Source organism: Aquimixticola soesokkakensis, assembly GCF_900172375.1.
GTDB lineage: Bacteria > Pseudomonadota > Alphaproteobacteria > Rhodobacterales > Rhodobacteraceae > Aquimixticola > Aquimixticola soesokkakensis.
The window spans coordinates 114,919-172,383 of sequence record NZ_FWFS01000009.1 but is presented as its reverse complement, the minus strand read 5'-3'; the positions used below and the strand labels follow the sequence as shown (position 1 = coordinate 172,383).

The following is a 57,465-nucleotide window of genomic DNA, read 5'->3' as shown; positions in this document are numbered from 1 at the left end:
TGGCGGTCACCTCGGGGGGAGGTCGCCCTGCCCCTGCCTTGCGCCGCATGGCTGTGATTGCTGCCTCATCACTCATGTGCCGACCGACTACTCATGGTTTGATCCTGACCAAAGGGCCCGGATCGTTGCGAAAATCCCCGCAATTGCGCCCGCAAAGGAGTGACTGGCGTCGCTCGGGCGGGGCCGTACGGTGTCCGTGGATACGGTGAGGCGCACCCACGCCTCCTTGCTTTGAAGGTATTTAGCCGCAATTTCGTTAACACAGTCTTTCGACCGTTAAACTTTTAGCGAAAGAGCACGCGGGGGGGATGTCACCGCCGCCCCCTGTCGTGACGCAGGCGCGGCAGCGCGACGCGAAAGGCAGCGCCGCCCTGTCCGGGCACATAGCTGATCGTGCCGCCGAGGTTGGACATGATTTCGCGACAGATCGCCAACCCAAGCCCTGCGCCCCCTGCGCGCACCGTTTCGCCCGCGCGCGAAAATTTTTCGAAAATCACCGCCTGATCGGCTCCGGCGATTCCCTGACCGTTGTCGATAAAATCCACCTCGATCCAATCGACACCCGCCGCATCGACATGTTTGCGCGTTGCGATCCGCAGCGTGGCGGCGGGGGCATTGCAATATTTCGCCGCGTTGCTCACCAGGTTGATAAACACCTGCGCCAGACGGTCGGCATCGGTTTCCAGCGCCACATGTTCGCTCATCGCCGCGCGCTGCACCGTCACCCCCGTGGCGCGCTCTCCCCCCAAAGCCGCCTGCACCGCCCGCTCGATCACATCGTGCAGATTGCACCGCCCCCAATTCAGCCGCACCGTGCCGCTTTCGAGAACGGACAGGTCGAGCAGATCGTCAAGCAGGCGCGTGAGACGCTGGGCTTCGGTGTGGATGATGCCCGCGTAACGCGCGCGTGCCGCAGCCTCGATGTCGCCCTCGCGCAAGATCTCGGAAAAGGCGCGGATCGAGGTCATCGGCGTGCGCAATTCATGGCTGATCTGGCTGAGAAACCCATCCTTCTGGATCGACAAAAGCGTGAGCTTTTCGTTCGCCTGACGCAGAGCGCGCGCGGTGCGGGCCAATTCGGCCGATTTCGCCTCAAGCTGGGCGGAATATTCCATGATTTGCGCTGTTTCGCCCGCCACTGCCATCAGGTCCTCGACCGAGACCACCGTGCCACCAGTGATCTGTGCCAGCATCGCATGGGCCGTGGCCGCGCCCACAGATCCGGCCAGTTCGCGCTCAAGTTCGGCCAGAAAGTCGCGCGTCGGGTCGGGCAGATATCCCGCGTTTCCTTGGGCGGCGGCGGCGCGCTGGAACAGGTCCTGGGCGCTGACGGGCCCCAGAATCCGCTGGCTCAGCACCAAAAGGTCTTCGGCGGCGATCCCGTCGGCCACATCGCTGCGCGCGGCGGTGGAATGGTCAAAGACATTGACGAATTGCGCGCCCTGCATCCGCTCGATCGGGTCGGGGAAACTGACGAGCGAGACGGCAACGAACAGGCCCGTATTGACCAGCATCGACCAGATGACCGCATGCACCACCGGATCGATCCCGGCAAGGCCGAACAGGGCCTGGGGGCGCAAGGCGGTGATGCCGAACGGCCCCTGGGCAAGCATCTGCGCGCCCATCACCGCGCCCTCGCCAAAGGAGGGCAGGAACAGCGTGTAGGCCCAGATCGCAAACCCCGCCACCAGCCCTGCAAGCGCCCCCGTGCGCGTCGCTCCACGCCAGAAAATCCCGCCCAGCATCGCCGGAAGCACCTGCGCCACGCCCGAAAACGACACAAGCCCAATGGCCGCAAGCGCGCCCGAACCGCCCGACAGCTGGAAGTAGAGATACCCCAGCGCCAGCACCCCCAAAATCGACAGGCGCCGCGCCATCAGGACCAGCGCGCGCAAATCGCCCGGCTCGCGCAGGCGATCCCCTTCGTCGCGGGTCAGCGACAGCCAGACCGGCAACACGATGTGGTTGGACACCATCGTCGACAGCGCAATCGCCGCCACGATCACCATCGAGGTTGCCGAGGAAAACCCGCCCAAAAACGACAGCATCGCCAGAGCGTTGCGGTCAAAGTCCAGCGGCAGGGTCAGGACGAACATGTCAGGGTTCGCGCCGGCGCCAAAATGCTGCAGGCCGACAACGGCGATCGGCAGCACGAAAAGCGACATCAGCATCACATAGAGCGGAAAGGCCCAGGCAGCGGTGTAAAGGTGACGCTCGTCGGCATTTTCCACCACCAGAACCTGAAACATCCGTGGCAGGGTCAAAAAGGCCGCCGCCGCCAGAAAGGTCAGCCCGATCATGCGCGAGGGCATCAGATCGAGCGTCGCAAAGCCCGAGGCCTCGATGCGCCCCATCACATCGCCAAAGCCCCCCGCCACGCCCCAGACGGTGAAAATCCCCACCCCCAGCAGCGCGACCAGTTTGACCACCGCCTCCAGAGCAATGGCAATGACAACGCCGTGGTGGCGTTCGTTGGCATCAAGGTTGCGGGTGCCGAACAGGATGGTGAACAGCGCCAATCCGCCCGCGACATACAGCCCCGTGGCCTCGGAATCCACGCGCCCGAACCCTTCGGGCGCGGCAGAGGCAAAGACGCCAAAGGCCTGCGTCACCGACTGTAGTTGCAGCGCGATATAGGGCGTGGTGCCGATCACCGCAAAGAGGGTGACGATCACCCCCAGAGCCGTCGATTTGCCGTAGCGCGAGGAAATGAGATCGGCCACGGAGGTGATTTTATGCGTGCGGCCGATGCGCACCAGCTTGCGCAAAATCCACCACCAGCCCACCATGACCAGCGTGGGCCCGATGTAGATCGTGGCAAATTCCAGCCCCGAGCGCGCCGCATAGCCCACCGCGCCGTAAAAGGTCCAGGCGGTGCAATATACCGACAGCGACAATGTGTAGACCAAGGGGCTGCGCAACCATCCCAATCGCCCCCGTTCGGCCCGCTTTTCCGCCCAAAAGGCAACCGCAAACAAGAAGCAGGCGTAGAGAAAACAAACGGAAACAAGTGTGTTAAAGGCCACTCTTTATGTGCCTTCCGAAGAGAAGGTATCGCGCGCGCTACCGGTGCGCGACTGGCGCTCGGGGCCGGAATAGGAGCCGGTTTGATCGCGCGCATCCGCCGATCCGGCTTGGGGGTCCGAGCGGCGCAAGGCGCGCGACAACAGCCCCGCCGCAAGGATCACCGCCCCCCAGACCACGAAGACATGCACATAGGCCCAGGCGGTTGTGACACCTCCCGTTGCGCCGCCGCCCGTGCCTGAGACCTTTTCTGCGACCTCTCCTGCGCGCTCTCCTGCGCCCTGCCAGATCAGCGGCACAAAGAACAGCCCCCCCGCAACCACCGGCAGCAGGCGTGCCGCATCAATCAAGCGGCGGCGGCGATAGCTGCGGCGCGCCAAAAAGACAGGCGCGGGTGCCGGGGCGTTTTGCGCAACATTCGATGGCACGGTCCCGCTCTCGGTCACAGGCGCCCCGTCACGGGCTAACTCGGGGCGCATCCGAGGGGCGCAATGCGCGCAATGCGGCCACGATGTCGGCGTTGGAAAAGGGCTTGGTCATAAAGGCGGTCGCGCCTGCGGCCTGCGCCAGATCGCGGTCGCGTTGCTGCCCGCGCGCCGTCAACATTAAAACCGGCACCGATGAGCCCTGCGCGCGCAGATCGCGCAAAATCTCGAACCCCGAGCGATTGGGCAGCATGACATCCAGCACGATCACCTGGGGTGCTTTATCCGCGATGGCGCGCAAGGCCGTTGCGCCATCGGCATGCGTGTCCACCAGCCAGCCGTCGCGCGACAAGACAAACCGCAGCGCCTCGGTGATATTCGGCTCGTCCTCGATCAGTAAAACCCGCATCCCGCTCTCCCTGCGCGTCCACGCCTCCCCGCGCGTCCCGCCCTTTATCACCCCTCGTTCCGGTCCTGTCAAAGATGTCGCAGCGCGCGTCACAGCGGCCCCGAAATCACCGATGGCTCGCGGCGCGCGGCGCAGTCTGCTTTGGGACACAGCCGGCAGGTCGTTCCCACCTCGAGCACCTCGTCGCGACGGGGCTGCGCAGGGTCAGCGGGCAACAGATCCTCGGGCACCAAAAGCATGACGGCCTCCCAGACGGTGGCACGGTTGAACCCCTGCACCCCCTGCGGCGCGCAGATGGCAAAGGCGACAAACCGCCGCTCGCCCTGCCCGGCCAAGGCCACCCGCTGGCGCAGCGGCTGCATGGGGCGCTGCAACGCCCCGTAGAGCGGCCAGAGCGGACAGGTGGGACCAAAGCGCGGCGGCGCGAACCCCTCGATCCCCTTGCGCCGCAAAACGGTCCCCGAACCGTCGCAACTGACAAAGCCCAACGGCTGCGCAAGCGGACCTTGATCCGTTGCAGGCACAGCCGCCAACCGGCGCAGCCCCTGCGCAAGGGAGGTGCCAAAGGCCGCGCAGATCTGTGCCGGATCAAGCCCGTCTCGCGGCAGATGCGCGGCAATCTGCGCGCTGAGCGGCGCAAGGGGCATGGCTTGGGCGTCAGACAGATATTGCGCCGCAACCGCGCGCAGCAGGCTTTGCGCCGCGCCACCGAGCGCCCGCACATCCTCACGCGCCATCACCGTTTCCAGCGGCGCGCCCGCCGGATCGGCCCCCTCCAGTTCGGCCAGATGATAGTCGCGCGCAGCCAGCCAGCCTTCCAGCTCGTCCAGCGGTGTCGAGAGGGCCACCGCCTCTTTGCCCTCGCTATCAAGATAGGACACCAGCGCCTGCGCCCCCTGCGCAAGCCTTTGACTATCCTCGTAAATATTGCGGTGAAAGCGCAGCTGCCAGTCACGCTCGATCTCGCCGCCATTGGCCAGAATTCCGGCGGTGGCGCGCACCGCCGTGACCATCGACAGCACCTCGTGCAGCGCCTGCGACAGATAGGGATCATGGGCCAGACGATCCGTCAGCGCCGCCACATTGCGTTCAAGCGCCGTGATGCGCAGGCGCTGCGCGGCGATCAGATCCGCCCAACCGGGAAAGCGCCCTGCGAAATCTTCAAGCCGGTCCAGTTCCGGCGCGCTGCCCGCAATATCGCGCGCCTGCGCGCCTCCGGCCTCGCGCAGCGCATCAATGACCGCTGTCTGCGCGCCTTCGGTCAGGGTGGCGACATCGACATGCAATCCGCGCGCCAGCGCGACCAACAGCTTGCCGCCAATCTTGCGCCGGTTGTGTTCGATCAGGTTGAGATAGGCAGGTGAAATGCCGACCTGCTGGGCCAGAGCCGCCTGCTTGATCCCCGCCAGCAACCGCCGTTCGCGGATTCGGGTGCCTGTCAGGGCTGAACGCGCCATCAATGCCTCCTTTGTGGCTGCCTTTACACCTTATCCGGAGTTATTCAGCCGAAATTTACACAAAAACGCAAGCATTCAGGGAATTTGCCCGATAATTTTCAACGCGCCCGAGGGGCCGACACCTGTCACCACGCGCCGCAGGACTGGGACCGCGTTAACCATGTTTTCAGCTCTTTGGCGCTAGAATACCCCATGGACATCGACCGCGACCCCGAAGATTCCGAGTGGCAGCAATTTTGTGATCACAATCTTGCCGCCCTGCCCCAGCGCAGCCTCTACGCCCAGGCCTGTGCGGCCGTGGGCCGTCCGATGACGCGCCTTGCCCTGCGGGAAGCCGGTGACATCGTTGCCGGTGCGCAGTTTTTAACCCGCACCCTATTGGGGGTGCCTGTCTGGCTTACCTCGCGCGGCCCGCTCTCGGGCAACGCCCCCCTGTCCCAGACCTGCGCGGCCCTGTCGTGCGCGACGCCGCGCCTGACCCTCATGACCCCACAAGACGCAGGGGGCGCGCCCCGCCGCCGCCTCTCCCTTGCGGGACCGCAGGTCGCGACGCTGGACCTGCGCGGCGGGCCCGAAGCGATCCGCGCAAGGATGCATCAAAAGTGGCGCAATCGCCTGGTAAAATCCGAAACCGCGCGCGTGACGCCCGCCCGCCTCAACGCAACCCCCGAAAGCCTCGCCCCGCTGCTGCGCGCCGAAAAGGCCCAGCAAAAGGCGCGCAACTACCGCGCCCTTCCGGCCGAATTCACCCTCGCGCTGCATCACGCCGATGCCCGCGCCCTCTGGCTTTACGAGGCGGCGGGAGGGCAAATGTTGTTTTTGAAACATGGAAACACGGCGACCTACTGGATCGGTCATGCGCCCGACGCCGCGCGCCGCGCCAATGCCCATAACGCCATTCTGTGGCGCGCGGCTTGTGATCTGGCGGCGGCGGGTGTTGTCCAGATCGACCTTGGCCGCGTGGACCCGCGCGCGGCGGGGCTTTTGCGCTTCAAACGCGAAAGCGGCGCGCGCCTGCAGAGCCTCGGGCGCAGCCGCCTGTTGTAAAAAAGCGCGCCCCGAGGAGCGCGCTTTCAGCCTCAAATCATCCAGCCTTTATTGCAGGGCCGCGTCGGTGATTTCCAACGTATAAGCCCCTTCGGGTTCCATTGTGATCACAGGGTCCGAACCGCCGCCCATCAAGGTCGCAACCGTGCGTTCGTAATCCGCAACGTCCAGCGCGCCGTTCGAGCCTGCGGTCAGTTTCGCCACTTCGCCCATCATGCGTTTTTGATGCTCTTCGGTCTGTGCGCCGGTTTCGTCGTAGTCGAGCACGATCATCGCGGCCTCGTCAGGGTTTTCCTCGGCCCATTTCCAACCCGCCATGGAGGCTTTCACAAAGCGCACCATCTTATCTTTGAATTCAGGATCTTCCAGGTTCTCTTCCAGAACGTAAAGACCGTCCTCCAGCGTTGCGACGCCTTCGTCCTCATATTTGAAGGTCACCAGATCGTCCTCGGAAATGCCCGCGTCGATCACCTGCCAATATTCGTTGTAGGTCATGGTCGAAATGCACGCGGCCTGCTTTTGCAGCAGCGGATCGACGTTGAAGCCCTGCTTGAGCACGGTCACACCGCCCTCGGACCCATCGGTGGCGATGCCAAGTTTGCTCATCCATGACAGGAAGGGGTATTCATTGCCAAAGAACCACACACCCAGCGTGTGATCGGGGAAATCCTCGGGGCTTTCCACACCGCTTTCTTTCAGACAGGTCAGCATCATGCCCGACGCCTTATAGGGCTGGGCAATATTGACCACCGGTGCCCCCTGTTCGCGCGCGGCCAGCGCCGAGGGCATCCAGTCAACCATCACATCCGCGCCGCCGCCCAAAAGCACCTGTACCGGCGCCACATCGGGACCACCGGGCAGGATGGTGACGTCAAGATCCTCGGCCTCGTACAGGCCCTTTTCCAGCGCGACATAATAGCCTGCAAATTGCGCCTGCGTGACCCATTTGAGCTGAAGATTGACCTCATCGGCGGCAAATGCGCCCCCTGCCATCATCGCGAGACCCGCGACCGAACCCAATACCGTTTTCATATCCAAACAACCTCCAAGTTGTGCAAAATAAACGGGTTTTCCCGTCTTTTATGGTCGCTTCGCGCTTATCCGCGTTGCGAAGGGTGCCAAAAGGTCACCCCTTTCTCGATCAGCGACACCGCCCCGTAAAAAACCGAGCCGGCGATAGCCGCCACCGTGATCTCCGCCCAGACCATATCAAGTCCAAGCCGCCCCACCTCCGTCGAGATGCGAAATCCCATCCCGCGGGTGGGAGAGCCGAAAAATTCCGCAACAATCGCCCCGATAAGCGCCAGCGTTGTCGCAATTTTCAGCCCGTTGAAAACAAAGGGCATCGCCGCCGGCAGGCGCAGTTTGACCAGCCCCTGCCAATAGCTTGCCGCATAGGTGTGCATCAGGTCGCGCTGCATGGCGGTTGTCGCTTGCAAGCCTGCAACCGTGTTCACCAGCACCGGAAAGAACACCATCACCACCACGACCGCCGCCTTGGAATGCCAATCGAACCCGAACCACATCACAAGGATCGGCGCGATGCCGACAATCGGCAGGGCCGCAACGAAATTGCCCACCGGCAACAGCCCCGCCTGCAAAAATGGCGAGCGGTCGATCAACACCGCCGTCACGAACGCCGCCCCGCAGCCCAGAACATAGCCCGACAGCGCGCCCTTGAGCATGGTTTGCACAAAGTCGATCCAAAGCGTCGGGGTCTCGGCGGCAAAGCGCTGCGCGATGGCCGAGGGCGCGGGCAGGATCACCGAGGACACGCCGAACAGACGCACCACCATTTCCCACAGCAACACCAGCGTCAGACCAAAGATTACCGGCACGGCAAGGCGAATGGCACGGATGTGGTGCCCGCGCGCCGCAAGCCGTGCGTTCAGTGCCCAAAGCCCGCCCCAAACCGCCAGCACGACCAGAAGTTTCAACAGGCTCATTGCGCCATCCCCATCCGTTTCAACACGCCCCGCTCGATCAGACCAACGATGACGACAAGCGCCGCCGCCAGCGCCGCCGCCGCAAAGAGTGCCGACCAGATCTGCACCGTCTGCCCGTAGTAGGAGCCGCTCAACAGGCGCGCGCCAAGACCGCGCGTGGCCCCTGCGGGCAATTCGGCCACAATCGTGCCGACCAAAGCGGCGGCAATCGCCACTTTCAGGGAGGCAAACAGATAGGGCATCGAACTGGGCAGGCGCAGCCGCCAGAAGGTCTGGCTGTTGGTGGCCGACCAGGTGCGCATCTGGTCAAGCTGCATCGCATCGGGCGCGCGCAGGCCTTTGACCATCCCCACCACCACCGGAAAGAACGACAGATAGGCGGAAATGATGGCTTTGGGCAGCAGACCGGAAATGCCGATGGAATTGAGCACCACGATGATCATCGGCGCGATGGCGAGGATCGGGATGGTCTGGCTTGCAATCGCCCAGGGCATCACCGACATATCCATGGCGCGGCTGTGCACGATCCCCACCGCCAGGGCGATCCCCGCCAAGGTCCCGATCCCGAAACCCGCCAAAGTGGCCGACAGCGTGATCCAGCCGTGATAGACAAGGCTGCGTTTCGAGGTCGGCTTGATCGCAAGAACACTGTCATAGAGCCCCTGCGCCACTTGATGGGGCGCGGGCAGAACGGGGCGATCCTGCGACCAGGTATCGACCACCAGTTCGCCAAACCCAAGCGTGGTCTCGGCGCGCGCCGCCTGATCGCGGGCCCATTGCGCATTCATACCCACGGCGGCGGCGTACCAGATCAGCACCAGCGCCACAATCACGGTCAAAACCGGCACAACTTTCGTCATGCGTCATGCCCTTCACGCAGGCCCTCGCGCACGCGGTGCGCCAGCGCGATAAATTCGGGACTTTCGCGAATATCAAGCGGGCGTTCGCGCGGCAGCGTGCTTTCGATCACCTCGGCAATGCGACCCGGGCGCGGGCTCATCACCACGATTTTCGTCGACAGATAGACCGCCTCGGGAATGGAATGGGTGACAAAGCCGATGGTCTTTTGGGTGCGCGCCCAAAGCGCCAGAAGCTGCTCGTTCAAATGGTCGCGCACGATCTCGTCAAGCGCCCCGAAGGGCTCGTCCATCAGCAAGATATCGGCATCAAAGGCCAGCGCGCGCGCAATCGAGGCGCGCTGCTGCATCCCCCCCGACAGCTGCCAGGGAAATTTCTTGCCAAAGCTGTCAAGCTCCACCAGCCCCAGCACCTTTTCCACCCGCTTTTCCTGATCGGCCTTGGAATAGCCCATGATTTCCAGCGGCAACTTGATGTTGCCCGCAATCGTGCGCCACGGATAAAGCCCGGCGGCCTGAAAGACATAGCCATAGCTGCGCGCCTTGCGGGCCTCGTCGGGCGTCAGGCCATTGACTGTCAGCGTCCCGCCCGTGGGCACTTCCAATCCCGCGATGCAGCGCAAAAACGTCGTCTTGCCGCACCCCGAAGGGCCGATAAAGCTGACGAATTCCCCCCGCTCGATGCCCAGATCGACATCCTTGAGCGCCTGTACCGGCCCGTCGTTGGTTTCAAAGGTCAGGCAAACGCCTTTGGCATTGATGACAGGAGTCTTCACCTCAAACCCCGCTTGCGGGAATGCCGCTGCGCACAACGGGACGCGGCGCGGTAAGGTCTTTCCATTTCGACAGGGCCGTGTTGACGGTGCCGTTCGGGTCGCGCGCCACAAATTGCCCATGCCCTTCTTGGGCCTGAAGCCTGCCCTGATCGACGGCCACAAAACCGCGCGTCAACACGTATTTGGGAAGCCCCTTAACCTCGATTCCCTCGAAGACGTTGTAATCAATGGCAGAAACCTGCGTATCTGCGGCGATGGTTTTCGTGGCCTCGGGGTCCCAAACCACCAAATCCGCATCCGCGCCAACCAGAACCGCCCCCTTTTGCGGATAGCAGTTCAACACTTTGGCAATATTGGTCGAGGTCACGGCGACAAATTCGTTCATCGTGATGCGGCCGGTGTTCACCCCCTTGCTCCAGAGCACCGGCAACCGGTCCTCAAGCCCGCCGGTGCCATTGGGGATCTTGGTAAAATCGCCAATCCCGTAGCGCTTTTGCTCGGTGGTAAAGGCACAGTGATCGGTCGCCACACAGGACAGCGTCCCGCTGGCAAGCCCCGCCCAGAGGCTGTCTTGGTGCTTTTTGTCGCGAAACGGCGGGCTCATCACACGCCGCGCGGCATGGTCCCAATCGGGATGGGCATATTCGCTTTCATCCAGAACGAGGTGCTGGATCAGCGGCTCGCCCCACACCCGCTTGCCGTTCATTTTTGCGCGCCGGATCGCCTCATGGCTTTCCTCGCAGGAGGTATGCACCACGTAAAGCGGCGCACCGGCCATATCGGCAATCATGATGGCGCGGTTGGTCGCCTCACCCTCCACCTGCGCGGGCCGCGAATAGGCATGGGCCTCGGGACCGGTATTGCCCTCGGCCAGCAATTTGGCCGACATTTCCGCCACAAGATCGCCGTTCTCGGCATGCACAAGCGGCGTCGCCCCCAGCTCCGCGCAGCGCTTGAACGAGGAAAACATCTCGTCGTCATTGACCATCAAAGAGCCCTTGTAGGCCATGAAGTGCTTGAACGTGTTGATCCCGCGCTCGGTCACGGCTTTCATCTCGTCGAACACCTGCTCGTCCCACCATGTGATCGCCATGTGGAACGAATAGTCACAGGCGGCCTGCGCGGATTTATTGTCCCAAACCTTCAGCGCATCGAGCAGGCTCTGGCCCGGATTGGGCAGCGCGAAATCCACCACCATCGTGGTGCCCCCCGCCAGCGCCGCCTTGGTGCCAGAGGCAAAATCATCGCTGGAATAGGTGCCCATAAACGGCATCTCGAGATGGGTGTGCGGATCAATCCCGCCGGGCATGATGTAGCACCCTGCCGCATCAATCACCTCGTCGCCCGAAAGATCCGGCCCGATCGCGCAAATCTTGCCCTCCTCGATCAGCACATCGGCCTTATAGGTCAGATCGGCCGTGACAATCGTGCCGTTTTTGATGACTTTTCTCATATTCCGTCTCCCGTGTTGGTTGCGGCCACATCTGCGGTGGCCTGCATCTTCTTTCGGATAAAAATACCCAAATTCCGCAATCAGCCGACCACTTGCGCCGTTTCCAGCACCGCGTGCAGCAACACATCCGTCCCCGCCGCAGCCCAGTCAGGGCTGATCTCTTCGGCCTCATTGTGGCTCAGACCGTCCACGCAGGGGCACATGATCATCGCCGTCGGCGCGACGCGGTTGATCCAGCAGGCATCGTGGCCCGCGCCCGAAATGATATCCATATGGCTGTAGCCCAAGGTCTCGGCGGCGCTGCGCACCGCGCTGACACAGGTGTCGTCAAAAGTGACCGGATCGAAATGCCCCGAGGGTTCAATGCTCAACCCCAAACCCAGATCTTGTGCAATTTCAGCCGCCTGCTCTTCAAAGGCCACACGCATGGCGGTCAGTTTTTCCAGATCGGGCGAGCGGAAATCAACGGTGAACACGACCTTGCCGGGGATCACGTTGCGCGAATTGGGATAGACATCGCAATGCCCCACTGCCCCCACCGCATCGGGTTGCTGGGCCATGGCGATCCGGTGCACGGCTTCGGTCATCCGCGCCATGCCAAGCCCTGCATTCACCCGCATATCCATCGGGGTCGAACCGGTATGGGCGTCCTTGCCGGTCACCGTAACTTCCAGCCACCACAGGCCCTGCCCGTGGGTGACCACGCCGATATCGCGCCCTTCGGCTTCCAGAATCGGCCCCTGTTCGATGTGCAGCTCGAACATCGCGTGCATCTTGCGCGCGCCCACTTGTTCATCTCCGACCCAGCCGATCCGCTGCAATTCGTCGCCAAAGCTTTTGCCCTCGGCGTCCAGGCGGCTATAGGCCCAGTCCTGCGTGTGTAGTCCGGCGAACACGCCCGAGGACAGCATGGCCGGCGCAAACCGTGTGCCCTCCTCATTGGTCCAATTCGTCAAAACAATCGGATGTTTTGTTTTGACATCAAGGTCTTGCAAGGTGCGCATCACCTCAAGCCCGCCCAAAACGCCAAGCACACCGTCGTATTTTCCACCCGTGGGCTGCGTGTCGAGATGGCTGCCCATATATACCGGCAAGGCGTCGGGATCGGTGCCCGCGCGGGTGGCAAACATATTGCCCATCGTATCCACACCCATGGTGCAGCCCGCCGCTTCGCACCATGTCTGAAACAGCGCGCGCCCCTCGGCGTCCGCATCGGTCAGGGTCTGACGGTTGTTGCCCCCCGCCACACCGGGGCCGACTTTGGCCATCTCCATCAGCGCATCCCACAGCCGGTCCTTGTTGATCTTGAGGTTCTCGCCAGCAGCCGCCATAGCCTGTCCTTTTTGTATCGCGGCATCCCCTGCCGTCTTGCGCATCGCCCCCAAGCGCTCCGCGCAAAGCGGCGCTCAGGTTTGACCAATTGGTCAGGAACACGCTAACAAGCAATCATCTCAGGTCAACAAGGGGGAACTGCCTCAATTCTTGGCAAAGCCGGTTTTTCAGCATTTTTTGACGCTTCCCCTGTTGATGCGACGCATTTTTAGGCAATCATAGGGGAAAACGCCCAATCCTTAAGGACGACACAGACAAATGCCCCTGCCCACTCCCCGCACGCGGATTCAGAAAAAGAATATCCAGACCATCATGGATGCTGCCTTGGGTGTCTTTTCACAAAACGGGTTTCGCGGGGCGACATTGGACCAGATCGCCAGCGAGGCAGGCCTCTCCAAGCCGAATCTGTTGTATTATTTCCCCTCCAAAGTCGCCATTCACCGCGCGCTGATTGCCGAGCTGATGACAACCTGGCTCGATCCGCTGCGCGAGATGGATGCCCAAGGCGACCCCATCGAGGAAATTCTGGCCTATGTGCTGCGCAAACTGGAAATGGCGCGCGAATTTCCCCGCGAAAGCCGCCTGTTTGCCAATGAAATCGTGCAGGGCGCGCCCAATATCATGGACCAGATCGAAGGCGAGCTGAAAACCCTTGTCGATGAAAAGGCAAAAGTCATTACCGCTTGGATTTCACAAGGAAAATTGGCCCCCGTTGACCCCTATCATCTGATCTTTTCCATCTGGGCCACCACCCAGCATTACGCCGATTTCGACGCCCAGATCCAAGGAATTCTGCCCGACAAAGGCACCGCGCGTTTTGAAGAGGCCGCAACATTCCTCAACCATATGTATCGCGCCATGCTGCGCCCGCAGATCGCCTCCGCCGCGCATTAACCACGCTTTCGATTGCCCCTCTCTCTTAAGACAGTCTTTACCCTATACTCGTTAGGATGAACGTGGGGGCTCCTTTGGGGAAAGGAGCAAGGCGATGTTGGACGTACTCAGTCAGTCTGCACTTGGTCAAACAACGAATAGCTTCCGCCAGCCTGTAGAGGCGGCCAAACTTGCCATCGCAGCCGTCAGCGGCGCACAGGGCAGCGGCGGTGCCGGCACCTCCGCGCGCCACGGGGAAAGCGGCGGTCAACACAACGGCAGTGATCTGACCGGCCAGCGCGTCGCGGCCAAACACACGCTGCGCGCAGGCAGCGCGACGACAAATAGCACCGCGCTCACGCCGCTTGGCCAGACGCCGCTTGGCCAGACGCCGCGCGCCCTGACGCCGCGCGGTGGCACTGTCGGCCTTGACGGTGAAACGGCCACGCTGTCCACCATGGCCAAGGCCATCGCGCCCCCAGAACGCTTCGATCCCGACATGTTAACAGGCCCGACACCGGCCTTTCAGGCCTCGATCCTCGAGGTGGAAAGCGACCTGCGCAACGTTCTGGCGCGCATCGAATCCGAACGTGCAATCCAGGCCGACAGCGCCGCCATTGCCACCAAGGACGCGGCCAAAGCCACAGCCGAGGCGCAGGCTCTGGACAGGGAAGCCAGCAGGCTGCAGGCCAGCGCGACCGCCGCCCAGTCGGCAACCACGACAGGGCTCACGACGCCAACTGCGTCGGGGACCACACAGCCCCCCCGCGCACAAGGCGAGACGGCACCCGTGGACGCCCCTGCCCCTACCAGCACCGCCCCCGCTATGCCCGCGCAAGTGCCGCAGGCCTCGCAGCAACAGGCCGCACCGCAGGACGGCTAAAACAATATTTCACATCCAATCACATCGGCGACAGAATCCGCCGCTCCCTGCCCGTTCACGCCAGTTCCAAGGTCACTTGGCGGGTTTTCATGGCCTCAAGCCTGCCCTATAAGCAGGTCAGCCAGAAAAAATAGCCCGCATAGACGGGCGGCAGGAACGGTCGAGGACCCTTATGTCAAAACAGAACAACGAATCCGACGTCGCCTTCATTCAGGCGCTTGCAGAATTGCTTAAAGCCAACGATCTGACCGAACTCGAGGTCATGCGCGAATACGGCGAAGACGACAGCCTCAACGTGCGCGTCAGCCGCTTGCAGCCGCAAGCCGCCGCCCCCGTTCACTACGCCGCAGCCCCCGCGCCGGCACAGGCGGCCCCTGCAGCCGCCCCTGCTGCTCCGCTCGCAGCCGCCGCGCCCGCAGATCCCGCCGAAGACCCCAATGCGGTGACCTCGCCCATGGTTGGCACGGCCTATCTTGCGGCAGAACCCGGCGCAGCCGCCTTCATCAAAATCGGCGATACGGTGACCAAGGGCCAGACCCTGCTGATCATCGAGGCGATGAAAACGATGAACCAGATTCCCTCCCCCACCTCCGGCACGGTCAAGCGCATCCTCGTGGATGATGGCACCCCTGTGGAATTCGGCGCTCCGCTCGTCGTGATCGAGTGAGGCCCGCAATGTTCGACAAGATCCTGATCGCCAACCGTGGCGAAATCGCGTTGCGCGTCATCCGCGCCTGTCGCGAAATGGGCATCCAGTCGGTTGCGGTCCATTCCACCGCCGATGCCGATGCGATGCATGTGCGCATGGCCGATGAAGCTGTGTGCATCGGGCCTGCGTCCTCGGCGCAGTCCTATCTGTCCTTTCCCGCGATCATCGCGGCCTGTGAAATCACCGGCGCGCAGGCGATCCATCCGGGCTACGGGTTCCTCTCGGAAAACGCGGCCTTCGTGCAGATCATCGAAGACCACGGGCTGACCTTTATCGGCCCCTCCGCCGAGCACATCCGCCAGATGGGCGATAAAATCACCGCCAAACTGACCGCCGAAGCGCTGGGAATCCCTTGTGTGCCCGGATCGGCTGGCGGCGTGCCCGATTTCGAATCCGCCCAGAAAGCGGCCGAAGAAATGGGCTATCCGGTCATCATCAAAGCCACCGCCGGTGGTGGCGGGCGCGGCATGAAAGTCGCCCAGAATGCCAAAGAGCTGGAAACGGCTTTTCGCACCGCGCGCTCGGAAGCCAAATCCGCTTTCGGCAACGACGAGGTCTATATGGAGAAATATCTCCAGCGGCCCCGCCACATAGAAGTGCAGGTCTTTGGCGATGGCAAAGGCGGCGGCGTCCATCTGGGCGAACGCGACTGTTCGCTGCAGCGGCGTCACCAGAAGGTCTTCGAAGAGGCCCCCGGCCCCGCGATTAGCCCGCAGGAACGCAAGCGTATCGGCGACATTTGCGCCAATGCCATTGCCAAAATGGGCTATTCCGGCGCGGGCACGATCGAATTCCTCTATGAGGACGGCGAGTTCTATTTCATCGAAATGAACACCCGCCTGCAGGTCGAACACCCCGTGACGGAAGCCATTTTCGGCCAGGACCTTGTGCGCGAACAGATCCGTGTGGCGGCTGGCCTTGGCCTGTCCTTCACCCAAGAGGATCTGGTGATCAACGGTCACGCCATCGAGGTGCGGATCAACGCGGAAAAACTGCCCAATTTCTCGCCCTGCCCGGGTAAGATCACGCAGTATCACGCGCCCGGCGGTCTCGGCGTGCGGATGGATAGCGCGCTTTATGCCGGCTATTCGATCCCGCCCTATTACGACAGCCTGATCGGCAAGCTGATCGTGCACGGGCGCGACCGCGACGAGGCGCTCGCACGGCTCAACCGTGCGCTTGGCGAGTTGATCATCGACGGGATCGACACGACAATCCCGCTGCATCACGCGCTGCTGGGCGAAAAAGACATCCAGAGCGGGGATTACAACATCCACTGGCTGGAAAAATGGCTTGAACGCACTTTCGCCTGACGCAAGCCCCTATCACGACCGACAAGACCGCTGCCCTCTTGCAGCGGTCTTTTTCTTTGCGTACCCCTGAAGCTATGGACCCGATCACACCTGCGCTTTTGCCCGCCATTACCCCCGAGCTGCTGCTGAATGCCTATGCCAGCGGCGTGTTTCCCATGGCCGAAAGCGAAGAGGAATCCGAAATCTTCTGGGTTGATCCCCGCCAGCGCGGGGTGTTCGATCTCGACAGGTTCCATATCTCGCGCAGCCTTGCCAAGACCTTGAAATCACAGCGCTTTGACATCCGGATCAACCATGACTTTGCAGCAACCCTGCGCGGCTGCGCGGATCGTGCGCAAACCTGGATCAATGCGGAAATCTTTGAGCTCTACAGCGCGCTGCACGAGATGGGCTATGCGCATTCCATCGAAGTCTGGCGTGAAAACCGTTTGGTGGGCGGGACTTACGGCGTCGCCCTGCAAGGCGCCTGGTTTGGCGAAAGCATGTTCTCGCGCGAAACCGATGCCTCGAAAGTCGCGCTCGCCTATACGGTCGCCCATCTGCGCGCGGGGGGATTTACGCTGTTTGACACGCAGTTCCTGACACCCCATCTTGCGTCGCTCGGCGCCATCGAAATAAGCCGGGCCACCTATCGCAAACAGCTTGGCGTAGCACTTGGCGTTACAGCGGATTTCGCGCCAAGGCCCCCGTCACTTTACGAGGTTTTGCAGCTCAGAACCCAGACGTCGTACCGCGGGTGATCCATCGCGTTCAGCGCGGGCGCCGAGGCGATCATCCAGCCGTCAAAAGCCGCTGTCTCCATGCCCTGTGCTTCGATGTGCAGATAGGCGTAGGCGTTGCCCGCGGGGTTGCCTTCGGGATAGCGGCACTGATCGAGCGTGACGGCGAGCCGCCCGAAATCCACGGTACCCCCCGCGCTGACATCGAGGTCGCTGACCCGTCCGGTCAGCTTGTCGAGCGCCCGAAGACGCGCCCCAGCGGCCCGGGCAACTTTGTCTTGGGTCTCGGTCGTGATGCCTTCAAGGTCGCTCATCGCGCCCCCCTGGGGCAGACGCTGTAATTCCTCAAGCGTCAGCGCGCCTTCGGTATCTTCCAGACTGCCGACCGACGTGTCAAAGCCGCCGGGGTTGCCGTTGAACGGCGCGAGGGTGCCCGTGTCCTGCGCCTGCGCGGCGGTGCTCAGCACACAGGCAAGCCCGAGGGCGCAAAGGGGGTTCACAAATCTCATTGGCCCGTTCCCGTGACATATTTGAGCAGCAGATTCATCAAGCTGACAGCCCCTTGGGTATCAACGATTTCAGCGCCCGCTTCGAGGTCGAAGACCCCGCCGCCTGGCAGCAATTCGACAAAATTTCCACCCAACAGCCCTTCGGAGGCAATAATCGCCGCCGTATCATCCGCAAGGACAACCGCGCGGTCCAGCGTCAGCGTCGTTTGCGCGCGAAACGTGGCAGGATCAAGCGTGAGATCGCTGACGGTGCCTACCCGCACTCCGGCGATGCGCACATCCGAGCCGACAGACACGCCATCCGCAGAGCGAAACGAGGCGGTGATGGTGTAGCTGTCACCGCCCGGACCCCGCCATCCACCGATCTGCCCCGCATAGGCCAAAAACCCGGCCGCCAGCAGCAAAACACCCGTGCCGACAATGACTTCAGTGGTATTTTCGGACATGGAACACCCCTTTTGCCGGGCCAGTGTCCCCTGACTGCGGCCTCTACGCTTGCGGTGTTTACTCGGGCTGCCAGGCTTCGTAATCGGCGCGCGGCGCGGGTTGATCGCGCCGGATCGACCCCGCGGGCGCATAGGCAAGCGGCGTGCCGGTCAGGTTCTCGTGGTGGGGCTTTTCCCATGTTTTATGCACAAGTGGCGTCGTGGCGGGCGCGTCATCAAAGGTGTGATGCAGCCAGCCGTGCCAATCGGGCGAGACGCGGGTTGCTTCGCTTTCGCCGTTGTAAATCACCCAGCGCTTCTTGCCATCCTTGGAGGTGTAGAACACGTTGCCCTCTACATCTTCACCGACTTTGACGCCGTTGCGTGCGGTGAATAGCTGGGTGCCGATGCTTTGACCGTTGTACCAGGTCAAGGCGCGCAAAACCGTGTTGAGAATGCTCATCGAGTGCCTCCGAATGTCGTCGTTTCCCGTATGACCCAAAGCCGCGCCAAGGTCCAGAGGGATGCGTGAACAAGGCGCGTGACGAGCGGGTTTTCGACCTTGCCACCGCGCCGACCTGTGAGCGGCCTGATCGGGTATTTGGGTCCGAAAGAAGCCAGAGCGCAGGCGCTTTGCCCCTTTTGAAAGAAAAGATGCGCCCCGCGGGGCGCATCTTTATCACTGTGTTCAGCCTGCTGTCGCTTCTTCCTTGTCGTCAGCGTAGATCATCAGCGGCTTGGCCGCGGCGGTCACCGCCTCGTCGTTCACAACGACTTCGACAACCGTGTCCTGACCGGGCAATTCGAACATCGTGTCGAGCAGGATATCCTCAAGGATCGAGCGCAGGCCGCGCGCACCAGTTTTACGTTCGATTGCACGTTTGGCAATCGAGGTCAGCGCATCCTCGGTGAAGGTCAACTGGGTTTGTTCAAGCTCGAACAGGCGTTGGTATTGTTTGACCAGCGCGTTTTTGGGCTGGGTCAGGATGGTGACAAGCGCGTCCTCATCGAGGTCTTCCAGCGTTGCGAGCACCGGCAAACGCCCGACAAATTCGGGGATAAGGCCGAATTTCAGCAGATCTTCGGGTTCGAGCTGTTGGAACAATTCGCCCACGCCCTGCTGTTCGTTGTCTTTCACATCCGCGCCAAAGCCCATGGCCGAGCCTTTGTTGCGCTGTGCGATAATCCGGTCGAGGCCCGCAAAGGCACCGCCGCAGATGAACAGGATGTTGGTGGTGTCGACTTGCAGGAATTCCTGTTGGGGATGCTTGCGCCCGCCCTGGGGCGGCACGGAGGCCACGGTGCCCTCCATGATTTTGAGCAGGGCTTGCTGGACACCTTCCCCCGACACGTCGCGGGTGATCGAAGGGTTGTCGGATTTGCGGGTAATCTTGTCGACTTCGTCGATATAGACGATGCCGCGCTGCGCACGTTCCACGTTATATTCCGAGGCTTGCAGCAGTTTGAGGATGATGTTTTCGACATCCTCCCCCACATAGCCCGCTTCAGTGAGTGTGGTCGCGTCCGCCATGGTGAAGGGCACGTCAAGAATGCGCGCAAGGGTCTGCGCGAGCAGGGTCTTGCCGCAACCGGTCGGGCCGATCAGCAGAATGTTGGATTTCGCCAGTTCGATATCACCGCCCGATTTCTGGGCGTGATTGAGCCGTTTGTAGTGGTTGTGAACCGCAACCGAGAGCACGCGTTTGGCTTTCGCCTGACCGATCACATAGTCGTCGAGGACCTTGCAGATATCGAGCGGGGTCGGCACACCTTCGGCGGCCTTGAGACCGTTTGTCTTGGTCTCCTCGCGGATGATATCCATGCAGAGTTCGACGCATTCATCACAGATGAATACGGTCGGCCCGGCGATCAGCTTGCGGACCTCATGCTGACTTTTACCGCAGAAAGAGCAGTAAAGCGTGTTTTTGCTATCGCCACTTGATGAGTTCGCCATCGTCTTCCCCTGGAGCGTTGCTCCGCATATTGCGCGCGGCGGTCCTGCCGCGCTTCGTCACCTAAGGGCCGCAAAAGCGGCATCCTCCCCGCATTGCCTTCCCTGCACGACCGCCCCCGGATCGGAGCAATCAGCAGGCCGGCACGCTGCAAGGCACCAGCGCCCTAACTGGCCATGCGCCAAACTGTAGGACAGCCCCCCAGCAGGTACAACGCCAAAATTGCCACCGCCCGCTTGCGTCGGGGCGGGCGGTGGCGGGTTGTTTTTCCCCTGCCTTAACCGGCGTCGGGGACGGCGCGCTGTTCGACGATTTCGTCGATCAGACCGAAGTCTTTTGCATCCTGGGGCGACATGAAGTTGTCACGTTCCAAGGCGTTCACGATTTCCTCAAGCGGGCGGCCGGTGTGTTTTTCGTAGATCTGGTTCAAGCGGTCCTTGAGCTTTTGGGTCTCTTGCGCGTGGATCATGATGTCGGTTGCCTGCCCCTGATAGCCGCCGGAGGGCTGGTGGACCATGACGCGCGAGTTGGGCAGCGAGAAGCGCATGCCTTTTTCACCTGCGGTCAGCAGCAAGGAGCCCATCGAGGCCGCCTGCCCCATCACCAGCGTCGACACTTTAGGACGGATGTATTGCATCGTGTCGTAGATCGACAGGCCACTGGTCACGACACCGCCGGGCGAGTTGATGTACATGGAAATTTCCTTGGAGGGGTTTTCCGCCTCAAGGAACAAAAGCTGCGCGCAGATCAGCGAGGACATGCCATCGTGCACGGGGCCGTTCAGGAAAATGATCCGCTCTTTGAGGAGCCGCGAGAAAATGTCGAACGCCCGCTCGCCACGGCTGGTCTGTTCGACCACCATCGGCACAAGGGTGTTCATATAGGTGTCCATCGGGTCTTTCATATCGTGTGCCGCCTCAAGCTGTACGTTTCAAAGGTTTGCGCCAAGTTTGCCCCTGTCCCGCCTTGGGGGCGAGGGCGCGCGTTTGGGCCTTCCATGAGTCTTAGTAAGCGGCGTGACTCCCTGCAAGACGTGGGCATGTATTTTCAATTTTATCTATCTCTGGTTAAGGCCGTCTAAACAGCAGTCAAAATGACACAAACGGCACCAAAATCGGCAAAATCCGCGCCCCTAAGCCCCCAAACACCCTCAAAACCGGTGATTTCGCGACCATCTGCGTGTCAGGCTAACGGCAAAACCTATGCGAAAGATTAAAAAACGGCGGCGGAAGATTTTTTCTTCCCCCACCGCCAAGCGCCGTCCGGTGCGCATTTCCCCCGGTTGAAACGGGGGGCTTTGGCCGGTGCCGCCTCAATCGAAGGCATCGTCCTCGCGATCGGGAATCCCTGCGTGGGTGCGCAGTCGCGTGACCGCGGCGACCTCGATACGGTCCCCGCGCCAATGCACGAGATCAAGATCGCGCAGCCGTGCCAGGGTCTTGTTGGTGTGCACTAGCGACAGCCCCAAAGCATCCGCCAGATCACGTTGGCGGTAGGGAAAGGGGAAACTGACGCCCCCCTCGCCAAAGGGATGCGTCATCGAGATCGCATCAAGGCGACGATAAAAGCGGTACACGGCCCAGCAGATCGACTCTGCCGCCCCGCGCTGGCCCAGGGTGACCATTTGATCCGTCGCGCGGCGCTCGGACAGCGAAAGCAGGCGGACGAGCGTCGTGGCGCGTTTGGGATTTTCGCACAAATGCGTCAGGAATCCACGCTTGTCGTAGACGCTCAGGCGCAGCTCTGTGGTGGCTTCGGCGGTGCGCGACACCGTATCGAGGAACCCGTCCTCAATCCCGATCACATCGTCAGGCACCAACATGCAGGTCACCTGTCGGCGCCCGTCCGGCAGGTTGACCGATTGCAGCCCCATGCCCGACTGCAGGCGAAACAGACCGCCCTGCCCCACGCCTTCATGCATGAAGGGACGCCCCGGGCGGATGGTCATTTCACCGGTTTTAAAGCGGTCGAGATCGGCAACTTCCGTGTGTCGCATGCGGCACCCTTCTTCGTGTCTTCACGGATGCGCGGGGAAGAGTCCCCGACCAAAAAGCGGCCTTGTTCACTCACGAACCTTTGGCCTCTCCTGCATCCTTTCACAAAGAAAACTGCGTCAAACGACATTTTGTTCCGCACCGATTAGCGCAATGACACCCCTGTGAAGATAGCCTTTCGCCACGCTGAAGGGCGCAAGACCGCGCGCGCGTGGACAGGTCCGGCGCGCGCCTTTTCACGCGGGCCGGATGTGTCGCTTCGGGCGGGGCGAAAGGCCCTTAAGGGCGCGAGACCGCCTTGATTTCGCAAAAATCCTCGATGCCATACACGCCGCCTTCACGGCCCACACCGGAGCGTTTGTAGCCCCCGAACGGCGAGCCGTAGGAAATGTCCGAGCCGTTGATATGCACCATCCCCGCCTTGAGTTGGCGCGCCACCTTCAGGGCATGATCCGCCTCGCCCTGCACATAGGCCGCAAGCCCGTAGGGCGTGTCATTTGCAATCGCGATGGCTTCGGCCTCGTCCTCATAGGCGATCAGGGTCAGCACGGGACCGAAAATTTCCTCGCGCGCGATGGTGGCCTGATTGTCGACATCCGCAAAGACCGTCGGGCGCACGAAATACCCCCGGTTCACGCCCTCGGGCAGGCCAGCGCCCCCCGCCAGAACGCTGGCGCCTTCGGCAATGCCGGTTTCGATCAGCGCCTGGATGCGCCCGTATTGCACATCCGAGACCACGGGTCCGATGTGCTGGCCCGGGGTTTGCGGATTGCCCACTTGCGTGGCGGCGGCGACCCGTCCGGCGATCTCTTTGGCGGCGGCGTAATTCTTGCGGCTCACCAGCATCCGCGTCGGGGCGTTGCAGCTTTGGCCGGTGTTGTTCATCACATGGCGGGTGCCGCACGTCACGGCCTCCTCCAGATCGGCATCATCGAGAATGATGTTGGGGGATTTGCCGCCCAGTTCCAGCGTCACGCGTTTGACCGTATCGGCGGCGTCTTTGGAAACCTGCGTGCCCGCGCGCGTCGAGCCGGTAAAGCTCATCATCGCCACATCTTCATGTCTGGACAGGGCACTCCCCACGGTAGGACCGTCGCCGTTCACAAGGTTGAACACCCCCGCAGGCACCCCCGCCGCATGCAGGATTTCGCCGTACAGCAGCGCGTTGAGCGGGGTCACTTCGGAGGGTTTGAGCACCACGGTGCAACCGGCGGCGATGGCGGGCAGCACCTTGAGCGCAATCTGGTTGATCGGCCAGTTCCACGGCGTGATCAACCCGCAGACCCCGATCGCCTCGTGCAGGATCAGATCGCCCTCGGCGTTGAGCGCCTCGAAGTCCATCCGCTCCAGCGCGCGCACCACGCCGTCAAGATGGCCGATGCCCACTTTGGCCTGCGCATTGCGGCTCAGATCCACGGGCGCGCCGAGTTCGGCGGTGATTGCGGCGACCATATCGTCATACCGCGCCTCATAGGCGCTGCGGATGGCGGCCAGAAGATCGAGGCGCTCGGATTTGGTGGAAAATTGCCAGGTCTGGAACGCGGCGCTGGCGGCGGTGACGGCCGCATCGACATCCGCCGCCGTGCCCATGGCGAGGGTGGCGATTTCTTCTTCGGTCGCGGGATTGATCACGCCGATGGTCTGGCTGCCCTGCGGGGCAACCCAGGCACCGTTGATGTAGAATTTCTGTGTGTTCAGCGGCGGCAGGGAAAGGGGTGCGGACAGGGTGGCGGACATGGGGGGGCTTCTCCAATCAGATTTGCTCCACCTGACCCGAGCGCGCTTGCAAGCGCAAGAGCCATTCCCCTTTGCTCACGCGCTTGTTCGTGCCGCTAGACCAGCCCGAGTTCCCCCATATCCACAATCGCCAGATCCAGGGTTGCCGCCACGGTGCAGGCGTGCAGATCATCCGCATCACGGCCCTCGAAATCCAGCATCGAACAGATCATCGCCACCGGCATCACACCGGCCCGGCGCAACAGGTCCAGCGCACCTTCGGCCTGACCGCCCGTGCCAATTTCACTGACCTGCGGGAAAATATGGCCCGGTGTCACGACCGCTTCGGGACGCGCGGGGGTGACGGCGGCGGCGGCAACCGTTGTCGCGCGCTCGCCCGCAGATATCCCCGTGGTGCAGCCGACGGCTGCCTCGATCGACAGGGTGTAGAGCGGCACCGGACGGCCCACGTTGCGGCGCGGTTGCAAGCTGAGGCCAAGTGCACTGGCGCGGCGCGGCGTGATCGCCATGCCCAGCAAGCCGCGCGCCTCGCGGGCCATGAAATTCACCCAAGTGTCATCCACCGCGCCCGCCGCCTGCACCATCACCGGCCCGCCATCGCGCGCGCCGGTCAAAATCACGGGACGCCCTGCGGCCAAGTCGTTCAAAGCGCGCGTGAGCGCGTCAGACATGATTTTTGCATCCATCATTACCATCGCTCAAATCCTTGTTCTGGCTGGGAATCAGTTCTTCAATTCGTGGAATTTGCGGCCCCAGTAGGCGCTTGCACTGGCCTGATCGTTTTCAACGACCCCCACCACCTCGGCAAAGATCACCTCATGGGTGCCCACAACGGTGCGCTGGCTGACGGTGCAGTCAAAGGACACCACCGCGCCGTCAAGCACCGGCGCGCCGGTCTTGCCTGCGGCCCAGTCGGCCTGCTCGAACCGGCTGGCCATCGGGGTTTTGCCGCCAAACAGCATCGCCAGATCCTGATGGTCCGGCCCCACCGTGTTCACACACAACACATCGTTTTCCAGAAACGCAGGGGCCGCCGAAGACGCGCGGTTGATGCAAACCAGCAGCGTGGGCGGGCTGTCGGTGACCGAACACACCGCAGAGGCGGTAAAGCCTGCGCGCCCCGAAGCGCCGTCGGTGGTCACGATGTTCACCGCCCCTGCAAGACGGGCCATGCCGCCGCGAAACGCCTCTTTGGACACATGCGCCAACAGCTGCGCGGGGGTTTCTTCGATCATCGTTTCACTTTGAGCGCTCATCGCAGTTCCTTTGGTAAAATAGGGCTATCGCCCGTTAACATCAGCTTAGGCAGGCAGGCCGCCGCCTGCGAAGTGAGAAGGCGGCAGCGCGGGCGTGAGGAAAACTCAGCTACCTGCCTCTCTCCCCCTCTGCGCCCCTCAGGTCAGATCATCGCCGGTCTGCTCAAAGAGCGGCGCCGCGAGCCCCGCCACCTTGATGGCTTTGCGATCCCCGTAGCGCCGCGCCACAAAGGAAATCCCCAGCGGCATCCCGTGCGGCCCCGTCAGGCCGGGCGCGGACACCACAGGCACCTGCAACAGCGTCCACATCGAATTGAGCGACGCATCCCCCGTGCTTTCCAGCCCTTCGGGCGCTTCGCCACAAGAGGACGGCGTCATCATCACGTCAAAACCGCCCATAATTTCATCAAAACTGGCGCGACACCGGTCGGCCAGCGCATAGGCCGCGCGCGCGCTTTCGGGGGTGATGCCGCGCGCATTGGACACAAGGTCACGGTATTGCACGCCGATATCGGGCGTATTGCGAACCTCGTTGAGGAAAGCAGAGCGGCCTTCGCGCGCCAGAATCACCCCATGCGCCTCGGCAATGCCGTTGAAAATATCGGGCAATTCGACCTCGATCACCTGCGCGCCTGCGCTCTTGAGCGCCAGCGCTGCCGCATCCATCGCCGCGCGCATCGGCGCTTCGGCCTTCTCCCACATCGGGGTGCGGCAAAAGCCGACCCGCAGCCCCTCAAGGCTTTGGGGCACGTCGCAAGGATCAAGGTCGAACACATCGGCCAGCATGTCGAAATCATTGATATCGCGCGCATAAAGCCCCAGCGTGTCGCAGGTCAGGGAATAGACTTTCAGCCCTTCGCGCGAAATCACGTTCCATGTCGGCTTCCAGCCGAAAATCCCGTTGAACGACGCGGGCCGGATGGTCGACCCGCCGGTCTGCGTGCCCAATCCCACCGCCGCCATGCCACAGGCCACCGCCGCGGCAGAGCCCGAAGACGACCCCCCCGGCGTGCGGGTGAGGTCATGGGGATTGCGGGTCTTGCCGCCGCGCGCGGTCGAGGCGAATTCCGTGGTGACCGCCTTGCCCAGAACGATGGCCCCGGCGGCGCGCAGCGTGTCCACGCAGGCCGCATCCACGCCGGTTTGCACGCCCTTGTAGCGCGCGGTGTTATGGCCTGTGGGCATGTCTTTGGTGGCAATCACGTCCTTGACGGCCAATGTCACCCCCGCCAGCGGACCTTTGACAGCGACACGATCCACGCCCTGCGCCTGGGCCACGACCAGGGCGGGGTCGAGAAATTCGAAGGCCTGCACTTTGGGTTCCCATTCGGCCACCACTTCAAGGCTTTGACGGGCAACTTCGGCGGCGCTGCGCGCCCCCGAGGTCACATCGCGCACGATGGCAGTGGCGGTCAGCGGATCACCCGAAACGGTTGTCTCGACATCAGGGGAATGGGTCATGGCAGGTGTCCTTCTGCGATAGGGTCTGGAATGCGATAGGCTCTGGAGGCGCTGCAAAACCGCGCCGCTCAATCGGTGTCCGGCCAGTCAAGCACAGAGCGCGCCGCAGCGCAGCGCAGCTTTCCTCACCGCTGGCGTCAAATTTTCTCATTTGCGGCTTTGCGCCCGACACGCTCACAGTCAAAGGGCAAACGACGGGGACAACCCCGCAGCTCTCGCCGCACTGCTGATCACCCAACCGCCTGCTCTCCTCATGTCGTTCACGGCATCCCCTGCAATCGCACCCTCAGCATGCGCGCGCCCATCACACCCACAGGAAGGGACATTATGACCGACGCCACGACCACCCCGAGCTACAAATACAAATCGGCCTCTGCCAAAACCGGCCTGTCGCGCCGTGCGCTGTTGAAAACCGGCGCAGCAGCAGCGGCCGCATCGGCCCTGCCCGCGCCGATGCTTTGGGCACAAAACATCAAGGACATCACCATCACCCACATCGGGCAGTCCTATTCGACCATTCCCCAGATCGCCGAAAAAGCGAATGAGGATCTGGACTTCGAAGTGGTGATGCAGACCGCCCCCGACACAACGACCCACGTGAACCGCCTGCTCACCCAGCCCGACACGGTCGATGTCACCGACATGCCCAACACCAACATGAAATATTTTCTGGGCCGCGGCGTTTTGATGCCGGTTCCGGTCTCGGCCTATAAATACTGGGATCAAACCCTGTCGCTGTTCGTGGATGGCACCTACCCCGATGGCACCGCCGCCAGCCTTGAGGGCTATGCGCCGATCAAGTCGCAATATTGGAAAGACGAAAGCGCGCAGGAATTCTCGCTTACGCCCACCGATTACCTTGTCGGCGTGCCCATGTATTACAACGCCGACACGCTGGGCATCCGCCCCGACCTGATCGGCCGCCCCATCGACAGCTGGGGCGAGCTGTTGAACCCCGAATTTGCGGGCAAGGTCGCCCTGCAAGACGGTGTCTCGACGGGCATCGCCGATGCGGCCATGGCGCTCGAAGCCCTGGGCGAAGTCACCTATGTCGACAAGGGCAACATGACCAAGGCGGAAATCGACGCCACCATCGAAAAGCTGATCGAATACAAAAAAGCCGGACAATTCCGCAGCTTCTGGTCCAACTTTGACCAATCGGTGCAATTGATGGCAAGCGGCGAGGTCGAATTGCAATCCATGTGGTCGCCTGCGGTGACCGAAGTGCGCACCCGTGGCATCGAATGCACCTATCAGGGCATGAAAGAGGGCTATCGCGGCTGGTACATCATGATGTCGGCGATGAACCACCTTGAGGGGCTCAAGCGCGACTGCGCGATCGAATACATGAACTGGGTGAATGCCGGTTGGGCCGGTGCGTTTATTTCGCGCCAGGGCTTCTACAACTCGGTGCCCGACAACGCCAAGGAATTCATGACGGCCGATGAATACGGCTACTGGTACGAAGGCAAAGCCGCTCAGGGCGACATCCTCAACCCCTTTGGCAAGGTCATGGAAAAAGCCGGTGCCACGCGCGATGGCGGTGCCCTTTGGGACCGCATGGGCAACATCGGCATCTGGAACACCCTGATGGACGAAGACCGCTACCTCGTGCGCCAGTGGCAGGATTTCCTGTCCGCCTAAGGGCTTACACATCGGCGCGTGGCAGGATGACCCTGGCGCGCGCCTCTCCCCACGGCCCACACGATACGACAGGAGCACGCCCATGCCCGCCGCCCAATCCGCCGCCCCTCCCCACCAGCGCCAAGTCCTCTCGCCCAAAGTGGCCTCATGGCTTCAAGTCGCGCCGATGGCGGTGATTTTCACCCTGATGGTGCTGATCCCGCTGGCAATCATCTTTGTCGTGAGCTTTCTCGACTATGATTTCGCGCAGGTGTTCCCCGAACTCTACCTTGGATCCTGGGTCGATCTGTTCACCTCGCAGCTGACGCTGAACCTCTACGCGCTGACATTCAAATTCGTCGCCATCGTCTGGGTCGTCACCTTTGTTCTGGGCTTTTGCATCGCCTATTTCCTGTCGTTTCACGTCCGCTCGGGCGCGCTGCGCCTCTTGCTGATGGCCGCCATCGCCATTCCGTTCTGGACCTCGGGTCCGATCCGCATGGTGTCTTGGGTGCCGCTTCTGGGCCGCGAAGGGCTGATCAACCAAGCGCTGATGGGGCTGCATCTGACCTCCGAGCCGGTGACATGGCTGATGTATAGCGAATTTGCCGTGCTGGTCGCCTATATCAACCTGCTCACCATGCCGATGGTCGCCGCCATGGCCAATTCCATGGCCAAGATCCCCCATTCGGTCATCCAGGCCGCCAAGGATGCAGGGGCCTCAGAGGGCCAGATCATCCGCGACATCATCTTTCCGCTGATCAAACCGGGCATCGCGATCGGCTCGATTTTTGTGGTCACGGCCGTGATGGGCGATGTGTTCATCGTCAAACAGATGTCGGGCAGTCAGGTGAACACCGTCGGCATGTCGATCGTCACCGAGTTGAACGCCTTCATGTACCCGCCGGCGGCCGCCAAATCCATCGTGCTGCTGGTCATCGTGCTGTCGATTGTCGGCCTGCTGCTGCGCTTTGCCGACATCCGCAAAGAACTTCAAAAATAAGGGCCCCGCCATGAGCAAACCCAATCCCCGCCGCGCGCGCCCGCTGTCTTTCTATTTTCTTGCCGCCATTCTGAGTGCCTTTTTGCTGTTCCTCTACGCCCCGATGGCCTGCGTCTATATCCTGTCGTTCCAGGGGCCGACGGGGGGCATGTCCTTTCCCATGCAGGGCTGGTCCACCCATTGGTTTCAGGTGCTGTTTTCGGGGGACGGCCAGGGGGTCGGCGACATCGGCAATGCCTTTCGCCGCTCGATCCGCCTCGCTTTTGTCGTCGCGATCCTCACCATGGCGATTTCGCTTTCGGCGGGCATGGCCTACCGGCGCAAATTCCGCGGGTCGAATTTCGTCTTCTACTCCGCGATCACCTCGATGGTGCTGCCCGGAATCTTCGTGGGCTTTGGCATCGCGCTGATGTTCAACCTGCTGGGCTGGCGCACCAACTGGTTCACCTCCGGCATCGGCGCGCAGCTGACATGGACCCTGCCCTTTGGCCTGTTGATCATGTTCATCGTGCTGGGCCGCTTCAACCCCAGCTACGAGGAAGCCGCCACCGATCTGGGCGCCTCCGCACGCCAGCGCTTTACCCAGGTGATCGTCCCGATCATCCTGCCCGGCATCATCGGGATCGCCATGGCCGGCCTCACCTCGTCCTATGAGGAAACCGCGCGCACCTCGCTGAATATCGGCACGGGCAACACCATGCCGATGGAAGTCACGGGGCTGCTGACGGCCGCGTCAACGCCGGTGCTCTTTGCCATCGGTACCATCACCACGCTGTTTTCCTTCACCCTCGTCATCGTCTCGCTGATCGTGATGAGCCGCCTTGCCAAACGCCGCCAGATGAGGACCGCCGCATGAAACTTGCTCTTCTCAAGACCCCTGATACCGATTTGAAAGTCTCGCCTGTGCCCAAAGATACCGCCCCAGCGACCCCCAAACTCAAACAGGCCACCCAAAGCCACCGCTTTGATGCGGAAATTGTATCGGTCACCAAACGCTACGCCCCACTGGGCGCGCCTGCGGTGGACAATATTTCGCTGCGCATCCCGCGCAATTCCTACTGCTGCCTGCTGGGCCCGTCGGGCTGTGGCAAATCCACGACCCTGCGCATGCTGGCCGGCCATGAGGACGTAAGCGAGGGCGCCATCCTCATCCACGACCGCGAAATCACCACCCTGCCCCCCGTCGAACGCGGCACCTCGATGATGTTTCAGGACTACGCGCTGTTTCCCCATCTGACCGCGCTGGACAACGTCGCCTTTTCGCTCAAGGTGCGCGGCGTGGCGCAGATCGAGCGGCGCGCGAAGGCGCGCGAATACCTGGAACTGGTGCAGATGGATCATCTGGCCGAACGCCTGCCCAACCAGATGTCGGGGGGCCAGCAACAGCGCGTCGCACTTGCGCGCTCGCTGATCACGCGCCCCAAGGTTCTGTTGCTTGACGAGCCGCTTTCCGCCCTCGATCCTTTCTTGCGCATCCGCATGCGCGCCGAACTCAAACGCATCCAGAAAGAACTCGGGATTTCCTTCATCCATGTCACCCATTCGCAAGACGAAGCCCTCGCGCTCGCCGATCTGATCGTGGTGATGAACGATGCCGTGATCATGCAGGCCGCCCCCGCGCGCGAGGTGTTCGAAACCCCCACCAACGCTTTCGTCGCCAAATTCCTGGGCGGTCACAACGTGATCCAGAGCAAGGGGCGAGAGGTCAGCGTGCGCGCCGACCAGTGCCACCTTGGGGCGCGCCCCGGCATGAACAGCCTTTCGGGTAAAATTTCGATGATCGAATATCAGGGCACCAATGTGCGCATCACCGTGACCACCGCCGAGAACGAAGACATGACCGTCCTCATGCCCGCCCTCACCTATTTCGACCACGCGCCGGAAATCGGTGAAACCGCGCAAATGTCCTGGGAGGCCAGCGACGAACACGCGCTTGCGCCGATGTAAGGGCCAACCGCTACTCGATCCTTTTGCGTGTCACAATGGACAGCGCCCGCAGACACCGGTGTCTGCGGGCGCTTTTCGCGTGTCAGCGCGGCGCATAGCAAAAGGGGCCCGCAAAGGCCCCCATGCACGTTGTGAATGCGCGTTCTGAATGCCGGTCCGTCGCGCCCCGCTCAGATCGCGTGAACCAATTCATTTGTCCGGACTTTTCCAACAATCCAGTCCTTGAAACGCTGCATGGTTTCGCGCCCGTCCGTTTTCCACGGCGAGAGCATGAAATAGGGCGAGCGGATCGGATAGCTTTCGGCCACGGGCACCAGAGTGCCGCGCGCGATGGCCTTTTCGATCAACAAGGAGCGGCCAAGGATCACGCCAACACCCGCATCTGCGGCCTCCATCGCGGTTCCGGCCTGATTAAAGCGCGCACCGTGGCTCAGATCGGACCGCGAGACGCCGTATTCGGTAAGGTAGCGCGCCCAATCGGGATAGGTGCCGTCCAGCCCGTCCTGAATGCGATCCACATGCACCAAGGGCGCATTGGCCAGAATATCGCGGGCGTTGCCACCGTATTGCGCCGCGATTTCCGGCGCGCAGACGGGGATGATTTCCTCTTCGATCAGCGGCTCGATCTGACAATCGAGCTGGCTTTGCCAGTTGCAAATGCGAATGTCGCTTTCCTGACTTTCGGCTTCCTTGCGGCTCAAAAAGGTGCGCACGTTCAGGTCCACTTCTGGCGCGGTTTTCATGAATTCCGACAGGCGCGGCATAAGCCACAGCGACACAACCGACGCCGAGGCCGAGACGGACAAGCGGCGGCGCACGTCCTCGTCCGATTTCTCAAGGCACAACACGGCTTCGTTGATCAGGTCGAGCGCCTGGGTGATCCGCGCGACATTCGCCCGCGCATCCGTTGTCAGTTCGATACGTGAATTTTTGCGAATAAATAGCTGTATTTGCAGGAAATCTTCCAACAGTCTGATCTGATGGCTAACGGCGGTCGGCGTGACACAGAGTTCATCTGCCGCTTTGACAACCGAGCTCATGCGCGCCGTCGCTTCAAAGGCGCGGATGGCATTCAAGGGGACCCGTTTTCGCATTTCTTATCCTCGTTGTTGTCTCCCTGTTACAAAGAGACGCCTCTCGAAGAAATTAAGCAAATGTTTTAAAATTAGATTGAAAGCACAAAACGACGATCCGCCTCCCTTGCCCAAATATAGGGCAAACGAAGCGGATCAACGCTTGATAAATGTACGGACTTACTCAGCCGCAGCATCCAGACCCCGTGGATCGGGTTCGAATCGGATCTGGCGCTTGTGGCCCATCCAGACCGCAATCCCCATACCCAGCGCGCAAAGCCCACCGTTCACAGCGATGGCCACCGCCACCGAGATGTTGGACGCAATTGCCCCCGTCATCATCGCGCCCAAGGGCGAGGTGCCGACAATCAGAAAGGTCACCATCGATGCCAGCCGCCCGCGCAGATGCGGCGGCGAAACCAGTTGCAAGGCGGTCTGCACGGAGGTGGAAAACACCACCGCCGCCGCGCCCACGACCGCAAACAGGGCACAAGAGACCAGCATCGAACTGCTTTGCGATATGGCGATCAACAAGACCCCGAAGGCCAGGCCCGCGATCAGGATGCGCCGCACCGTCGGGTCGCCCATGCGCGTCAACATCAACAGCGCCGCCAAAGACCCTGCCCCCAAAGCCGAATTCAAAAGTCCGAACTTAGCCGGACTGGCGTGCAGCAGATAGGAGGCCACAAGCGGGATCATCGTGGTGAAATTCTGCCCGAAAATGCCGATAAAGGCGGTGGCAACCAGAATAAAGCGCACCGGAAAGGATTTCAGCGCATAGCCCAACCCTTCGCGGGTGGCGGTGATCAGCGACACTTTGGCCCCGACAAGCACGGTTTTCTCGATGCGGATGGTCATCAGCACCAGAACGCAGCTCAGATAGGTCAGCGTGTTGATGAAAAACGCCGCCCCCACGCCAAAGCCCGCAATCACCAGCCCCGCCAGCGCAGGGCCGATCAGCCGTCCGATGTTTTGCGTGAGCGCGCCAAGAGCCACGCCGTTGGACAGGGCTTCGCGCGGGACCAGATCGGCGATCACCGCTTGGCGCAGCGGCCCGTCGATAGCGTTCACAAAGCCCAGGATCACCGCAAGCCCGTAGAGATGCCACAATTCAAAGTGGCCCGTGACGATCAGCATGCCCAGCACCAAGGCTTGCAGCCCGCCAACGATCTGCGCGCCGATCAGCAGGGGCTTGCGCGCCACACGATCCGCCAAGGCCCCGCCCATCAGCGTGAACAACAGGATCGGCATGAATTGCAAGGTCGTCACCCAAGCAAGGGCCATGGGCGAATTATGCACTTCCAACACCAGCCACGCCTGCGCGGTGATCTGCATCCAGTTGCCCGGCATGGAGACCACCGCAGAGGCGAAAAAGCGGCGAAACGCGGGGTATCCCAGCGCCGATGTCGGGCTTTTGGGCGCGGCCGTCCGGGGCCGCGAAAAGAGTCCCATGATCCTAGGCGGCTCCGCTCATGCGGGTGGCAGGGGGGCTCAGCGTATAGGCCTCTTCCATCCGGTTCTCGGCAAAGGCCCAGCGGGCGCGCACCTGTTCTTGCAACGCCATGTCGATCTGGGCGGTGATGACCTCGTCGCCCTCGGTTTTGGCCTTGGCGACGATGTCGCCCTTGGGCGAGCAGATGAAACTGCCGCCGATGAAGGTCGTGCCCAGCTCAACACCCGCTTTGCCGCTGGCAATCGCCCAGGTGCCGTTGGAATAGGCCCCGCCGCAAATCGCCAGTTCCGAGGCGCGCTGCCCGTCTTCCTGGGTGCCCCCGTCCATCACGGGCGTGTTGTAGCCCACGCAAAACAGATCCGCGCCGTTCAGCATCAGGCTGCGGTAGCTTTCGGGAAACCGGCGGTCGTAGCAGATCAACCCGCCCGCGTTCACGCCGCTGGTCGGATAGACGCCAAAGCCCAGATCACCGGCTTTGAAATAGCGTTTTTCAAGAATATTGAGCGGTTTGCTCGGGTCCGGTTCGACCTTTCCGGGGATGTGGACTTTGCGGTGCAGGCCCGTCTGGCTGCCGCTTTCGTCATAAAAGGCCATGGAATTATAAAGGCCCGCATCGGTTTTCTCGGCAAAGAACACCACCACGGACATGGCGTGTTGTTTGGCCTTGGCGGCGATGCGCGCCAGGGCTTTGGTGTTTTCGACAACCGACACGAAAGGCTCGACCGTGTCGCGCACTTGGGCGGCGAAATAGGGCGTCAACGCCAGTTCGGGCAGCACGGCAAAGCGCACGCCCGCGCCCGCCGCCTGATCCAGCAGGGCGCAAATCCGGTCGGTTGTGGCAGAAATCGTCTCAGAGGCAGGCCCGAGTTGCAGGGCAGCGGCGGTGAATGTGTTCATGATCGCTCCTCAGGCCGATTTTGCCAAAGCGGCGGGCGCGCCGATGACCTCAAGCGCCTCGCTCGCGCTAAGAACATCGCAAATCTTGAACTGCATGTCGAAGAGGGCGGCGGCGTGGCTCATCTCGATACGGTCAAACACGCCCTCCTCGATCACCTGCATTTTATAGCCCATCGCCTCGCCATCCACGCAGGTCGCGCGCACGCAGCCCGAGGTCGAATTGCCCATCACCAAAAACCCGTCGATGCCCTTTTCCTTGGCGATCAGGTGCAGGTTGGTGAACGCAAAACACGACGGCGTTTGTTTTTCGACCAGAATATCGCCCTTTTGCATCGCCACTTCGGGCGGAATTTCCGAGCGCGGATCATTTTCGGAAAACACACCCGATGCTGCATTCGCAAAGCCTGCATAGGCGTGGAAAATATGTTTGGAATAAATCACCGGCATGTCGGCGGCGCGCGCAGCGGCAATCATATCCTGCTGCACGGGAATGGATTTCCACGCATGCGGGCCGCAGTTTCCGGGGAATTTTTCGATCTGCTCGACAATCGGCAGGTTTTCCCCGATGGCCGTTACCTGCATGTCGATGACCAGAAGCGCCATGTGTTTTCCCGGCCCATGCGGCTGACGCAGATTTTTGCGCGCGGCCATGAATTTCTTGTCGTCCTCGGTCAAAAAGCTGTCCCATACTTTTGCCATGTCGCGTCTCTCCGTCTCAATTGGGGTCTTTTTCAGGGGTCTCGTGAGGGTGTCACGTGATGGTGTCTTGCGGCGTTGTTCCCCAACCTAAGGGCGTCACGCGGGCGGGCGGTACTGCGGAAAACTCGCACAGGGGCTGAAAAAGGTTCATCGCCCCATCTGCGGCCCACCGAACGGCCCACAGCGCGCCCCACCGCGCACCCCGCCCGCGCGCCCTGCCCTGTTGCACTGTGCTCATGTGATCCGCGCCCCCATGCCGCTGCGCGACTGAGAAAACCTGCGCGGCCGCCCTAGGTTTTCTCCTTTGACCCTTGTGGTCGCTTTCGTCCCTAAAGAGGGCATCAAACGAAACGGACCCCCATGCCCCAATTTGCCGACATCACCGAAAGCCGCCGCATCGCCATTGCCTTTGTGGTCGCCTGTGCCTTTTTGATGCAGGGGGTCGATACCACCCTGCTTACCATCGCCATTCCGGTGATCAGCGCTGATATGGGACGCTCGCCCCTTTCGCTGCACGTCCTCATCACCGCCTATTTGCTGTCGCTGGCGGTGTTCATGCCGGTGTCTGGCTGGTTTTCGGACCGCTTTGGCGCGCGGCGCGTATTTGTGCTGTCGATGGGGCTGTTCATGGCCGGATCGGTGATCACGGCCTTTGCGCCCGAGTTGTGGATGATGGTGCTGTGCCGGATGCTTCAGGGGTTTGGCGGCGCGATGATGACCCCCGTGGGGCGGATGATCGTGCTGCGCGCCTTTGGTCCGGGACGCACTTTGGACGGGATGACCTGGCTTACGGTGCCGGTTCTGATCGGCCCGCTGATCGGGCCGGTCATCGGCGCCAGCCTGATCGAAGTCGCGCCGTGGCGCGCGTTGTTCTTTGTCAATACGCCGATCTGTCTGGCGGCCCTGATCGGGGCGCTGAAACTTATCCCCGCGCTCCCCGCCGAGGGCGCCAAACGGTTCGACACCTTGGGCTTTGCGCTGGCGGGCATCGCGCTGGTGCTGTTCCAACTGGGGATCGAGGCGATCACGCACCCCGCCTACGGGCTGGTCGGGGCAGCCATTCTGGGGGCAGGCGCGATTGCGCTGTTCCTCGTGTACCGCCGCCATGCGATCACACTGGAAGCGCGCGGACAACGCGCCGCTCTTGCGCTGGACCTGTTCAAGGGGCGCGCCTTTGCCACGGGGGTGATTGCGGGCGGAATCGGGCGCATCGGGGTGAATTCCATGGCCTTTTTGCTGCCGCTGTTCTTGCAGCTCGGCCTTGGCTTTCGCCCCATTCATGCGGGCCTTATTTCGGCCATTTCCGCCTTTGGCTCGCTGGCCTCCAAACCCTTGCTCAAACGCTTGATCGCCCGTCACGGCTATGGGCGGGTGATCGTGGGCATCACGCTTACCTCCGTGTTTTTCCTCGGTATTTTTGCGACCGTAACCGACGGCTGGCCGATTGCCGCGCTGGTGGTTCTGGTGGTCTTTGCCGGCGCGATCCGCACCCTTTATTTCAATGCGCTCAACACGCTGACCTACAAGGACCTTACCGATAGCGAATTGTCGCGCGGGGTTTCGACCGCAGGCGTCTTCCAGCAGCTGAACATGGGCTTGGGCATTTCGCTATCGGCGGCATTTCTCACCCTGTTGCAGGGCACGGCCCCTGCGATCAGCATTGGCGACTTTCGCCTGACCTTTCTGATCATGGCGACGATCCCGCTGATATCGCTGCCGTTTTTGCGCCACCTCAAAGCGCCCGCAGCCCAAGATCTGCGCGAAGCGCCCCATCACGGCGTCGCGCCCAGCGTGGCCGATGCGCCCCTGCCGGCCAGCGCCCCCAAAAGCGCGCCCGCAGATGCACCCCCCGATCTGGCGCTCGATCTGGCGCCCGATCTGGGCAAAACAAACAAAGTCGCCTGAGCGCGCCCCGCCGCCCCCGACATTCCCAGCCAAGAGGCTCAGCACAGGGGCCCCGCAACGGGCTGAGAAAAACTCAATCCCCCCGTCGGAATAAGTCGATTGGCGAAACGACATTCTGCGGCGAAGCTACCCTCAACGGGCACAGACCCGACGCACTCCCCTCTTCAAGCGACCCCAAAAGATCGCGAATTTTTCCGACAGTGAAAGGACCCTCCACATGACTCAGATCGGCGTATTCGTCCCCGTTGGCAGCCGCGGCTGGCTGATTTCGACCACCGGCCCCAAAACCTATCCCACCTTTGATTTCAATAAGGCAATCGTCCAGCGCGCCGAACATTTCGGCTTTGATTTCGCCCTCTCGATGATCAAGCTGCGCGGCTATAACGGACCGTCGGAATATTGGGTCCACAACATGGAAAGCTTTACGGTGATTTCCGGCCTTGCCGCCGTCACCAAGAAGATCAAGCTGTTTGCCTCTTGCGCCATGCTGACCCTCAACCCTGCCTATACCGCGCGCATGGCCGCGACGATGGACAGCATCGCACCGGGTCGGATCGGCGTGAACATGGTCACCGGCTGGCAGCCCAAAGAATACCAGCAGATGGGTCTGGAACTGACGCCCGAACATTTCGCGCGCCGCTACGATTACGCGTCGGAATATGTGCAGATCATGCAAGAACTCTGGCAGGACGGCGTGTCGAATTTCAAAGGGGATTTCTTCACCATGGACGACTGCAAACTGTCGCCCCGCCCCGCCGCAGGCCGCATCCCGATCGTGGGCGCTGGCCAGTCGGAGAAGGGCATGGAATTTGTTGCGAAATACGGCGACTACAACTTTGTCGGCGCAGGCGGCGACATGAACGAAACCGGCCAGTCCAAGGAAATGGTGGCCAAAGTCAACGCCGCTGCCGAAAAACACGGCCGCGACACGGGCGCCTTCCTGTTGCTGATGGTCATTGCGGATCGCACCGAAGAACTCGCGTTCCAGAAATGGGAGCACTACAAATCCGGCACCGATATCGAAGCGCTGGAATGGCAGGCATCGCAAGCCTCTGCCGACAAAGTGTCCAAAGAAGGGTCCACCGCCGCGAACCTTGTGCGCGGCATCCAGAATCCGCAGCCCACAGGGATGCTCAAGCTGATCGGTTCCTACGAACAGGTCGCCGCGATGCTTGACGAAATTGCCTCCACCCCCGGCCTCAAGGGCATCATGCTGACCTTTGACGATTTCATCATCGGGATCGAGCAATTCGGCCAGTACATCCAGCCGCTGATGAAAACCCGCAACCCCGATCTGGCAAAAACGGCCTTCGCCGCCGAGTAACCACAGCACGCGATCCCCGTCTTTGTGCTTTTGGCCGCAGATGCAAATCTGCGGCCATTTTGCATGGTTTGACCGGATGATTGCCAGTTGGAAAAACCCGCGCTAGTCTTGACTAAGTCCAGACTAATAAACCAGCCTTTTTCCAACCGGAGTCCTCTATGACATTGACCCGCGATGACGCGTCCCCCCTTTATTTGCAGGTCACCCATCTCATTGAAAAAGAAATTTCCAGCGGCACCTATCCTGTCGGCTCCCTCTTGCCGCCCGAAGCGGATTTGGCCGTCCAACTTGGCGTTTCGCGCCACACGATCCGCCAGGCAATTGCCCAGATGCGCGCGCGCGGGCAGCTTTCGGCGCGCAAAGGGGTCGGCACGCGCGTTGAATCCCAGCGCGAAGACTGGTCAACGCGCTTTACCTGCGGTTCGCGCGATGCGCTTTACGATTTTGCCCGCGAAACCGAACTGCATTTCGCCTGTCGCAAAACAATCGAAGCGCGCGGCGCGCTGGCCGCAGAGATCGGCTGCCGCACGGGGCATAAGTTCTACCATCTGGCGGGTTTACGTTATGTTTCAGGGAATTCCACGCCGATGTGCTGGAACGAGGTCTACCTTGAACCCCGTTTGAAACCGGTGATCGAGGGGGTCGATATTCTGCGCTCCTCGCTGTTCACCCTGATCGAACAACACACCGGCGAGCGCATCCGCGAAATCCGCCAGGACCTGCGCGCCGTCGCCATGCCCGACCATATCGCCCCCGAACTGGGCTGCGCGACGGGCGCAATCTGCATGAAAATGTCACGCCGCTATATCGGCAGCGGCGGGCGTCTGCTGGAATATGCGGTGCAATACAACGTGGCGGAAAACTTTGTCTACCAGACGACAATCAGCTCGACCTAAGCGCGTTTTACAGGCGCTTTTTCAGGCGCTTTTTCAGGGGCAATCCTTGGGGATTGCGACCAAAAATACAGCAGTGGGCAAAGTTTTCAAAACTAATGTTTTAGACAGGCCCCCCGGACTCGCTGACCACCGAAAAATATGGATAAGTACGGACATAACAAGACACCTCTATAGGAGAATCGCAGATGGACATTGGGGTCTTCATTCCGATCGGGAACAATGGCTGGCTGATTTCCAAAGCCTCGCCGCAATACATGCCCAGCTTCGAGCTGAACAAGCAGATCGTGCAAAAGGCCGAAGGATACGGCTTGGATTTCGCCCTCTCGATGATCAAGCTGCGCGGCTTTGGCGGCGAGACCGAATTTTGGGATCACAACCTCGAAAGCTTCACACTGATGGCCTCGCTTGCCGCCGTGACCTCCAAGATCAAACTCTTTGCGTCCACAGCCATTCTCACCCTGCCCCCCGCCATCGTCGCGCGCATGGCCACCACCATCGACAGCGTCGCGCCGGGTCGCTTTGGCGTGAACATCGTGACCGGCTGGGCCCCTGCGGAATACACGCAGATGGGCGTCTGGCCCGGCGATGACTATTTCAAATACCGCTACGATTATGCGTCTGAATACGTTCAGGTGATGAAAGATCTTTGGGCCGATGGCGTGTCCGATTTCAAGGGCAACCACTTCACCATGGAAGACTGCAAAATGTCTCCCGCGCCTTCGGCGCCGATTAAAATCGTGGCCGCCGGACAGTCCGATACGGGCATGAAATTCTCCTCCACCTACGCCGATTACTCCTTCGTTCTGGGCAGCGGCATCAACACGCCGACCTCTTTCGCGCCGACTTCCAAACGTCTGATGGATGCGGCGGCGCAAACGGGGCGCGATGTCGGCGCCTACGTCTTGTTCATGGTGATTTCCGGCGCGACCGACGCTGAAGCGCGCGCCAAATGGGACGCCTACCAGCAAGGGGCCGACATGGAGGCGCTGTCCTACATGGGCGTGCAGGGCGCTGCCGACACCACCGCCGGTGAAGACTCGACCGCCAAGTCGATCAACGTCCCCGAGGGCGCGGTCAACTTCAACATGGGCACGATTATCGGCTCCTATGAAAATGTCGCCAAAATGCTCGACGAAGCCGCCACAGTTCCGGGCGTGAAAGGCATCATGATGACTTTTGACGACTTTATCGTCGGCCTCGACGACTTTGGCACCAAAGTGCAGCCGCTGATGAAATGTCGCGAAAAAATTGCCGTCGCTGCCGAGTAAGGCGTTGATATAACACATGATCTCCCACTGCGGGCCGCGCCTTTTGGCGCTGGCCCGTCTTTTTTGACAAACCTGCCGGAGCTTTTCCCATGCGCGATGATACCCTTTCCCCCACCGCCGACCTGTCGCGCCTGACAGCCACGCAGGCGCGCGCGGGCCTCAAGGCAGGGGAATTTACCGCCCTGGATCTGATGCGTTCGTGCCTCAAACGGATCGCCTTGCGCGACAAGGATGTCCGTGCCTGGATCACCCTCAACCCAGAGGCCGAGGCGCAGGCGGCGCTCATCCGTGCCGACGACCCGCGGCCTTTGGCGGGTATTCCGGTCGCGATCAAAGACATGATCGACACGGGGGATTTACCCACGACCCATAATTCGCCGCTTTATTCCACCAACCGCCCCGGATCGGACGCGCCCTGCGTCGAGGTGCTCAAGGCGGCGGGGGCCATTGTGATCGGCAAGACCGACACCACCGAATTTGCCGCCTGCGGGCGCAATGCCGCCACCGCAAACCCCTTTGATGTCGCGCGCACTCCGGGCGGGTCGTCGGCGGGGACGGCTGCGGGTGTGGCCGATTTCCACGTCCCCTTGGGGCTTGGCACCCAGACCGGCGGCTCGACGATCCGGCCTGCGAGCTTTTGCGGCGATGTGGCGCTGAAACCCTCTTGGGGGCTGATTTCCACGGAGGGTGCGAAACGCTATGCGGTGAGTTTCGACACGATCGGGTTGTTCGCACGTTCCCTCGACGATATCGCCCTGCTGGCCGATGTCTACAACCTGCCCCAAGCGCCCGATGTGCCCGCGCGGCGCCTGAAACTAGGGCTATGCCGCACGCCCTACGCGGATCAGCTTGCCCCCGAGGGCCGCGCCCTGATGGACAGCCTTGCGCAGCGGTTGCACGAGGTGGCCGATGTGGTCCCGTTTGATCTTCCCGAAGACTTTGTGGATCTCGACGCGCTGCACCGCTGCATCCAGCACTGCGAAGGGGCCTCGGCCTTTTTGAACCTGGCGCGCAAACGGGGCGCCTTGCTGCATGACGATTTTCACCACCGCGTCGACCTGCGCGAAGGCTTTACCCAGCGCGAACACTTCGAGGCCTACGACCGTCTGACCCTGATGCGGATGGAATTCGAACAGATGCTGGACGGATTTGATGGCGTGCTCGCGCCCTCAGCGCCGGGGTTTGCGCCGCTGGGGCGCAGCGCGGGCAATCCCCTGTTCAACGCGCTGTGGACGGCGTTGCAGGTGCCGGTGCTGGGCTTGCCCGCCTCGGGTTTCGATCTGCCGCTCGGCGTTTCGCTGATCGGCAAACGCGCCTTTGACCGGCAGGTGATTGCGGTGGGCGCGCGGATCGCGGCCCACCTCTGATCTGGCTATTGCGATTGGAACTTGCCGCGAAAAAAGGTCAGCGGCGCGCCCTCGCCCTTGGCGCGCACGCCTTTCACGCGGCCGATGACGATGGAAATATCGCCATGCTCGACCACTTTCTCGACCTCGCAATCAAAGACACCCAAGGCGTCTTTGAACACCGGCGCGCCGGTGGCCAGCGTGTCCCACGCATCCTGCTCGAACAGCTTGTCGCCCTTGCCGCCAAACATATTGGCAAGCTCTGCGCAGCCTTCGGGCAGGTAGTTCACCGCAAAATGTCCCTTGTCGAGCACCCCCGCCAGCGCCGAGGTCTTCTTGTCGATCGACACCAGCATGGTCGGCGGATTGGCACTGACATGGGCGGCAGAAAGGCCCAGAAACCCGTTTGGCCCCTCGGCACTATCCGTGGTCACAAGGGTCGCACCGATGGGGCGCTCGCCCAGGGTGCGCCAGAATTTCCCCATGTCAACGTCGTCACCTGTGGCTTGCATGCTCATGTTTTTTCTCCGGAATTTTCAAGGATTTGCGCCGACAGTCAGCGCAAACCGCGCCGTCGCGTCAACTTCATATCCCTCTGGGGCAACCCTGAGATTTTCTCGTCTGTGGCCGCGCCCGCGTGAATTGACTTCCGCCCCTCGCTGCCAGATGTCTGGTAAAAATCACCCGAAAATATAGAAACGGCCCCGATGACCGCCCCCATTCCCCCCGCCTCCCCGACGCTTTACGGCACGCTGTCGCTGACCACCCTGAGCCAGATCGCCGCCACCTCTTCGGTGCTTGCGCTGACCACCATTCCCACCGTCGTGGCCGATGCGCTGCACGTGTCCCCCCATGTTCTGGGCTATCAGGTCAGCCTGATCTATGCCGCGGGCATCGTGTTTTCGATGGTCTCCAGTTCGATGGTGAAACGCTGGGGCGCAGGCCGCGTGGGTCAGCTTGCGCTGCTGGGGGCGGGGCTCGGGTTCATCGGGATGGCCAGCGGCACGATCGTTGGCATGGCGTTGGCATCGGCGCTGATCGGCATCGGCTACGCGCTCAACAACCCCTCCTCGTCGCATATCCTCAGCCGCCTCGCCCCGCGCGCGCGGCGCAACCTGATCTTTTCGATCAAACAGGCGGGCGTGCCGCTGGGCGGCGTGCTTGCGGCGCTCGGCATCCCGCCCCTCGCCCATGCGATCGGCTGGCAGGCGACTTTGGCGCTTTTTGGGCTGTTTCCGCTGGCACTGGCGGCGATCTACCATTTCCGCCGTGCCTCTTGGGATACGGACCGCCAGCCGCAGGTGACACTGGGGCGCGGCATCATCGCGGGCCAAAAGCTGGTCTGGCGCACAGCGAACCTGCGGGCGCTGGCGATCCTGGGGTTTCTGTATTCGGCTGTGCAACTGTCGATTTCGACCTTCACCGTCACCATGCTGATCGAGGATTTCGGCTGGAACGCCATCAAAGCCGCCTCTCTTGCCGCCGCCTTGCAAGCCTTTGGCGCGGTGGGGCGCGTGATTTGGGGCCTCGCGGCAGATCGGGTCAACTCGGGCTTTCTGGTGTTGTCCTTCATCGGGCTGGTCACGGGGGGTGCCTCGCTCGGCTTTGCCTTGACGGGGTCTGCGCCGCTGATCGGGCTGGCGGCAATCTTTGCATCCGGCCTGACGGGGCTGGGCTGGAACGGCGTGCTTTTGGCCGAAACGGCGGATGCGTCGCCAGGACCGGGCACCTTGACGGGCGAAGTGCTGACCTACACATTCGTGGGGGTCATGGTCGGCCCTGCGAGCTTTGCGCTGGCCTATGAAATCATCGGCAATTACGCAGGGACTTTCGTGCTGTTTTCGGCGCTGTCCTTCATCGGCTGCGCGCTGGCCTTTGCCCGTCACATGGGGCGGCGACGCGCAAAGCCGCTGCTGGCCTAGGCGCGGGTCACGCTGACCGTCTGGGTCAGCGGCTGCGCCCAGTCCCGGGTTTCCAGAAAGGCCACATCAGCCGCATCGCGCCCGACGCAGATCACAACCAGATCCTGCGCCTGGCACATGCCGGTGGCATCGACCAGATGCCACGCATCCTCAAGCCAGACTTCGGCAACGGCGTGGAAATCGGGCGGGCTGACATCGGCCCCGTAAACAGAGGCATAGCGCGCGGGAATATTGGCCGCCCGCGCCAGCGCACAGACCAGATGGGTGTAATCACGACACACTCCCTGACGCGCCACAAAGCTGTCGGTCGCCGTGGTCGCGGCGTTGGAGCTGCCCGGCACATAGGCCATATGGCCGCGCACCCAGTCCAGGATCGCCGCAACTTTATCGCCGCCCTCAAGCGTGCCAAAGCTTTGCTCGACAAAGGTGGCAAACAGATCGGATTGACAGAACCGCGAAGGGCGCACATAGGGCAGCACCCCGGCAGGCAAATCGGGCAAGCCATTGGCCGCGCGCCCCGATAGCGTCACCGCAGGGCGCGTCACCTCGACCTCGGCGCGATACCGCAAATCAAGGCGCGCCACATCGACATCCGCCCAGATCCGTTCCCCGATATTTTGCGCACAGGCAATCCGCTGCACGCTTGCCCCGCCCAGATCGAGCGACTGCGCGCACAGGGTTTGCCCCGCACATTGCGCCGCCTCGATCGCCAAAAGAGCCGTCTCAGGCTGCGCAAGTTGATAGTCCATGTGAACGTCGATCAAAAAACGCATGCAGCCTCCAAGGCGAATGGATATGTGGGGAAAGGGCAGATGTGAGACGACTCACCTGCGGCCCTCCTATGCCACATCGACCGCCACCGAAAGCCCGATTCTGCGTCCGTTGCTGCGCCAAGACACCAACATGTCAAACTTCGGCCCCGCGCCCGATCCCGATGCCCCTCTGTGGCGGGAATCGCGGCGGCGCGTCGTTTGGCAGCACTCGGGTTGCAACACTTGAGGCAAAATATCCGATAAAAAACATCAACTTTACGTGGGGTGACTTTACCCCCGCGCCATTGCCGGAAATAGAGGGGGCCAACCTCAACCGTTTTGGACGCTGTTATGCCGCTCTCTTTTGCCCGCTCTGCCGCTCTTCTTGATCACCGCGCCGCCTATGGCACCATCAGCCGGCTGCTGCACTGGGCGCTCGCCGCGCTCATCTTGTGGCAACTGCTGGGGATGACGCTGCGCGCCCTGCTGGGACGCACGCCGCTGGTGTCGTTTTTCGTCGGCACCCATCAACAGGTGGGTACGGTGATCTTTGTCCTGGTCGTGGCGCGGGTGATCTGGATGCTTGCCATGCGCAACCGCCGCCCCGCCCATGGCGCTGGCCTGCTCGGGTGGATGGCCAAGGCGGGCCACGCTGCGCTGTATCTGGCGATGGTGCTGGTGCCGCTGGTGGCGATCTTGCGTGCGGCAGGGTCGACGCGCGGCTTTGCGCCCTTCGGCTTTCCCGTCTTTGCACCGCGCGAGACGGACATCGGCTGGATGAAAACCCTAGGCGATTCTTTGCACGGGGAGCTTGGATGGGTGCTGGCGGCGCTGATTGGCGGGCATGTTTTGATGGTGGGCGTGCATGAAATCCTCTGGCGTGATGGCACGCTCTCGCGCATGGTCTCACGCCGTCGCGCGCGCAACCTCTAGCGGCGCCGGCACGCTGGCGCAGCGCAACCTTTAGCGGCGCCTGCACGCTGGCGCAGCGCAGCCACTCAGATTACAGTTTTCAATCATTTACAAATATTTACACGCCAAACCTCACGTCGTGACTTAAGTATATTTGCAGCGAAAGGAGGCCGTTTTCGCAAGATAGACCTGCGCCGCAGATCGCCCAAAACCCACCCTAAACTCCAGCCGGAATTCCTGCCAAAGTTCCAGCCAAACCCCCAGCGAGTGTCGCAAAAATCGCACAGGGCATCAGGTTTCCTGCGCAGTGTTTGCATTCGACACGAAAAGTTGACAAAAACCGTCAAGTAGCCTGCCGCCGCCAGCTAAAACCTTTTCACCCTATCGCTGGGAGCACCCATTCCATGGGAAAATCGACCTTGCTTGCAGGCACGGCGCTAAGCCTTGTTGTCTGCATGGCCTTCACTCCGACCACTTTGCACGCACAGACTCTGGACGCGTTTTCTGACGACGACGTGATCGTTCTCGACCCGATCTACATCGAATCCTACGAAGAAGCCGTGCTGCAGGCACTGGGTGTGTCGACCATCAGCGCCGAGCAGCTGGAACGCACCCCGGTCGCCAATGACATCTCCGAAATCGTGCGCAAAATGCCCGGTGTCAACTTGACCGGCACCTCCTCTTCGGGCCAGCGCGGCAACAACCGCCAGATCGACATTCGCGGCATGGGGCCCGAGAACACGCTGATCCTGATCGACGGCAAACCCGTTCTCTCGCGCACCTCGGTCAAGGTCGGGCGTCAGGGCGAACGCGACACGCGTGGCGACAGCAACTGGGTGCCTGCCGAATTGATCGAGCGCATCGAAGTGCTGCGCGGACCGGCAGCAGCGCGCTACGGGTCGGGCTCTGCGGGCGGTGTGGTCAACATCATCACCAAGAAACCCGAGACCGAGCTTGTCACCCTCGGCCTGAGCTACAACCAGCCGCAAAGCGATGCGGAAGGCTCGGGGTATCGCGCCAACGTCATGTGGGCAAAGCCGCTGTCGGACACGCTGACCATGCGTCTGACCGGCAACTACAACCACACCAATTCCGACGATCCCGACATCAACGCTGCAACCTGCGAAGACCCCGAGGACTGTTCCGCCCCTGCGGGCAGCGAGGGCGTCATCAACAAGGATGTGACCGCGCTGTTCACCTGGACGCCGGATGCGATGAACAAATTCGACTTCGAATATGGCTATTCGCGTCAGGGCAATATCTACGCGGGCGACACGCAGCTTTCCAACCCCGATGAGACCTCCAGCGCCTTGGCCGAGGACGGGGCCGAAACCAACCGCATGGAACGTTTCACCACCGCCATCACCCACACGGGCGACTACGGCTGGGGGGAAACCAACAGCTATGTGCAATACGAGCACACCAAGAACGAGCGCCTGCAGGAAGGTACCGCAGGCAGCACCGAGGGGCGCATCAACTCGACTTCCGAGTGGAACACCTCCGGTCTGGACGTGCTGACGGGCAAAAGCGAAGCCATCGTGCAGCGCAGCCTGCTGGGCAAGAATGCCTCCGTCACGGTCGGCGCCGAAGTCCGCTACGAACGTCTGGATCTGGGCGATTACAACGAGACCGATCTGTCCTTCGAGTTCGAAGATGTCGCCGCTTCTGCCGAGGATCGCGACACCGTCAGCGACCAGTTGCAAATCGGGGCCTATGCCGAAAGCAACATCGAATGGAACGAGCGCCTCATGCTCACCCCGAGCCTGCGCGTGGATTGGGCCGACACCTTTGGCACCAATGTGTCGGGCGGCCTCAACATGGCCTATGAATTGTCGCCTGACTGGTCGCTCAAGGGCGGCGTGGCGCGGGCCTATAAGGCACCGGGCCTGTATCAGCAGTCCTCGTCCTATATCTACAACACCCGCGGCAACGGCTGTGCCTATCCCTATTACCGCAACGGGCCGTGCTATGTGCTGGGCAACGAGGATCTCGATCCCGAAACCTCGATCAACAGCGAAATCGGCGTCGCCTATGACAACCGCAACGGCTTGGCCGGCACGCTCACCTATTTCCACAACGACTATCACGACAAGATCCAGTCGGGCATGACGCAGGTTGCCACCCTGACCGAGGGCGACACCACCTATCGCGTCTACCAGTGGGAAAACATTCCCAATGCAAAAGTGTCGGGTCTTGAAGGCTCTCTGAGTGCGCGGATCAACGATGACATCCTGTTCTCGACCAACATGACCTATATGCTGGAGTCCGAGCAGGAACTGGAGCTTGAGGATGGGTCGAGCGTCAAGGTGCCGCTGTCCTTGGTGCCCGATTACACGATCAACGCCTCGGTTGAATGGCAAGCGACGGATCGCCTGTCGGTGACCCCCTCGATCACCCATTACGGGCGCATTGATGCCGCCCAGACAAGTGCTGCGACCGGCTATGCCAATGACGACACCGACAGCCGTGATCCCTACACGCTGGTCAACCTCGCGCTGGCCTATGAGCTGAGCGATCGGGTGAACCTGTCGGGGGGCGTGACCAATGTGTTCGACACCACCATCCTGCGCTCGGGTGACGGTGCCAACACCTATAACGAGCCGGGCCGCGCGGTTTACATCGGCCTCAACGCCAATTTCTAAGACCCGCGTTCGCTAAAACCCCAAGGCACGCAGGTTCTCCTTTGAGCCTGCGTGCCTTACCAATTCCGGCGCCCGCCTTATTCATAGTTTTTTTGTCGGATTTAACCTTGCGCGCCCCCCGCGCCTTGGCCTACCACCCTGACAGCGACCCGTTTTCGCGACATCTCCTTACATATGGTGCCCGCTCATGCCCCAGACCCAGCCCTCCCTTGCCTCCCCCCCTTCCGGCACCGACGCTGCCCAGGCCGCCGATCCGGTGCAGCTCTGGCCGGATGATTTTGCACAGCGCTACCGCGCGGCGGGCTATTGGCGGGACGTGAGCTTTGGCGACTGGCTCGACGAGATCGCCACCCGTTTCGGCCCCAATACGGCCCTGGTGGCGGGCGACACGCGCCTGACCTACAGCGACCTGCGCGCGCAGGCCCAACGCATTGCGGGCGGCTTTGTGGCGGCGGGCTTTGAGGCGGGCAGCCGTGTCTTGGTGCAACTGCCCAACAGCGCTGCGTTTTTGCCCACGGTGCTGGGCCTGTTTTATGCAGGGCTGGTGCCGGTCTTTGCCCTGCCCGCGCATCGCGCGCGCGAAATCACCCACCTTGTGAACGGATCGCAGGCCTGTGCGCTGATCCAGCCCGCGCAGTTCGAGGGCTTCGACTACGCCCCGCTCGCGCGCGCGGTGCAAGCCGCCTGCCCCAGCCTGCGCGCGCTGTATCTGGACGGCGAAACACAGGCCCCCGATATCACCCCGCTCGCCAGCCTCATTGCGGCATCCCCCTGCACCGCCCCGCGCCACCGCGCCCCGTCGGATGTGGCGTTTTTGCAGATTTCCGGCGGCACCACGGGGTTTCCCAAACTCATCCCGCGCACCCACAACGACTATATCTACAGCTTCGAGGCCTCCGCCGCGATCTGCGGTCTGGGGGCGGACAAGACCTATCTCACCGCCCTTCCGGCGGCGCATAATTTCCCGATGAGCAGCCCGGGCTATTTCGGCGCGCTCAGCGTCGGCGCCAAAGTGGTGATGAGCCCAAGCCCCGCCCCCGACACCTGTTTCCCGCTGATCGCGGCCCACGGCGTCACCCATACCGGCCTTGTGCCCCCCCTTGCGCTGCTCTGGATGCAGGCAGCGGGCAAAACCGGCCATGATTTATCCTCCCTTGAGGTGCTGGGCGTGGGCGGCGCGAAATTTACCGCCGAATCCGCAGCGCGCGTCAAACCCGTGCTTGGCTGTACCCTGCAACAGGTGTTCGGCATGGCCGAAGGGCTGGTGAATTACACGCGCCTTGACGATCCCGACGCGGTGATCATCCACAGCCAGGGCCGCCCGATCAGCCCCGACGACGACATCCTGATCCTTGCCGAGGATGGCACCCCCGTGCCGCGCGGCACGGCCGGATTGCTCTACGCGCGCGGCCCCTACACCATCCGGGCCTATCACAATGCGCCAGAGGCGAACCGGCGCAGCTTTACCCCGGATGGCTTTTATTGCACCGGCGATATCGTGCGCCTGCGCGCAGATGGCAACCTTGAGGTGCAGGGTCGTGCCACAGATCACATCAATCGCGCCGGTGAAAAAATTTCCGCCGAGGAGGTCGAGGATCACCTGCTCGCCCATCCGGCCGTCTTTGATGCCGCCGTTGTCGCAGTTCCCGACCCCTATCTGGGCGAGCGCAGCTGTGCCTTTGTCGTGCTGCACGCGGGCGAAACCGTCACGCCGCCTGCCCTCAAGGCGTTCGTGCGCGGGCGGGGAATTGCAGGGTTTAAAACCCCAGACCAGATCATTTTCACCCCCGCCTTTGCCACCACTGCGGTGGGCAAACTGGACCGCAAATCCCTGCGTGCGGCCCTTAAATCCGAACATTTCAGCAAAGAGTAAGCCCGATGGACCTGACCTTTGACGACCTGCGCCGCGACGTTGCCGATGCGCTTTACATCCCACCGGAGCAGGTGGGGATGGACGACAATCTGGCCGATCTCGGGCTTGATTCCATGCGGGTGATGACGCTGGCGCTGGCTTGGGAAGAGCGCGGGCTCGACATTGATTTCCTCAGCCTTGCGCAGCTGCAAACGCTGGCTGCGTGGAAAGCGCTCTTTGACGCAAAACAGGGTTAGGGCCATGACTTTCGACCTGTGCGACGCCCAAGAGGGCCTGTGGCTCGCGCAATTGCTGGCCCCGCAAAACCCGCTGTTCAACACCGGCCAATACATCACCCTGAACGGCCCGCTGGATCGCGACATCTTTGCGCAGGCCCATGCCCGCACGATGACCGAGGCCGATGCGCTGCGCCTGCGCATCAGCGCCCGAAGCGGGCGGGCGCAACAGAGCCTGAGCGCGCCCACCCCCGTGCTCGAGATCGTCGATCTGCGCGGTGCGCCCGACCCCCATGCGCAGGCCCTCGCCGCGATGCAAAGCGACAGCGACACGCCGATCGATCCGGCCACGGACCCGCTGGCACGCTTCATACTGTTCGTCCTCACCGACACCCGTCATCTGTGGTACGAGCGCCTGCATCACCTTGCCATCGACGGCTTTGGCATGGTGCTGTTGACCAATCAGGTCGCCGCCCATTACAGCGCAGCCCTTGCGGGCAAAGCCGCCCCCCAGCCGCTTGCACCGCTGGCCCAGGCCCTTGAGGCCGACGCCAGCTACCGCGCCAGTACGACCCGCCACGAAGATGCCGCCTACTGGCACGGCATCGGCGCGACTTTGGGCACGCCGGCCTCGCCCAGCCCGCGCTCTGCCCCGCGCCAAAGCAGCGACATGTTTTTGCGCTTGCACGCAGAGGTTCCCGCCACCACCGCGCAAAAGATCGCAGCGCGCGCACGACAGCTGCGCCTCGGCTGGCCCGATGTCTTGACCCTGTTCACTGCCGCCTATCTGCGCCGCGTGTCCCCGAGCGAGACGGGCGAGGCGGGCGACGACGCGGCACGCGCGGTATTCGGCCTGCCGTTCATGGCGCGCTTTGGCAGCGCCGCCGCCCGCGTGCCCTGCATGTGGATGAATGTATTGCCCTACCAGCTCGACCTGTCGGAAACCGACGACCTTGACACCGCGCTGACCCGTGCGAGCGCCCCGCTTGTACAGGGGCGCAAACACGGGCAGTACCGTTCGGAAACCCTGCGCCGCGATCTGGGGCGCACCGGCGTGAACGACCGCCTCTACGGCCCGCTCATCAACGTGCAACCCTTTGACATCGCGCCGCGTTTTGCTGGAATTTCCAGCAGGTTGCATATCCTGAGCGCCGGACCCGTGGATGACCTTACCGTGAGCTTTCGCGGCAATGACACCCAAGGGATGACGGTCGAAATCGACGCCAATCCCGCGCTCTATGACACCGCCACCATCCGCGCGCATCTTGCGCGGCTTTTGACCTTTCTCGACGGGGCGAGCACCGCCGCGCGCCTGTGCGATGTGGCAAGCGTGACCCCCGCCGAGCACCAGCGCCTGATCAAAGACCTCAACGCCACCGATCACCCCGTCCCTGCCACGACACTCACCGCGCTGATCGAAGCGCAGATGCAGGCCACGCCCGATGCGCCCGCCGTCGCGTTTGGCACCAGCGTGTTGAGCTACCGCGAACTGGACCAACGCTCGCGCGCGCTTGCCCAGCAGCTGGTCGCGCGCGGGGCGGGCAAGGACCGGCTGGTTGCCGTGGCGCTGGAGCGCTCGCCCCATCTGGCCGTGGCGCTGGTCGCCATCCTGCGCGCCGGCGCGGCCTATGTGCCCCTCGATCCTGCCCAGCCCGGCGAGCGGCTCAAAGCCCTGATCGCCCAGACCACGCCCGTGGCCCTGTTGGCAGAGCACGAACTTGACGCAGGCCTTGCGCCGCTTTGCCCCGCCGACTGGCCCCAAGAGCCAAGCGACGCCGCCCTGCCCGTCCCGGCCCCCCATGACCTGGCCTATGTGCTGTTCACCTCCGGCTCGACCGGCGCGCCAAAGGGCGTGATGATCGAACATGATGCCATCGTGAACCGCCTTTTGTGGATGCGCGACACCTTTGGCTTTTCGCACACCGACCGGATTTTGCAAAAAACCCCCGCAACCTTCGATGTCTCGGTCTGGGAATTCTTTCTGCCCTATCTGTGCGGTGGCACGCTGGTCTTTGCCGCGCCGGATGCACATCGCGATCCGGCCGCTCTGGCACAGACCATCCGCACGCAGGCCATCAGCGTGCTGCATTTCGTCCCCTCGATGCTGAGCGCCTTTCTGGATCACCCCGACAGCTTGGGCCTGTCGCTGCGCCAGGTTTTCTGCTCGGGCGAGGAGCTGACGGCCCCGCAGCGCGACCGCTTTCACGCGCGCATCTGCGCGCAGCTGCACAATCTCTACGGCCCCACCGAAGCGGCGGTGGATGTGACCTGGTGGAACGCCAGCGCCGGCGATACCGCCGTGCCGCTGCCCATCGGCCATCCCGTCTGGAACACACAGCTCTACGTCCTCGACGCCGAAAAACGCCCCGTCCCCGAAGGCGTGGCGGGCGAGTTGTACCTTGGCGGGCGGCAATTGGCGCGCGGATATCTGGGCCGCGACGACCTGACCCGCGCGCGCTTTGTCCCCAGCCCCTTTGAGGCCGGCGCGCGGCTCTATGCCACCGGCGATCTGGCCTGCATCCGCCCCGATGGCGCGCTGATCTATCTGGGGCGCAACGACCAGCAGGTGAAAATTCGCGGCATGCGGGTCGAACCCGAAGAAGTGGCCGCCGTCCTGCGCCAGATCGACGGCGTGTCGCAGGCCGTGGTCCTCGCGCGCCGCGATCTGGGCCCCAAGGTGCACCTTGTCGGCTATGTGGTCGCGGACGCGGCCTTTGATAGCGAGGCCGCGCGCATCGCCCTCGGCGCGCGACTGCCCGCCCATATGGTGCCAAGCGCGCTTGTGACGGTCGCGCAATTTGCCACCACCGCCAACGGCAAGCTGGATCGCAAAGCCCTGCCCGCCCCGCCGCGTGCCGCCGCGACGGGCACACCGTGCCAAACGCCGCTGGAGCGCCAGATCGCGACGGTGATGCGCGCAACGCTGGCGCTGGACGACCTGCCCCTGCGGGAGGCGGATTTCTTTGCTCTGGGCGGGGATTCCCTTTCTGCGTTGCAGCTTTTGCTCGGGCTTGAGGACCTCACGGGACGGCGCGTCCCCCTTGGCCAGATTTTTGAAACCCCGCAGATTTACGCCCTGGCCAACGCTTTGGGCCAACAGGAAAAAACCCACGCGGGGCTTGATCCCCTCTTGCCGCTTTCGCGCGGGGCCAGCGGCGCGCCCGCGCTGTTCTTGCTGCATCCTGCCGGTGGCCTTGCCTGGGGGTATCGCAGCTTGGCGCGCGCGTTGAGCGAGACCACGGGCTGCAGCGTCATCGGCCTACAATCGCCGGTGCTGACGGGGGCGGCGATCCCCGCCACCCTCACCGCGCTGTGCCGCAGCTACGCCGATCTGGTCGAGGCGCAGACCCCCAGCGGGACCATCCACCTCGGCGGCTGGTCTCTGGGGGGCATTCTGGCGCAGGACATCGCGGTCGAACTGCGCGAACGGGGGCGCAGCATCGGCGCGGTTCTGGTGCTGGATGCCTATCCCGCGCAGGCATGGCGCAACGAACCCGTCCCCGATCCCGTCACCGCCCTGCGCGCGCTTCTGGCCATCGCGGGCTTTGATCCTGCGGCCCATCCGGACCTCGACACCCGCGCCAAAGTGGTCGATTTCCTCACGCAAAACGCCCGCCTCCTTGGCACGCTGCCGCGCGATGTGCTGGATGCGGTGGTGCGGTTGGTGACGGGCACGAATGCGCTGATGCGCGCCCATGAGCAGCGGATGTTTGACGGCACGCTCACCCATATTCGCGCTGCAAACGACCACAGCGGGCGCGATTTGAGCGCCGCGATGTGGGCGCCTTATTGTCGCGACCTGCACTGTCTGGAGCTGCCCTGCCTGCATAAGGATATGGTCGCCCCCGCGCAGGTCGACGCCATCGCCGCGGGTTTTCAGGCGGCCCTAGCCAACGGCCCGTTCCAGCGCCTGCCCACACTAGAAAGCAGCAAAGCCTAGCGTGGGGGCCAGCGAATTGGGCAGCGTCGCGATATGGGGCGCGCCGTCGTAAATCTGGTGGGACAGATCGAAGCGCGCCAGAGGGGAAAGCCGCGCAACCAGCGCGCTGAAGGCTTCGGGCGGGGTGGTCGGGATCTCGCCGCCGCTACCGGTGCGCTGTTCGCGGTTGCCGCTGGCAAGGTAGAGCGCGACCGGCGGGGCCTGTGTCGCCAGACTGCGCTGCATCACCGCCTCGAGCCGCTCGGGATGCCACCACAACGACGGGCTGATGGCGCAGTAGCGCGCAAAGCTTTGGGGTGCCTGGAACATCAGGTTCAGCACGAACAGCCCGCCCAACGAATGCCCCCACAGCGTGCGGCGCGCCCCGTCCACAGGCACATCCGCCTCCGCCAGCGCGCGCAGCGCCCCCGTCAGCAACGACGCGAACTGCGGCGCGCCGCCCGTCAGGCGATCGCCGTACCCCGCATCCGCGACAAGGCCGCTCTGGCGCTCTGGCGCGGCGTCTGCGGGGGCGTGTGCGGGGGCGGTCAAATCGCGCGCGCGCGCGTCACGGTCAAACTGCGCGCGCCCCGCGTGGCCGATGCCGATCACGATCAACCCGGGCACCTGTGCCAACAGATCCGCGGTCAGAAAATCAAACCCCGCCGTGCCGTCCAACAGATAAAGCACCGGCCAGCCCCGCGCGGGCGCGCGCCCCTTGGGGGTTGCGCGAAAAATCCGGTAGGCGCTGGCGGTCGGTGCGGCCAGCGGATGGGTGATGGCGCTGGCGTCGATGCACTCGAGCCGATGGGTCGCGCTGCCGGTGTCAAACAGGCGCAAGGCGGCCTCGCGCCCTTTGTGGGGCGGCAGGTCCAGCGGCGTTGCGGGCACCACGGGGGCAAAGTTGAGTGCCGCGCGCAAGGACGCGGGGGACGGGCGATCGGGCATGGGACTTCAGGGCTTTGTTCTTGATATTTTTTGTCGGATTTGATTTACCACGCGCATATCAGGAAAGCCACGCCCCAGCCATCCGACCGTTCAGAAAGTCCTCCCATGCGTGCTCTCTCCTTGTCCTCTGCCTGCCTGCTGGGGCTTGCGCTTTTCGCCCAAGCCGCAGGGGCCGAAATCACCCTCACCGACATCACCGAGCGCCGCGTCACCCTGCCAGCGCCGGCGCAACGCATCGTGCTGGGCGATGCGCGCCATATCATCGAGTTGGCGATGCTGGACGATGATCCTGCGGCGCGGCTGGTGGGATGGCGCGCCGACAAGGGGCTGGATCCGGCGCGACTTGCGGCGTTTAGCGCCGCCTTCCCCGCCATCAGCGACATTGCGACGGTCGGGGCGGGCAACCGCCAGCTGTCGGTCGAACAGACCATCGCGCTGGACCCCGATCTGGTGGTCCTGTCGCTGGTTGACGCCGAGGACCCGCAGATGGACGTGCCGCTGAGCCAACTGGAGGCCGCTGGCATTGCGGTGATCTTTGTCGATTTCTTTTCCCATCCCATCGAAAACACGCCCCGCAGCCTCGACATTCTCGCCAAGGCCATCGGCGCCGAGGCGCGCGCAGCCGAGATCAACGCCTATTACACCGCGCATCTGAACGTGGTGCGCGACCGTCTGGCCGATCACATGCCCGAGGCGCCGAGCGTCTTTGTGCAGGTCCATGCGACGCCCGACAGTTGCTGTGCGACCGTGGGTGCGGGGGTGTTTCACGATTTCATCACCGCCGCGGGCGGGCATAATCTGGGCGAAGACATCGTTCCGGGCCTCATGGGAACGGTGGGGTTGGAAAACCTGATCGCCCTCGACCCTGACGTTTTTCTCGCCACGGGCGGGGCGCATTTGCGCGCGCGCGGCGGGCTGGTTCTGGGCGCGGGCGTCAGCGAAACAGAAGCCGCAGACAGTTTTGCCGCCCTGCTCGCAACCCCCGGGATCGCCGAGCTGAGCGCGGTTGAAAGCGCCAGTGCCACGGGCATCTGGCATCTGTTCAACGATTCGCCGCTGCATGTCGCGCTGATCGAACATCTCGCGCAGCGCTTCCACCCCGCGCTTTTCGCCGATCTCACCCCCGAGGCGACGATGGCCCAGATGCAGGCGCGTTTCCTGCCCGTCTCGGTGCCCGGCGTCTGGTGGATCGACGCGCAGTGACCCCGCCGCGCGCCACCGCCCACCCCCACAGGCGCCGCAACCGCCGGCGCGCCCTGCTGGTCGCAGGCCTTGCCGTGCTGGCACTATGCGGGTTGCTTGCCGATCTGACCTCGGGACCTTCGGGCCTGCCGCTGCGCGAGGTGCTACAGGTCCTCACCGGCAGCGATGCGCCCTCGCGCGCCGCGCAGGTGATCGTGTGGAACGTGCGCCTGCCCGTGGCGGTGATGGCGCTGTTGGTGGGGGCGGCCCTGTCGCTTGCGGGGACTGAAATGCAGACCGTGCTCGACAACCCTCTGGCCGAACCTTTCACGCTGGGCGTGTCCTCCTCGGCGGCTTTGGGGGCGGGTGTGGCGATCATTCTGGGCGTGGGCGTGCCGTTTTTGCCCCCTGTCTGGGCCGTGAGCGTCAACGCCTTTGTCTTTGCGCTGCTGTCCCTTGCCATTTTGCAATTTGGCGCGCGGTTTCGCGCGGGGGGGCCTGCGGTGGTGATCCTGTTCGGCATCGCACTGAATTTCACTGCCGGAGCCTTGCTGGCGCTGATCCAGTTCGTGGCCTCGGCGGATGCGCTGCAACAGCTGGTGTTCTGGACCATGGGCAGCCTTGCGGGCGTGCGCTGGCAGGGCATTGTGCTGGTCGCGCTGGTGCTGGGGGTGACGCTGCCATTTTCGCTGCGCGCGGCCTGGGCGCTGACGGCGCTGCGCATGGGCACGGATCAGGCCCAGGGCTTTGGCGTCGATGTGATCCGCCTGCGCCGCTGGGCACTGATCCGCGTCAGCCTGCTGGCGGCCTCTGCGGTGTCCATCGTCGGCGTCATCGGCTTTGTCGGGCTTGCCGGCCCGCATATCGCGCGCATCGCCGTGGGCGAGGATCACCGCTTTTTGTTGCCCGCCTCGGTGCTGACGGGGGCGGTGTTGATGTCCTTTGCCTCGATCCTGTCGAAAATGCTGGTGCCGGGAATTTTGCTGCCCATCGGCATCGTCACCTCGCTCGTCGGATTGCCCGTGTTTTTCGCGCTGATCCTGCGCCGCGGCGGGGCCCTGACGTGAGCCTCTCGCTGCACGATATCCAGCTTGCGCGCGGCGGCAAAC

At 62.6% G+C, this 57,465-nt stretch carries 52 protein-coding genes (2 of these 52 cut by a window edge); 24 read left to right on the top strand and 28 right to left on the bottom strand.

Annotation, left to right across the window (positions count from 1 at the left end):
• From AQS8620_RS12620 to AQS8620_RS12600, 5 genes are all read right to left on the bottom strand, one after another.
• Nucleotide 1: a 1-nt sliver of a flagellar motor switch protein FliM gene (locus tag AQS8620_RS12620; protein ID WP_159453243.1), read on the bottom strand. It extends 1,031 nt beyond the left edge of the window; just 1 of its 1,032 coding nucleotides falls inside the window; only part of the start codon is in view: it crosses the left edge, with 1 base visible at nt 1; its stop codon lies beyond the left edge, outside the window.
• 310 nt (nt 2-311) lie between these two features.
• The gene (locus AQS8620_RS12615) at nt 312-3,026 is read right to left on the bottom strand and encodes an ATP-binding protein (RefSeq protein ID WP_085837258.1); all 2,715 of its coding nucleotides are present in this window, start codon (nt 3,024-3,026) and stop codon (nt 312-314) included.
• Between the two features lie 3 nt (nt 3,027-3,029).
• Nucleotides 3,030-3,452, bottom strand: coding sequence for a hypothetical protein (locus AQS8620_RS12610; protein ID WP_234990482.1), 423 nt, complete (start codon nt 3,450-3,452; stop codon nt 3,030-3,032).
• 28 nt (nt 3,453-3,480) lie between these two features.
• Nucleotides 3,481-3,858 carry a response regulator transcription factor gene (locus AQS8620_RS12605; RefSeq protein ID WP_085837257.1) on the bottom strand — a complete coding sequence of 126 codons (378 nt, stop codon included), beginning with the start codon at nt 3,856-3,858 and terminating at the stop codon, nt 3,481-3,483.
• Nucleotides 3,859-3,947: 89 nt separating this feature from the next.
• Entirely contained in the window at nt 3,948-5,315 is a 1,368-nt protein-coding gene (locus AQS8620_RS12600; RefSeq protein WP_085837256.1) for a helix-turn-helix domain-containing protein, read from the bottom strand.
• A gap of 192 nt (nt 5,316-5,507) precedes the next feature.
• Between AQS8620_RS12600 and AQS8620_RS12595 the strand changes: the two genes are divergently transcribed.
• Nucleotides 5,508-6,362, top strand: coding sequence for a GNAT family N-acetyltransferase (locus AQS8620_RS12595; RefSeq protein WP_085837255.1), 855 nt, complete (start codon nt 5,508-5,510; stop codon nt 6,360-6,362).
• A 48-nt stretch (nt 6,363-6,410) separates the two neighbouring features.
• On the opposite strand, the gene AQS8620_RS12590 is transcribed toward AQS8620_RS12595, so the two are convergent.
• From AQS8620_RS12590 to AQS8620_RS12565, 6 genes are all read right to left on the bottom strand, one after another.
• On the bottom strand, nt 6,411-7,394 hold the full coding sequence (locus AQS8620_RS12590) for an ABC transporter substrate-binding protein (RefSeq protein WP_085837254.1): 984 nt from the start codon (nt 7,392-7,394) through the stop codon (nt 6,411-6,413).
• A gap of 65 nt (nt 7,395-7,459) precedes the next feature.
• Nucleotides 7,460-8,308, bottom strand: a complete 849-nt coding sequence (locus tag AQS8620_RS12585) for an ABC transporter permease (RefSeq protein WP_085837253.1) — start codon at nt 8,306-8,308, stop codon at nt 7,460-7,462.
• Nucleotides 8,305-9,168, bottom strand: a complete 864-nt coding sequence (locus tag AQS8620_RS12580; protein ID WP_085837252.1) for an ABC transporter permease — start codon at nt 9,166-9,168, stop codon at nt 8,305-8,307. The genes AQS8620_RS12585 and AQS8620_RS12580 overlap by 4 nt, the downstream gene beginning before the upstream one ends.
• The gene (locus AQS8620_RS12575) at nt 9,165-9,941 is read right to left on the bottom strand and encodes an ABC transporter ATP-binding protein (protein WP_085837251.1); all 777 of its coding nucleotides are present in this window, start codon (nt 9,939-9,941) and stop codon (nt 9,165-9,167) included. Before AQS8620_RS12575 ends, AQS8620_RS12580 begins: the two co-directional genes overlap by 4 nt.
• A 1-nt stretch (nt 9,942) precedes the next feature.
• Nucleotides 9,943-11,394 carry a dihydropyrimidinase gene (gene hydA, locus AQS8620_RS12570; RefSeq protein WP_085837250.1) on the bottom strand — a complete coding sequence of 484 codons (1,452 nt, stop codon included), beginning with the start codon at nt 11,392-11,394 and terminating at the stop codon, nt 9,943-9,945.
• A gap of 80 nt (nt 11,395-11,474) precedes the next feature.
• Nucleotides 11,475-12,725, bottom strand: a complete 1,251-nt coding sequence (locus AQS8620_RS12565; protein ID WP_085837311.1) for a Zn-dependent hydrolase — start codon at nt 12,723-12,725, stop codon at nt 11,475-11,477.
• 259 nt (nt 12,726-12,984) lie between these two features.
• On the opposite strand from AQS8620_RS12565, the gene AQS8620_RS12560 reads away from it, so the two are divergent.
• The 5 genes from AQS8620_RS12560 (at nt 12,985) to aat (ending at nt 17,244) form a co-directional block, all read left to right on the top strand.
• Complete coding sequence (locus AQS8620_RS12560) at nt 12,985-13,620, top strand: TetR family transcriptional regulator C-terminal domain-containing protein (RefSeq protein ID WP_085837249.1); 636 nt, start codon at nt 12,985-12,987, stop codon at nt 13,618-13,620.
• A gap of 94 nt (nt 13,621-13,714) precedes the next feature.
• On the top strand, nt 13,715-14,482 hold the full coding sequence (locus tag AQS8620_RS12555) for a hypothetical protein (RefSeq protein WP_085837248.1): 768 nt from the start codon (nt 13,715-13,717) through the stop codon (nt 14,480-14,482).
• A 172-nt stretch (nt 14,483-14,654) separates the two neighbouring features.
• Entirely contained in the window at nt 14,655-15,149 is a 495-nt protein-coding gene (gene accB, locus AQS8620_RS12550; protein ID WP_085837247.1) for an acetyl-CoA carboxylase biotin carboxyl carrier protein, read from the top strand.
• 8 nt (nt 15,150-15,157) lie between these two features.
• Nucleotides 15,158-16,504 (top strand): acetyl-CoA carboxylase biotin carboxylase subunit, encoded by a 1,347-nt coding sequence (gene accC, locus AQS8620_RS12545; RefSeq protein ID WP_085837246.1) that lies wholly within the window; start codon nt 15,158-15,160, stop codon nt 16,502-16,504.
• A gap of 74 nt (nt 16,505-16,578) precedes the next feature.
• A complete protein-coding gene (gene aat, locus AQS8620_RS12540) occupies nt 16,579-17,244 on the top strand; it encodes a leucyl/phenylalanyl-tRNA--protein transferase (RefSeq protein ID WP_085837245.1) in 666 nt (221 codons plus the stop codon).
• Here the strand turns inward: aat and AQS8620_RS17235 are convergent.
• From AQS8620_RS17235 to AQS8620_RS12490, 10 genes are all read right to left on the bottom strand, one after another.
• On the bottom strand, nt 17,199-17,732 hold the full coding sequence (locus AQS8620_RS17235; RefSeq protein WP_234990481.1) for a DUF2155 domain-containing protein: 534 nt from the start codon (nt 17,730-17,732) through the stop codon (nt 17,199-17,201). The genes aat and AQS8620_RS17235 overlap by 46 nt on opposite strands.
• Nucleotides 17,729-18,178, bottom strand: a complete 450-nt coding sequence (gene mlaD, locus AQS8620_RS12530) for an outer membrane lipid asymmetry maintenance protein MlaD (protein WP_085837244.1) — start codon at nt 18,176-18,178, stop codon at nt 17,729-17,731. The genes AQS8620_RS17235 and mlaD overlap by 4 nt, the downstream gene beginning before the upstream one ends.
• Before the next feature lie 58 nt (nt 18,179-18,236).
• Nucleotides 18,237-18,620, bottom strand: coding sequence for an NADH:ubiquinone oxidoreductase subunit NDUFA12 (locus tag AQS8620_RS12525; protein WP_085837243.1), 384 nt, complete (start codon nt 18,618-18,620; stop codon nt 18,237-18,239).
• A gap of 225 nt (nt 18,621-18,845) precedes the next feature.
• The gene (clpX, locus tag AQS8620_RS12520) at nt 18,846-20,111 is read right to left on the bottom strand and encodes an ATP-dependent Clp protease ATP-binding subunit ClpX (protein WP_085837242.1); all 1,266 of its coding nucleotides are present in this window, start codon (nt 20,109-20,111) and stop codon (nt 18,846-18,848) included.
• 275 nt (nt 20,112-20,386) lie between these two features.
• Nucleotides 20,387-21,013, bottom strand: a complete 627-nt coding sequence (locus AQS8620_RS12515) for an ATP-dependent Clp protease proteolytic subunit (RefSeq protein WP_085837241.1) — start codon at nt 21,011-21,013, stop codon at nt 20,387-20,389.
• A 408-nt stretch (nt 21,014-21,421) separates the two neighbouring features.
• Nucleotides 21,422-22,105: a Crp/Fnr family transcriptional regulator gene (locus tag AQS8620_RS12510; protein WP_085837240.1), complete on the bottom strand. Its 684-nt coding sequence runs from the start codon at nt 22,103-22,105 to the stop codon at nt 21,422-21,424.
• A 277-nt stretch (nt 22,106-22,382) separates the two neighbouring features.
• Complete coding sequence (locus AQS8620_RS12505; RefSeq protein ID WP_085837239.1) at nt 22,383-23,840, bottom strand: aldehyde dehydrogenase family protein; 1,458 nt, start codon at nt 23,838-23,840, stop codon at nt 22,383-22,385.
• Nucleotides 23,841-23,935: 95 nt separating this feature from the next.
• A complete protein-coding gene (locus AQS8620_RS12500; RefSeq protein WP_085837238.1) occupies nt 23,936-24,535 on the bottom strand; it encodes a 3,4-dihydroxy-2-butanone-4-phosphate synthase in 600 nt (199 codons plus the stop codon).
• A gap of 27 nt (nt 24,536-24,562) precedes the next feature.
• Nucleotides 24,563-25,096: a flavin reductase gene (locus AQS8620_RS12495; protein ID WP_234990480.1), complete on the bottom strand. Its 534-nt coding sequence runs from the start codon at nt 25,094-25,096 to the stop codon at nt 24,563-24,565.
• 138 nt (nt 25,097-25,234) lie between these two features.
• Nucleotides 25,235-26,557, bottom strand: a complete 1,323-nt coding sequence (locus tag AQS8620_RS12490; RefSeq protein ID WP_085837237.1) for an amidase — start codon at nt 26,555-26,557, stop codon at nt 25,235-25,237.
• A 327-nt stretch (nt 26,558-26,884) separates the two neighbouring features.
• Here AQS8620_RS12490 and AQS8620_RS12485 point away from each other — a divergent pair, with 327 nt between their 5' ends.
• The 4 genes from AQS8620_RS12485 to AQS8620_RS12470 all read left to right on the top strand — a co-directional run bounded on the left by AQS8620_RS12485 (nt 26,885) and on the right by AQS8620_RS12470 (nt 31,130).
• A complete protein-coding gene (locus AQS8620_RS12485) occupies nt 26,885-28,201 on the top strand; it encodes an ABC transporter substrate-binding protein (protein WP_085837236.1) in 1,317 nt (438 codons plus the stop codon).
• Nucleotides 28,202-28,283: 82 nt separating this feature from the next.
• Nucleotides 28,284-29,183: an ABC transporter permease gene (locus AQS8620_RS12480; protein ID WP_085837235.1), complete on the top strand. Its 900-nt coding sequence runs from the start codon at nt 28,284-28,286 to the stop codon at nt 29,181-29,183.
• Between the two features lie 10 nt (nt 29,184-29,193).
• Nucleotides 29,194-30,039, top strand: coding sequence for an ABC transporter permease (locus tag AQS8620_RS12475; protein ID WP_085837234.1), 846 nt, complete (start codon nt 29,194-29,196; stop codon nt 30,037-30,039).
• Entirely contained in the window at nt 30,036-31,130 is a 1,095-nt protein-coding gene (locus AQS8620_RS12470; RefSeq protein WP_085837233.1) for an ABC transporter ATP-binding protein, read from the top strand. Before AQS8620_RS12475 ends, AQS8620_RS12470 begins: the two co-directional genes overlap by 4 nt.
• 170 nt (nt 31,131-31,300) lie before the next feature.
• Here the strand turns inward: AQS8620_RS12470 and AQS8620_RS12465 are convergent, their stop codons facing one another.
• From AQS8620_RS12465 to AQS8620_RS12450, 4 genes are all read right to left on the bottom strand, one after another.
• Entirely contained in the window at nt 31,301-32,224 is a 924-nt protein-coding gene (locus tag AQS8620_RS12465; RefSeq protein WP_085837232.1) for a LysR substrate-binding domain-containing protein, read from the bottom strand.
• A gap of 159 nt (nt 32,225-32,383) precedes the next feature.
• Complete coding sequence (locus AQS8620_RS12460) at nt 32,384-33,655, bottom strand: MFS transporter (RefSeq protein WP_085837231.1); 1,272 nt, start codon at nt 33,653-33,655, stop codon at nt 32,384-32,386.
• 4 nt (nt 33,656-33,659) lie between these two features.
• Entirely contained in the window at nt 33,660-34,553 is an 894-nt protein-coding gene (locus tag AQS8620_RS12455; RefSeq protein ID WP_085837230.1) for a nitrilase-related carbon-nitrogen hydrolase, read from the bottom strand.
• 9 nt (nt 34,554-34,562) lie between these two features.
• Nucleotides 34,563-35,252, bottom strand: a complete 690-nt coding sequence (locus AQS8620_RS12450; RefSeq protein ID WP_085837229.1) for a cysteine hydrolase family protein — start codon at nt 35,250-35,252, stop codon at nt 34,563-34,565.
• Between the two features lie 360 nt (nt 35,253-35,612).
• Here AQS8620_RS12450 and AQS8620_RS12445 point away from each other — a divergent pair, with 360 nt between their 5' ends.
• From AQS8620_RS12445 to AQS8620_RS12425, 5 genes are all read left to right on the top strand, one after another.
• Nucleotides 35,613-37,157: an MFS transporter gene (locus tag AQS8620_RS12445; protein ID WP_085837228.1), complete on the top strand. Its 1,545-nt coding sequence runs from the start codon at nt 35,613-35,615 to the stop codon at nt 37,155-37,157.
• A 217-nt stretch (nt 37,158-37,374) separates the two neighbouring features.
• On the top strand, nt 37,375-38,481 hold the full coding sequence (locus AQS8620_RS12440; protein WP_085837227.1) for an LLM class flavin-dependent oxidoreductase: 1,107 nt from the start codon (nt 37,375-37,377) through the stop codon (nt 38,479-38,481).
• A 158-nt stretch (nt 38,482-38,639) separates the two neighbouring features.
• Entirely contained in the window at nt 38,640-39,377 is a 738-nt protein-coding gene (locus AQS8620_RS12435; RefSeq protein ID WP_085837226.1) for a GntR family transcriptional regulator, read from the top strand.
• 185 nt (nt 39,378-39,562) lie between these two features.
• Nucleotides 39,563-40,645 carry a pyrimidine utilization protein A gene (gene rutA, locus AQS8620_RS12430; RefSeq protein ID WP_085837225.1) on the top strand — a complete coding sequence of 361 codons (1,083 nt, stop codon included), beginning with the start codon at nt 39,563-39,565 and terminating at the stop codon, nt 40,643-40,645.
• Nucleotides 40,646-40,734: 89 nt separating this feature from the next.
• Nucleotides 40,735-42,012 (top strand): amidase, encoded by a 1,278-nt coding sequence (locus AQS8620_RS12425; RefSeq protein WP_085837224.1) that lies wholly within the window; start codon nt 40,735-40,737, stop codon nt 42,010-42,012.
• Between the two features lie 5 nt (nt 42,013-42,017).
• On the opposite strand, the gene AQS8620_RS12420 is transcribed toward AQS8620_RS12425, so the two are convergent.
• Entirely contained in the window at nt 42,018-42,509 is a 492-nt protein-coding gene (locus AQS8620_RS12420; protein ID WP_234990479.1) for a flavin reductase family protein, read from the bottom strand.
• A 189-nt stretch (nt 42,510-42,698) separates the two neighbouring features.
• On the opposite strand from AQS8620_RS12420, the gene AQS8620_RS12415 reads away from it, so the two are divergent.
• Nucleotides 42,699-43,913, top strand: coding sequence for an MFS transporter (locus tag AQS8620_RS12415; protein WP_085837223.1), 1,215 nt, complete (start codon nt 42,699-42,701; stop codon nt 43,911-43,913).
• Here the strand turns inward: AQS8620_RS12415 and AQS8620_RS12410 are convergent.
• On the bottom strand, nt 43,910-44,686 hold the full coding sequence (locus AQS8620_RS12410) for a transglutaminase-like domain-containing protein (RefSeq protein WP_085837222.1): 777 nt from the start codon (nt 44,684-44,686) through the stop codon (nt 43,910-43,912). The two genes, AQS8620_RS12415 and AQS8620_RS12410, sit on opposite strands and share 4 nt — an antisense overlap.
• Before the next feature lie 330 nt (nt 44,687-45,016).
• Here AQS8620_RS12410 and AQS8620_RS12405 point away from each other — a divergent pair, with 330 nt between their 5' ends.
• The 5 genes from AQS8620_RS12405 (at nt 45,017) to AQS8620_RS12385 (ending at nt 54,247) form a co-directional block, all read left to right on the top strand.
• Nucleotides 45,017-45,598 carry a cytochrome b gene (locus AQS8620_RS12405; protein ID WP_085837221.1) on the top strand — a complete coding sequence of 194 codons (582 nt, stop codon included), beginning with the start codon at nt 45,017-45,019 and terminating at the stop codon, nt 45,596-45,598.
• Nucleotides 45,599-45,981: 383 nt separating this feature from the next.
• On the top strand, nt 45,982-48,219 hold the full coding sequence (locus AQS8620_RS12400) for a FepA family TonB-dependent siderophore receptor (protein ID WP_085837220.1): 2,238 nt from the start codon (nt 45,982-45,984) through the stop codon (nt 48,217-48,219).
• A gap of 187 nt (nt 48,220-48,406) precedes the next feature.
• Nucleotides 48,407-50,092: a (2,3-dihydroxybenzoyl)adenylate synthase gene (locus tag AQS8620_RS12395; protein WP_085837219.1), complete on the top strand. Its 1,686-nt coding sequence runs from the start codon at nt 48,407-48,409 to the stop codon at nt 50,090-50,092.
• Nucleotides 50,093-50,097: 5 nt separating this feature from the next.
• Nucleotides 50,098-50,328 (top strand): phosphopantetheine-binding protein, encoded by a 231-nt coding sequence (locus tag AQS8620_RS12390; RefSeq protein ID WP_085837218.1) that lies wholly within the window; start codon nt 50,098-50,100, stop codon nt 50,326-50,328.
• Between the two features lie 4 nt (nt 50,329-50,332).
• Entirely contained in the window at nt 50,333-54,247 is a 3,915-nt protein-coding gene (locus tag AQS8620_RS12385; protein WP_085837217.1) for a non-ribosomal peptide synthetase, read from the top strand.
• Here the strand turns inward: AQS8620_RS12385 and AQS8620_RS12380 are convergent.
• Nucleotides 54,227-55,174, bottom strand: coding sequence for an alpha/beta hydrolase (locus AQS8620_RS12380; protein ID WP_085837216.1), 948 nt, complete (start codon nt 55,172-55,174; stop codon nt 54,227-54,229). The two genes, AQS8620_RS12385 and AQS8620_RS12380, sit on opposite strands and share 21 nt — an antisense overlap.
• A 105-nt stretch (nt 55,175-55,279) precedes the next feature.
• Between AQS8620_RS12380 and AQS8620_RS12375 the strand changes: the two genes are divergently transcribed.
• The 3 genes in view from AQS8620_RS12375 to AQS8620_RS12365 are tightly spaced (each overlapping or abutting the next) and all read left to right on the top strand, a layout consistent with a single transcriptional unit that may run on beyond the window.
• Complete coding sequence (locus AQS8620_RS12375; RefSeq protein WP_085837215.1) at nt 55,280-56,377, top strand: ABC transporter substrate-binding protein; 1,098 nt, start codon at nt 55,280-55,282, stop codon at nt 56,375-56,377.
• A complete protein-coding gene (locus AQS8620_RS12370) occupies nt 56,374-57,423 on the top strand; it encodes a FecCD family ABC transporter permease (RefSeq protein ID WP_159453242.1) in 1,050 nt (349 codons plus the stop codon). Before AQS8620_RS12375 ends, AQS8620_RS12370 begins: the two co-directional genes overlap by 4 nt.
• On the top strand, nt 57,420-57,465 hold the beginning of the coding sequence (locus tag AQS8620_RS12365) for an ABC transporter ATP-binding protein (protein ID WP_085837214.1). Its footprint extends 725 nt past the window's final position; the window shows 46 of its 771 coding nt (coding positions 1-46); the start codon lies at nt 57,420-57,422; its stop codon lies beyond the right edge, outside the window. Before AQS8620_RS12370 ends, AQS8620_RS12365 begins: the two co-directional genes overlap by 4 nt.

Coding starts and splice junctions, on each gene's coding strand:
- AQS8620_RS12475 (WP_085837234.1), top strand. CDS start 29,194: ATGAGCAAACCCAATCCCCGCCGCGCGCGCCCGCTGTCTTTCTATTTT.
- AQS8620_RS12555 (WP_085837248.1), top strand. CDS start 13,715: ATGTTGGACGTACTCAGTCAGTCTGCACTTGGTCAAACAACGAATAGC.
- accB (WP_085837247.1), top strand. CDS start 14,655: ATGTCAAAACAGAACAACGAATCCGACGTCGCCTTCATTCAGGCGCTT.
- AQS8620_RS12580 (WP_085837252.1), bottom strand. CDS start 9,168: ATGACGAAAGTTGTGCCGGTTTTGACCGTGATTGTGGCGCTGGTGCTG.
- AQS8620_RS12525 (WP_085837243.1), bottom strand. CDS start 18,620: ATGAGCATTCTCAACACGGTTTTGCGCGCCTTGACCTGGTACAACGGT.
- AQS8620_RS12390 (WP_085837218.1), top strand. CDS start 50,098: ATGGACCTGACCTTTGACGACCTGCGCCGCGACGTTGCCGATGCGCTT.
- AQS8620_RS12410 (WP_085837222.1), bottom strand. CDS start 44,686: ATGCGTTTTTTGATCGACGTTCACATGGACTATCAACTTGCGCAGCCT.
- AQS8620_RS12565 (WP_085837311.1), bottom strand. CDS start 12,725: ATGGCGGCTGCTGGCGAGAACCTCAAGATCAACAAGGACCGGCTGTGG.
- AQS8620_RS12595 (WP_085837255.1), top strand. CDS start 5,508: ATGGACATCGACCGCGACCCCGAAGATTCCGAGTGGCAGCAATTTTGT.
- AQS8620_RS12560 (WP_085837249.1), top strand. CDS start 12,985: ATGCCCCTGCCCACTCCCCGCACGCGGATTCAGAAAAAGAATATCCAG.
- AQS8620_RS12590 (WP_085837254.1), bottom strand. CDS start 7,394: ATGAAAACGGTATTGGGTTCGGTCGCGGGTCTCGCGATGATGGCAGGG.
- AQS8620_RS12375 (WP_085837215.1), top strand. CDS start 55,280: ATGCGTGCTCTCTCCTTGTCCTCTGCCTGCCTGCTGGGGCTTGCGCTT.
- AQS8620_RS17235 (WP_234990481.1), bottom strand. CDS start 17,732: ATGAGATTTGTGAACCCCCTTTGCGCCCTCGGGCTTGCCTGTGTGCTG.
- AQS8620_RS12490 (WP_085837237.1), bottom strand. CDS start 26,557: ATGACCCATTCCCCTGATGTCGAGACAACCGTTTCGGGTGATCCGCTG.
- AQS8620_RS12495 (WP_234990480.1), bottom strand. CDS start 25,096: ATGAGCGCTCAAAGTGAAACGATGATCGAAGAAACCCCCGCGCAGCTG.
- AQS8620_RS12385 (WP_085837217.1), top strand. CDS start 50,333: ATGACTTTCGACCTGTGCGACGCCCAAGAGGGCCTGTGGCTCGCGCAA.
- AQS8620_RS12585 (WP_085837253.1), bottom strand. CDS start 8,308: ATGAGCCTGTTGAAACTTCTGGTCGTGCTGGCGGTTTGGGGCGGGCTT.
- AQS8620_RS12510 (WP_085837240.1), bottom strand. CDS start 22,105: ATGCGACACACGGAAGTTGCCGATCTCGACCGCTTTAAAACCGGTGAA.
- rutA (WP_085837225.1), top strand. CDS start 39,563: ATGGACATTGGGGTCTTCATTCCGATCGGGAACAATGGCTGGCTGATT.
- AQS8620_RS12505 (WP_085837239.1), bottom strand. CDS start 23,840: ATGTCCGCCACCCTGTCCGCACCCCTTTCCCTGCCGCCGCTGAACACA.
- accC (WP_085837246.1), top strand. CDS start 15,158: ATGTTCGACAAGATCCTGATCGCCAACCGTGGCGAAATCGCGTTGCGC.
- clpX (WP_085837242.1), bottom strand. CDS start 20,111: ATGGCGAACTCATCAAGTGGCGATAGCAAAAACACGCTTTACTGCTCT.
- AQS8620_RS12600 (WP_085837256.1), bottom strand. CDS start 5,315: ATGGCGCGTTCAGCCCTGACAGGCACCCGAATCCGCGAACGGCGGTTG.
- AQS8620_RS12425 (WP_085837224.1), top strand. CDS start 40,735: ATGCGCGATGATACCCTTTCCCCCACCGCCGACCTGTCGCGCCTGACA.
- AQS8620_RS12415 (WP_085837223.1), top strand. CDS start 42,699: ATGACCGCCCCCATTCCCCCCGCCTCCCCGACGCTTTACGGCACGCTG.
- AQS8620_RS12480 (WP_085837235.1), top strand. CDS start 28,284: ATGCCCGCCGCCCAATCCGCCGCCCCTCCCCACCAGCGCCAAGTCCTC.
- AQS8620_RS12405 (WP_085837221.1), top strand. CDS start 45,017: ATGCCGCTCTCTTTTGCCCGCTCTGCCGCTCTTCTTGATCACCGCGCC.
- AQS8620_RS12605 (WP_085837257.1), bottom strand. CDS start 3,858: ATGCGGGTTTTACTGATCGAGGACGAGCCGAATATCACCGAGGCGCTG.
- AQS8620_RS12500 (WP_085837238.1), bottom strand. CDS start 24,535: ATGGTAATGATGGATGCAAAAATCATGTCTGACGCGCTCACGCGCGCT.
- AQS8620_RS12465 (WP_085837232.1), bottom strand. CDS start 32,224: ATGCGAAAACGGGTCCCCTTGAATGCCATCCGCGCCTTTGAAGCGACG.
- aat (WP_085837245.1), top strand. CDS start 16,579: ATGGACCCGATCACACCTGCGCTTTTGCCCGCCATTACCCCCGAGCTG.
- AQS8620_RS12470 (WP_085837233.1), top strand. CDS start 30,036: ATGAAACTTGCTCTTCTCAAGACCCCTGATACCGATTTGAAAGTCTCG.
- mlaD (WP_085837244.1), bottom strand. CDS start 18,178: ATGTCCGAAAATACCACTGAAGTCATTGTCGGCACGGGTGTTTTGCTG.
- AQS8620_RS12455 (WP_085837230.1), bottom strand. CDS start 34,553: ATGAACACATTCACCGCCGCTGCCCTGCAACTCGGGCCTGCCTCTGAG.
- AQS8620_RS12450 (WP_085837229.1), bottom strand. CDS start 35,252: ATGGCAAAAGTATGGGACAGCTTTTTGACCGAGGACGACAAGAAATTC.
- AQS8620_RS12460 (WP_085837231.1), bottom strand. CDS start 33,655: ATGGGACTCTTTTCGCGGCCCCGGACGGCCGCGCCCAAAAGCCCGACA.
- AQS8620_RS12485 (WP_085837236.1), top strand. CDS start 26,885: ATGACCGACGCCACGACCACCCCGAGCTACAAATACAAATCGGCCTCT.
- AQS8620_RS12435 (WP_085837226.1), top strand. CDS start 38,640: ATGACATTGACCCGCGATGACGCGTCCCCCCTTTATTTGCAGGTCACC.
- AQS8620_RS12400 (WP_085837220.1), top strand. CDS start 45,982: ATGGGAAAATCGACCTTGCTTGCAGGCACGGCGCTAAGCCTTGTTGTC.
- AQS8620_RS12515 (WP_085837241.1), bottom strand. CDS start 21,013: ATGAAAGACCCGATGGACACCTATATGAACACCCTTGTGCCGATGGTG.
- AQS8620_RS12420 (WP_234990479.1), bottom strand. CDS start 42,509: ATGAGCATGCAAGCCACAGGTGACGACGTTGACATGGGGAAATTCTGG.
- AQS8620_RS12445 (WP_085837228.1), top strand. CDS start 35,613: ATGCCCCAATTTGCCGACATCACCGAAAGCCGCCGCATCGCCATTGCC.
- AQS8620_RS12380 (WP_085837216.1), bottom strand. CDS start 55,174: ATGCCCGATCGCCCGTCCCCCGCGTCCTTGCGCGCGGCACTCAACTTT.
- AQS8620_RS12395 (WP_085837219.1), top strand. CDS start 48,407: ATGCCCCAGACCCAGCCCTCCCTTGCCTCCCCCCCTTCCGGCACCGAC.
- hydA (WP_085837250.1), bottom strand. CDS start 11,394: ATGAGAAAAGTCATCAAAAACGGCACGATTGTCACGGCCGATCTGACC.
- AQS8620_RS12440 (WP_085837227.1), top strand. CDS start 37,375: ATGACTCAGATCGGCGTATTCGTCCCCGTTGGCAGCCGCGGCTGGCTG.